36 protein-coding genes are annotated in these 45,086 nt (G+C 35.3%); 24 read left to right on the top strand and 12 right to left on the bottom strand.

What is annotated here, in order from left to right; translation table 11 throughout:
• The first annotated feature begins 202 nt into the window (after window positions 1-202).
• Complete coding sequence (locus tag ACE1OF_RS14900) at window positions 203-1,549, top strand: sodium-dependent transporter (protein ID WP_448895441.1); 1,347 nt, start codon at window positions 203-205, stop codon at window positions 1,547-1,549.
• A gap of 43 nt (window positions 1,550-1,592) precedes the next feature.
• Here ACE1OF_RS14900 and ACE1OF_RS14905 read toward each other — a convergent pair whose 3' ends face one another.
• Window positions 1,593-2,309, bottom strand: coding sequence for a TIGR01621 family pseudouridine synthase (locus tag ACE1OF_RS14905; protein ID WP_448895442.1), 717 nt, complete (start codon window positions 2,307-2,309; stop codon window positions 1,593-1,595).
• 78 nt (window positions 2,310-2,387) lie between these two features.
• Here ACE1OF_RS14905 and ACE1OF_RS14910 point away from each other — a divergent pair, with 78 nt between their 5' ends.
• From ACE1OF_RS14910 to ACE1OF_RS14920, 3 genes are all read left to right on the top strand, one after another.
• Window positions 2,388-5,264 (top strand): M16 family metallopeptidase, encoded by a 2,877-nt coding sequence (locus ACE1OF_RS14910; protein ID WP_448895443.1) that lies wholly within the window; start codon window positions 2,388-2,390, stop codon window positions 5,262-5,264.
• A 142-nt stretch (window positions 5,265-5,406) separates the two neighbouring features.
• Entirely contained in the window at window positions 5,407-6,996 is a 1,590-nt protein-coding gene (gene gshA, locus ACE1OF_RS14915) for a glutamate--cysteine ligase (RefSeq protein ID WP_448895444.1), read from the top strand.
• Between the two features lie 373 nt (window positions 6,997-7,369).
• Window positions 7,370-7,990 (top strand): transglycosylase SLT domain-containing protein, encoded by a 621-nt coding sequence (locus ACE1OF_RS14920; protein WP_448895445.1) that lies wholly within the window; start codon window positions 7,370-7,372, stop codon window positions 7,988-7,990.
• A gap of 304 nt (window positions 7,991-8,294) precedes the next feature.
• Here the strand turns inward: ACE1OF_RS14920 and ACE1OF_RS14925 are convergent, their stop codons facing one another.
• The 3 genes from ACE1OF_RS14925 to ACE1OF_RS14935 form a co-directional block, all read right to left on the bottom strand.
• On the bottom strand, window positions 8,295-9,599 hold the full coding sequence (locus ACE1OF_RS14925; protein ID WP_448895446.1) for an HlyC/CorC family transporter: 1,305 nt from the start codon (window positions 9,597-9,599) through the stop codon (window positions 8,295-8,297).
• Between the two features lie 32 nt (window positions 9,600-9,631).
• On the bottom strand, window positions 9,632-10,435 hold the full coding sequence (locus ACE1OF_RS14930) for a cytochrome C assembly family protein (RefSeq protein ID WP_448895447.1): 804 nt from the start codon (window positions 10,433-10,435) through the stop codon (window positions 9,632-9,634).
• Between the two features lie 102 nt (window positions 10,436-10,537).
• Window positions 10,538-11,767, bottom strand: a complete 1,230-nt coding sequence (locus ACE1OF_RS14935; protein WP_448895448.1) for an SO_0444 family Cu/Zn efflux transporter — start codon at window positions 11,765-11,767, stop codon at window positions 10,538-10,540.
• 236 nt (window positions 11,768-12,003) lie between these two features.
• Here ACE1OF_RS14935 and ffh point away from each other — a divergent pair, with 236 nt between their 5' ends.
• The 5 genes from ffh (at window position 12,004) to rplS (ending at window position 15,626) form a co-directional block, all read left to right on the top strand.
• A complete protein-coding gene (ffh, locus tag ACE1OF_RS14940) occupies window positions 12,004-13,386 on the top strand; it encodes a signal recognition particle protein (RefSeq protein WP_448895473.1) in 1,383 nt (460 codons plus the stop codon).
• A gap of 208 nt (window positions 13,387-13,594) precedes the next feature.
• The gene (gene rpsP / locus ACE1OF_RS14945) at window positions 13,595-13,843 is read left to right on the top strand and encodes a 30S ribosomal protein S16 (RefSeq protein WP_448895474.1); all 249 of its coding nucleotides are present in this window, start codon (window positions 13,595-13,597) and stop codon (window positions 13,841-13,843) included.
• 53 nt (window positions 13,844-13,896) lie between these two features.
• Complete coding sequence (gene rimM / locus ACE1OF_RS14950) at window positions 13,897-14,424, top strand: ribosome maturation factor RimM (RefSeq protein WP_448895449.1); 528 nt, start codon at window positions 13,897-13,899, stop codon at window positions 14,422-14,424.
• Window positions 14,425-14,478: 54 nt separating this feature from the next.
• Entirely contained in the window at window positions 14,479-15,246 is a 768-nt protein-coding gene (gene trmD / locus ACE1OF_RS14955) for a tRNA (guanosine(37)-N1)-methyltransferase TrmD (protein ID WP_448895475.1), read from the top strand.
• Window positions 15,247-15,272: 26 nt separating this feature from the next.
• Window positions 15,273-15,626, top strand: a complete 354-nt coding sequence (rplS, locus tag ACE1OF_RS14960) for a 50S ribosomal protein L19 (protein WP_448895450.1) — start codon at window positions 15,273-15,275, stop codon at window positions 15,624-15,626.
• A gap of 222 nt (window positions 15,627-15,848) precedes the next feature.
• Here rplS and ACE1OF_RS14965 read toward each other — a convergent pair whose 3' ends face one another.
• Entirely contained in the window at window positions 15,849-16,121 is a 273-nt protein-coding gene (locus ACE1OF_RS14965; protein WP_448895451.1) for a late competence development ComFB family protein, read from the bottom strand.
• Between the two features lie 79 nt (window positions 16,122-16,200).
• Window positions 16,201-16,833, bottom strand: a complete 633-nt coding sequence (gene priC, locus ACE1OF_RS14970; RefSeq protein ID WP_448895452.1) for a primosomal replication protein PriC — start codon at window positions 16,831-16,833, stop codon at window positions 16,201-16,203.
• Window positions 16,834-17,485: 652 nt separating this feature from the next.
• Here priC and ACE1OF_RS14975 point away from each other — a divergent pair.
• The 10 genes from ACE1OF_RS14975 to maiA all read left to right on the top strand — a co-directional run bounded on the left by ACE1OF_RS14975 (window position 17,486) and on the right by maiA (window position 31,777).
• Window positions 17,486-20,194 (top strand): TonB-dependent receptor plug domain-containing protein, encoded by a 2,709-nt coding sequence (locus ACE1OF_RS14975; RefSeq protein WP_448895453.1) that lies wholly within the window; start codon window positions 17,486-17,488, stop codon window positions 20,192-20,194.
• Between the two features lie 186 nt (window positions 20,195-20,380).
• A complete protein-coding gene (locus ACE1OF_RS14980; protein WP_448895454.1) occupies window positions 20,381-22,180 on the top strand; it encodes a putative 2OG-Fe(II) oxygenase in 1,800 nt (599 codons plus the stop codon).
• A 42-nt stretch (window positions 22,181-22,222) separates the two neighbouring features.
• On the top strand, window positions 22,223-23,998 hold the full coding sequence (locus tag ACE1OF_RS14985) for a sulfotransferase (protein WP_448895455.1): 1,776 nt from the start codon (window positions 22,223-22,225) through the stop codon (window positions 23,996-23,998).
• Window positions 23,999-24,088: 90 nt separating this feature from the next.
• A complete protein-coding gene (locus ACE1OF_RS14990) occupies window positions 24,089-25,537 on the top strand; it encodes a YcjX family protein (RefSeq protein ID WP_448895476.1) in 1,449 nt (482 codons plus the stop codon).
• A gap of 52 nt (window positions 25,538-25,589) precedes the next feature.
• Window positions 25,590-26,702: a YcjF family protein gene (locus ACE1OF_RS14995; RefSeq protein WP_448895456.1), complete on the top strand. Its 1,113-nt coding sequence runs from the start codon at window positions 25,590-25,592 to the stop codon at window positions 26,700-26,702.
• Between the two features lie 204 nt (window positions 26,703-26,906).
• Window positions 26,907-27,719, top strand: coding sequence for a phenylalanine 4-monooxygenase (gene phhA, locus ACE1OF_RS15000; RefSeq protein ID WP_448895457.1), 813 nt, complete (start codon window positions 26,907-26,909; stop codon window positions 27,717-27,719).
• 24 nt (window positions 27,720-27,743) lie between these two features.
• A complete protein-coding gene (locus tag ACE1OF_RS15005) occupies window positions 27,744-28,082 on the top strand; it encodes a 4a-hydroxytetrahydrobiopterin dehydratase (protein WP_448895458.1) in 339 nt (112 codons plus the stop codon).
• A 142-nt stretch (window positions 28,083-28,224) separates the two neighbouring features.
• Entirely contained in the window at window positions 28,225-29,787 is a 1,563-nt protein-coding gene (gene tyrR / locus ACE1OF_RS15010; RefSeq protein WP_448895459.1) for a transcriptional regulator TyrR, read from the top strand.
• Between the two features lie 335 nt (window positions 29,788-30,122).
• Entirely contained in the window at window positions 30,123-31,109 is a 987-nt protein-coding gene (locus ACE1OF_RS15015; RefSeq protein ID WP_448895460.1) for a fumarylacetoacetate hydrolase family protein, read from the top strand.
• Window positions 31,110-31,138: 29 nt separating this feature from the next.
• Window positions 31,139-31,777 (top strand): maleylacetoacetate isomerase, encoded by a 639-nt coding sequence (gene maiA / locus ACE1OF_RS15020; RefSeq protein WP_448895461.1) that lies wholly within the window; start codon window positions 31,139-31,141, stop codon window positions 31,775-31,777.
• A 120-nt stretch (window positions 31,778-31,897) separates the two neighbouring features.
• Here the strand turns inward: maiA and serA are convergent, their stop codons facing one another.
• The 4 genes from serA to dmeF all read right to left on the bottom strand — a co-directional run bounded on the left by serA (window position 31,898) and on the right by dmeF (window position 35,937).
• A complete protein-coding gene (serA, locus tag ACE1OF_RS15025; RefSeq protein ID WP_448895462.1) occupies window positions 31,898-33,148 on the bottom strand; it encodes a phosphoglycerate dehydrogenase in 1,251 nt (416 codons plus the stop codon).
• A gap of 209 nt (window positions 33,149-33,357) precedes the next feature.
• Window positions 33,358-34,014, bottom strand: coding sequence for a ribose-5-phosphate isomerase RpiA (gene rpiA, locus ACE1OF_RS15030; protein WP_448895463.1), 657 nt, complete (start codon window positions 34,012-34,014; stop codon window positions 33,358-33,360).
• Between the two features lie 184 nt (window positions 34,015-34,198).
• Complete coding sequence (locus ACE1OF_RS15035; RefSeq protein WP_448895464.1) at window positions 34,199-34,783, bottom strand: 5-formyltetrahydrofolate cyclo-ligase; 585 nt, start codon at window positions 34,781-34,783, stop codon at window positions 34,199-34,201.
• 215 nt (window positions 34,784-34,998) lie between these two features.
• A complete protein-coding gene (gene dmeF, locus ACE1OF_RS15040; protein ID WP_448895465.1) occupies window positions 34,999-35,937 on the bottom strand; it encodes a CDF family Co(II)/Ni(II) efflux transporter DmeF in 939 nt (312 codons plus the stop codon).
• A 132-nt stretch (window positions 35,938-36,069) separates the two neighbouring features.
• On the opposite strand from dmeF, the gene ACE1OF_RS15045 reads away from it, so the two are divergent.
• The gene (locus ACE1OF_RS15045) at window positions 36,070-36,345 is read left to right on the top strand and encodes a metal/formaldehyde-sensitive transcriptional repressor (RefSeq protein WP_448895466.1); all 276 of its coding nucleotides are present in this window, start codon (window positions 36,070-36,072) and stop codon (window positions 36,343-36,345) included.
• A 40-nt stretch (window positions 36,346-36,385) separates the two neighbouring features.
• Here the strand turns inward: ACE1OF_RS15045 and ACE1OF_RS15050 are convergent, their stop codons facing one another.
• Window positions 36,386-37,825: a peptide MFS transporter gene (locus ACE1OF_RS15050; protein ID WP_448895467.1), complete on the bottom strand. Its 1,440-nt coding sequence runs from the start codon at window positions 37,823-37,825 to the stop codon at window positions 36,386-36,388.
• A 433-nt stretch (window positions 37,826-38,258) separates the two neighbouring features.
• Between ACE1OF_RS15050 and ACE1OF_RS15055 the strand changes: the two genes are divergently transcribed.
• The 4 genes from ACE1OF_RS15055 to ACE1OF_RS15070 all read left to right on the top strand — a co-directional run bounded on the left by ACE1OF_RS15055 (window position 38,259) and on the right by ACE1OF_RS15070 (window position 44,664).
• On the top strand, window positions 38,259-41,003 hold the full coding sequence (locus ACE1OF_RS15055) for an SLBB domain-containing protein (RefSeq protein WP_448895468.1): 2,745 nt from the start codon (window positions 38,259-38,261) through the stop codon (window positions 41,001-41,003).
• Window positions 41,004-41,026: 23 nt separating this feature from the next.
• A complete protein-coding gene (gene tviB / locus ACE1OF_RS15060; protein ID WP_448895469.1) occupies window positions 41,027-42,307 on the top strand; it encodes a Vi polysaccharide biosynthesis UDP-N-acetylglucosamine C-6 dehydrogenase TviB in 1,281 nt (426 codons plus the stop codon).
• Between the two features lie 82 nt (window positions 42,308-42,389).
• Window positions 42,390-43,430 carry an NAD-dependent epimerase/dehydratase family protein gene (locus tag ACE1OF_RS15065; protein ID WP_448895470.1) on the top strand — a complete coding sequence of 347 codons (1,041 nt, stop codon included), beginning with the start codon at window positions 42,390-42,392 and terminating at the stop codon, window positions 43,428-43,430.
• A gap of 163 nt (window positions 43,431-43,593) precedes the next feature.
• Window positions 43,594-44,664, top strand: a complete 1,071-nt coding sequence (locus tag ACE1OF_RS15070; protein WP_448895471.1) for a Wzz/FepE/Etk N-terminal domain-containing protein — start codon at window positions 43,594-43,596, stop codon at window positions 44,662-44,664.
• Window positions 44,665-44,747: 83 nt separating this feature from the next.
• On the opposite strand, the gene ACE1OF_RS15075 is transcribed toward ACE1OF_RS15070, so the two are convergent.
• On the bottom strand, window positions 44,748-45,002 hold the full coding sequence (locus tag ACE1OF_RS15075; RefSeq protein ID WP_448895472.1) for a hypothetical protein: 255 nt from the start codon (window positions 45,000-45,002) through the stop codon (window positions 44,748-44,750).
• Window positions 45,003-45,086: the final 84 nt, after the last annotated feature.

The following is a 45,086-nucleotide window of genomic DNA, read 5'->3' on the forward strand; positions in this document are numbered from 1 at the left end:
TTGATTTTGACAAGGGAATGACCATTCTCTTCAATCAATGCCTTGCCTACATGGATGTAGGTACTTAGGTTATGTTTGGAACGTATAACCTGTGCCTCTAAGCCTTTTAATTCTCGCTGAGAGGGAAAGAACTTAATCAACTTGGTATTACTTCTATGCTAACAAACAATATAAAAATGAGAATAATAAATGAGAGTTACTAATGAATAAAGCAAGAGGTGGTTTTAGTTCGCGCATTGGTTTTATTATGGCTGCTGCTGGTTCGGCAGTGGGGTTGGGTAATATTTGGGGGTTTCCAACGCAAACAGCGAGTAATGGCGGGGCAGCATTTGTATTAGTGTATTTAATTTTAGCTTTTTTTTTAGCTTATCCCGCATTTATGGCTGAATTGTTAATTGGTCGCTATGGTCAGGCTAATGCCGTGACATCAATGCAAAAAATGTCACGTAATCATTGGCAAAAGCGTTTTGCTTTTATTGTTGGCTTTGGGGGCATTCTTTGTGCAGCGTTAATTTTAAGTTTTTATGGCATTATTGCTGGATGGATGATGTCATATGCGTTTGAGCCAATAGCGCGTCTTGTTGGCTTAACACAAGTAGCTGACTGGTTTATTAATCAATCTTTATTACGAAATTTACTCTTTACTGTTCTATTTATGCTCTTAACTATCACTATTATACGTCGTGGCGTTGAGCAAGGAATTGAAAAATGGTCTAAACGTTTAATGCCTATGTTGATAGGCTTATTAATTATATTAATTGCTTATGTTTTTACCCTTGACGGTTCTCAAGAAGGGTTTGTTGCCTATTTAAATCCAGATATTTCTCGTGTATTAGAACCAGATTTACTTATTAGTGCGCTTGGCCAAGCCTTCTTTTCTTTATCACTAGGTACGAGCGTAATGGTTATTTACGGTTCATATATTGCGAAGAAAGAAAATTTAGTAACATTAGGAGCACAAGTGACGTTAATTGATGTGTCTATTGCTTTTCTTGCTGGGCTGTTAATTATTCCAGCTATGTATGTTGCGCAGGCACAAGGTGTGGCAATTTTTGCTGAAGATGGTAGCTTAATTTCTGGGTCTAACTTGGTCTTTACGGTCTTACCTTCTCTTTTTTCAGGTATGGGAACGGTTGGCTTATTTGTTGGTTTTGGTTTTTTTGTGTTAATGACTATTGCGGCATTAACATCAAGCATTTCTATGCTTGAAGGTCCTGTTTCTTTTGTTGTTGAACGTCATAATCTGCGGCGAGAAAAAGCAACCACATTCATTGGTGTTGGTATTTTTCTGTTGAGTGTCATTATTATTGCTAATATTAGCTTTATGTTGGATTTTGTTGCTGTGCTAGCTACTCAATATGGGCAACCCATTATTGCCATGTTATGTTGTATTTTTGTTGGTTGGATATGGCATCGTAATGAAATTTTAACAGAATTAAAGCAAGGTCATGCCGAGGTTGAGCACAGTTTTTTTTGGAAAATTTGGCCTTGGTATATTAAATTTGTTTGTCCAAGTGCAATTGGTACCGTGTTTTGGCATACGTTGTGATATATCGCTAAGGCTAAGAAGTTCTTATTGTGACGATATTGGCTTAAACGTTATATTTAGGCCAATTTAACATCCAAGGGTGTGCAACTTCGGTCAATTTTTGTTTGAAGTTGTTAGCTAAAAATAATGCTCCCTCGTTAGGGGGTAAAGTAAACTTATATTCCTTACCCATAAACTCGAAACGTAAAGCATACGCATGTAAATATCCTCTGTCTGCTATCAAGTTTAATTCCATATTTGGGTTTGAATAATATAGCGAATCACCTAAAATAGGCGCACCAATACTACTAAGTGCGACACGTAGTTGATGGGTTTTCCCTGAATGAGGTTTTAATAGATATAAACGTTGTTTATTGCCAATACTATAAGAAAAAAATTGTGTAATAGCTGGTTTTTTTTGAGTGCGCATAAGTTTAAACATCCCTCGACGACTTTTTTCCATATCTCCTTTAATGAGTCCTTGTTTTTTCGTTGGTTTTTTATCGCTAATGGCAAGGTAATACTTTTCAATTTTGTGAGTTTGAAATAATTCCCCAAAAATCTTTGCAGAGTTATTATTTGTTGCAAAAATAAGTAACCCTGATGTCATTTTATCTAATCGATGAACAGGATAAAGGTCAGTTACTGTAGAATTGAGTAATACATAGTTTTTAATTTGTGAAAATAGCCCTTTACCTAGTTCCCCTTCATCATGAAAATTAACATTAGTACTTTTTGATACCACGATAAAATCACTTGTTTGTGTAATAATTTTAAACATTTAATAAGTCTACTTTCTAAGATTATTTGGTATGATAATTCAATCAACCTCATTTTACTCTTTTAACAGGATGTTATTTTGAAAAACACCTTTAATTATTTCTCAAAGCTGGGCGCAATTATTTTAGTAACAGGGGCATTATTTGCCTGTACTAGCCAAAAAAACACACTTAAAACAAGTGATAATAACCATTTACCTAAGGGTGTACGTTTACTTGAAAGCGTTGAAGAAAGCGAGGACCGTTTAGCCATTCCTTTTAAAAAATACAAGTTAGATAACGGGTTAACGGTTATTTTACATCAAGACAACTCAGATCCCTTAGTTCATGTAGATGTAACCTATCATGTTGGCTCAGCGAGAGAGCAATTAGGGAAGTCTGGTTTTGCTCATTTTTTTGAACACATGATGTTTCAAGGGTCTAAAAATGTTGCCGATGAACAACATTTTAAAATTGTAACGCAAAGTGGTGGTAATTTAAATGGCACAACAAACACTGATCGCACTAATTATTATGAAACTGTTCCCAAAAATCAATTAGAAAAAATGTTGTGGCTTGAATCTGACAGAATGGGGTTTTTATTAGAAACCATCACGGAAGAAAAGTTTGAAATTCAACGTGCAACGGTAAAAAATGAACGGGGTCAAAATGTTGATAATCGTCCTTATGGCCGATTGAATGAGACAATAAATCAAATGATTTATCCGCGTGAACACCCTTATTCATGGCCTGTTATTGGTTATATGTCTGATTTGGATAGAGAAACGGTAACTGATTTGAAAGCGTTTTTTAGTCGTTGGTATGGTCCTAATAATGCGGTGCTGACTATTGGTGGTGATATTGATGAAGCACAAACATTGTCGTGGGTTAATAAATATTTTGGTGATTTAAAACGAGGCCCCGATGTGAGCAATATCCCTAAATCATTAACCAGCTTATCGGAGAATCGTTATTATTCATTTAGTGATAATGTTTCCCTTCCATTACTTTATATTAGTTACCCCACAGTTTATGGTATGCATGAAGATGAAGCTGCTTTAGATGTGTTTTCTAATATTATAGGTAACGGTCCAACGTCTTTACTGTATAAAAATTTAGTTAAATCGGGTATTGCTGTACAGGCGGGGGCAAGTCATCCTTGTAAAGAACTAGCCTGCCAAATGAGTTTTTTTGCTTTACCAAATCCGCAACAAGGAATGGAATTGGCTAAAGTTGAACAGATTATTAATGACACCTTACTTGAATTTGAAACACGCGGTGTTAATGATGATGATTTATTAAAAACTAAAGTAAGCATAGAAACAGGTACTATTTATGGACTGCAAAGTGTTTCAGGAAAGGTGTCAACGTTAGCGCATTTTGAAACAGTTTTAGATAATGCTGATTACACCGCACAACAAGTTGCACGTTATAACAACGTGACTAAGGCCGATGTAATGCGTGTTTATCAAAAATATATAAAGGGCAAAGGCGCTGCAATATTATCTATTTATCCTAATGGTCAAAAACAAGTAATAGCCAAAGCAGATAACTTTACATTACCCGATATAAGTACCCCCCCTAAACTTGCTCATCTTGATGTGCCTATTATGAAAAACGTGAGCACTTTTGATCGTTCTGTTATGCCAACATCGAGTGCCAACCCACAAGTTGATGTGCCAGCTTTGTGGCGTGATAAGTTCAACAATGGATTACAAATCATTGGTACTAAGAATGGCGAAACTCCAACAGTCAATTTATTACTGAGTATTGAAGGTGGCCCTTTACTTGATCCTATCGAAAAAGCAGGTTTAGCCTCACTTACTGCTAGTTTAATGAATGAAGGAACAACAAATTATATTAAAGAAGAGTTATCTAATGAGCTCGCGAAGTTAGGCAGCGATATAAGTATTAGTGCCAATGGTAGAAATACGACCATTCGTGTTAATTCTTTAGTAAAAAACTTGGATGCTACTTTATTATTGATGTTGGACATGATGCTGAATCCTGCTTTTGAAGAGAATGATTTTAATCGTGTTAAAAACCAACTCATACAAATGTTAGAGCAAGGCAATAAAGATGCTAGAACATTAGCAAGTAGAGCACAAAAACAAGTTATTTATGGTAAAAATAACCGCGTTGGTTTAGCTGATGAAGGTACAATTAAAACGGTTTCTACCATTACTTTAGAAGATGTTAAGCGTTTTTATCAGACATATTTTTCACCAACACATGCCAGTCTAGTGGTTGTTGGAGACATAAGTAAAAATGAATTATTGCCTAAGCTTGGTTATTTAAAATCTTGGCAAGGAAAAGACTACAGCATACCTACCCATAAAGAGTTTCCTCAAATAATGCCTAATAAACTTTATTTTGTTGATTTACCTAATGCTAGTCAGTCAGTTATCAATTACAGTCGACGTGCAATGGTTTATGATGCAACCGGTGAGTATTTTAGGGCTACTCTCATGAACTATCCTTTAGGAAGCGCTTTTAATAGCCGTATAAATTTAAACCTTCGTGAAAACAAAGGCTATACTTATGGCGCGTCGAGTTCCTTTGTTGCAGGAAAAACATTAGGTCGGTTCGTTGCGGGTGCAAGTGTGAAAAAAGAACATACTTTTGATGCCATGATTGAAATAGAAAAAGAATTAAATAATTACCAGAAAAATGGCTTAACTCAAGAAGAAGTAAACTTTATGCGTCAAGCTATTTCGCAGAATGAAGCATTAAGTTATGAAACGCCAAGAAAGAAAAGTGGTTTTTTAAGACAATTATTACAATTTAATTTACCAGAAAATTATAGTGAGCAACAAAATAATATAATTACATCAATAACAAAGAAAGAATTAAGTGATATTGCTAAAAAAGAATTGAGTCAACCAATGCAATGGATTGTGGTTGGGGACGGTCAAGTCATTAGGTCACAGCTAGAAAAAATGAATTTAGACATTGTTGAGTTGCAGTTAGTCAAGTAAAGCGTTGTGTAATTAAGCATGGTAGTTTATTCCATGTTGGTATATTACTATCTGCAAATTAGTTTTTACTTGAAAATGAATAAAATGGCCTTATTTAAAGCGAATGAATAGGGCAAATTTTTTGCCACCGTTAGGAATTATTTTGACATTATCATTAAACCATTATATTGACGCTTTCAATCAAAATGAAAACTTTAAAACACTTGCCGATATTGGCCGCGGTATTGAACGAGAAGCGTTAAGGGTATTACCCGAAGGGAAACTTTCAGATCACGGTCATTATAGTGATTTAGGAGCAGCACTTACACACAGCCAAATAACAACAGATTACTCTGAAACATTATTAGAATTTATTACCCCTGTTAGTCATTCACCTGAAGATGCTATTGCACAGCTACAAGATATTCAGAAATTTACTTTTTCTCATATTAGTGGTGAGTTGTTATGGCCAATGAGTATGCCGTGTTTTGTTGATGATGCAGACAAGGTTCCGTTGGCGCAATATGGCAATTCAAATATTGGAAAAATGAAAACAGTTTATCGCCGAGGGCTTAAAAACCGCTATGGATCAATGATGCAAGTGATTGCTGGTATCCACTTTAATTTTTCATTTTCTCAGAGTTTTTGGCAAATAATTCAAAATTTACAGCCACAAGCAAATGAACAACCGTTAAATGATTTTATTTCTGATCAATATTTTTCCATTTTAAGAAATTATAAACGTTACTGCTGGCTAATTCCTTATTTATATGGCGCATCACCAGCCTTATGCAGTTCTTTCCTACAAGGTAAAACAACTCCGCTACCATTTAAAAAATCATCCTCAGGTGCTTTGTATTTACAATACGCCACGTCTTTACGTATGAGTGATTTAGGCTACACAAGTAGTGAACAGTCAAATTTAAAAATATGCTATAACAACTTGCATGATTATGTTGATGCCGTACAAGATGCCATACGTTTGAAGTCAGACGAGTTTGATAAAATAGGGGTGAAAGTAAATGGAGAATATCAGCAGCTAAATGCCAATGTTTTACAAATTGAAAATGAGTTGTATGCACCTATTCGTCCCAAACAAGTGATGAGGCCAGGAGAAAAGCCCTCACAAGCATTAAGAGATCGAGGGGTTGAATACATTGAAGTAAGAGCACTTGATGTAAACCCTTTTGTGGACACTGGCATTAGCCTTGAACAAATTTACTTTTTAGATATCTTTATTACTTATTGTGCTTTTGTTGAAAACAAAAAATTTGATTGTGACTCTCAAAAGAAGTTTGAAAACAATATGAATGAAGTGGTAGTACGTGGGCGTGATCCTGAGTTATTGCTTTCAGATGTTAATTGCGAAGGGGAAGTCAGTTTAAAATCAGTGCCAGAATGGGGAAATGAGTTATTTGATGAGATGGAAAAGGTTGCCTTGCTTTTAGATAAAGCGTATCAAACCACACAATACTCAGAGTCTATCATTCGTGAACGAGCCAAAATCAATGATCCTAGTTTAACACCTTCAGCTAAAGTGTTATCTATTTTGATAGATCAAGAGCAAAGCCTTACAGAATATTCACTAGGGTTAGCCTCTAAATATCGAGATGAAACGGTTGCACGTGATTATCAGTTTTATTCACAACAATATTTTGTTGATGAGGCAGAAAAGTCACATCAAACACAACGAAGTATTGAAGAAAGTGATACCTTAAATTTTGATGATTTCTTGATTAGCTATTTCAAATAACAGGCAAAAAAAATGCATCTATAAACATAGATGCATAAAACACTAAGGGAATAACATGATATTACTATTAAGTATGAGTATGTTTTCCCAATTAAGTTCAACTTAGTTTTAAAAATAATTATCTAAAAACTAAACTTTCCTAAATATAGTAATTTTTGTCGTATTTTAAGCAAAAAAAAGCATCTATAAAAATAGATGCAAAAACATGAAATACTAAGGGAAAAACATAACTATTAAGTAAGAGTCTGTTTTTTCTATTAAGTTCAATTTATTTTTAAAAAAATAAAAATAGTGAAAAAAATATTGTTGATAATGTTAAGTTATTAAAAATCTGGCACTATTACCATCATTGTTTATATTTTCAAGTGTTGTTATGCCTATTAAAAAATTCCCTTATGTTGTGTTGAGCGGTATTTTATTGTTAACAAGTTGTGCTACTCCTCCACCGAGCAATCCTGAGAATGTTTGTGAAATATTTCGCGAGCATAGAAGTTGGTATTTTGCAGCCAAAGATGTACGAGACCGTTGGGGGGTACCAATTCATGTACCTATGAGTATGATGTATCAAGAAAGTTCTTTTAAACATGATGCATTACCTCCACGCGACTACTTATTTGGCTTTATTCCTTGGGGAAGAGTAAGTAGTGCTTATGGCTATTCACAAGCTAAAACGATGACTTGGGATGATTATATTAAAGAAACAGGAAATGGTGGTGCTGACCGCGATGATTTTGAAGATGCCATTGATTTTATGGGGTGGTTTATCTTTAAAACACAGAGAATTAATGGGGTTTCAAAGTGGGATGCCTACAATCAATATTTGAATTATCATGAAGGTTGGGGTGGCTTTAAACGTAAAACCTATAAAAAGAAATCATGGTTAGTGAAGGTGGCTAGAAAAGTAGATAACCGTGCTCGTCGTTATTCATCACAGTTAAAAAGTTGTGAAGAGAGTTTAAATCATGGTTGGTTATGGCGCTTGTTCTTTGGCTAAATTTTATTACCTATAGATAGAAATACTAATAGGTATTTTCTATCTATAGTTAATTCATTTAGGGCTTTGACATGTTGTTTCTATTTATAATATGTGGTTAAACAAGGCTGCAATATGCTTATAAATATATTGGTGCGTTTTCGAAAAAAAACATTAAATTTTTTATTAAAAAACTGTTGTAAAAGTTAAAAGCTGTTCTAAATGGGCTTTGGCATTGTTATCCACAGAAATTGTGGAAAGCTATTTCTATTATTTCTCTTGTGGATAACATTGTGATTAACTTTATTGCTGTGAATGAAAAGGCTTATTTATCTTCATCATCTTCACTAATAAAATATTCAGGCATTACACGTACTGTTTCTATTCTATTTTCTGATGCTTCTACAATTTCAACTGGATAGCCAGCGATACGTACACTTAAGTTGTTTTGTGGAATATCTTCTAGATGTTCAATAATCAAACCGTTCAGTGTTTTAGGGCCATCTGTTGGTAATTTCCATGACATTTCTTTATTCACATCGCGTATACTTGCGCTGCCGTCTACTAGATAGCTTCCATCAGGCTGCAATGTAACAGCATCACTAGGGGTTGGTGTTTGAGTTGTAGTAAAATCACCAACAATCTCTTCTAAAATATCTTCTAATGTTACTAAGCCTTGAATATCACCATACTCGTCTACAACTAATCCTAACCTTTCTTTAGCGTGTTGAAATTTTAATAGTTGAATATTCAAAGGTGTACCCTCTGGAATATAATAGAGCTCGCGTACAGCACGTAATAATGTAGCTTTAGTAAATTGATTTTTAGATAATAATTTTAATGCGTCGCGCGCATGAATATAGCCAACAACATCGTCTATATTGTCACGGTATAAAAGTACGCGAGTATGGTTTGCTTGGGTAAGTTGCTTTTGAATTTTCTTCCAGTCGTCATTCACATCAATACCGATTAATTCACTACGTGGAATCATGATGTCATCTACGGTTACTTTTTCTAAATCAAGTATACTCATGAGCATACTATGATCTTGTGCATGTAATAATGCTCTAGACTCATTGACGACAGACCGTAGCTCTTCACTACTTAAACTGTGTTGTTCTCTTTGTTCTGAGCTAATGCCTAATAGCATTAAAATACCATTTGTAATCCAGTTCACTGCCATAACAAAAGGTAGTAATATTTTTAATAATAATGTTAAGAAAATTGAACTAGGGAAGGCTATTTTTTCAGGGTACAAAGCGGCAAGCGTTTTAGGTGTTACTTCAGCAAAAATTAACACAACTAAAGTCAGTATAATGGTTGCTGCTAGCACAGCTATATCGTCAGATATTCCCATTTCACTTGATAATCTTAATGCAATAATAGTCGCAATGGCAGAAGCGGCTATATTAACTAAATTATTACCAATTAAAATTAAGCCAATGAGTCTGTCTGGACGTTTTAGCAGTTTGCTTACGCGTTTAGCCCCCTTATGTTTTTCTTTTTCGAGATGTCTTAATTTATAACGATTTAGCGACATCATGCCCGTTTCTGAGCCAGAGAAGTAAGCTGAAATGAGTATCAGTATGCCAAGAATAATAAAAAGCATCTGAATTGATATGTTATCCAAAAAGGAGGTACCTTATGTAATTAATAATAAATTTAAGATAGCAGAAACTCTTTGACGAATCGACTACCGAAATAAGATAAGGTTAATAGCGTACTAGCAGTCATGGTTAACACTAAAACCCGATGCCCACGCCAACCTTGTAAATAATGGCCAAGTAATATCACAATATAAATAAACATCGCGATAAGTGATAATACTGTTTTATGTATGTTTTCTTTAGCAAAATACCCGTCTAAAAATGCTAAACCTATTAATTCGCTAGCAAATAAAGCTAATGTTCCTACTGTTAAAATAAGAAATAATTGCTTTTCTACCTGCATTAATGGCGGCAAATGTACTACTGCTGTTAGATTTTTACTTTTTAATTTTAGGTTTATATAACTGACTTGGAACGCGTATAATGTTGCAATAATTAATATACAGTAAGCAATTAATGCAATGCTTATGTGACTGATAAGTATAATTTTCTCTGCAACTAAAGGGATAGATTCTGTTGACGGAATAAATATTCGTGCTAATTGCCAAATACCAGCAAAACCATAAATAACAGGCAGTAATAAATTAACTTTAACACGCAGCGCTACAATTGAAATAGCAATTGTAATAATTAAGCTTACGAGCGAAATTACATTAGGAAGGCTGAAATTAATTCCTTTATTGGGGTTGAAGAATAACTGCGCATCATTAAATAAGTGAATTGCAATGGCCGTAGTTGCTAGGATCAACACGCGTTCAAGATTAGGGCCGTTAGGGTGAAATAAGCGAGATATAATTACCATAGTAGCGAGCATGTAAGCAATAAATGCCATGCTTGATCCAATAACCAAAGATTCCACTAACTTAAACTCCTACTATTATATAGATGGTAAACACAATTTACTGATTCTATCAGATAAAATACTAACTACCATGACAAATGTTACATTGCTTGATTTAAATTAAAGCACTAATCTTCTTAATGGCTTAATTCCTAATAAGACAATTAAGCAGGCACAGGCTAAACCAAACCATTGTGGTAACATTTCATGCGAATGAGACATTTGCTCGGTAATATTAATAGCAAAAAAAGTTAAACCATAATCAAGTAACATAGCAAACCCCAGAGCAGATAAAGCTACCCCCAGCAAATAACGTATTAAAACAGCACCGCCCATTTCATTTTTTATTACACCTAATGTAGATATGTTACTTGCAGGACCGGCCATCATAAATACTAATGCGGTACCAGGAGATAAGCCTGCCATAATAAAGCCCGCGGCGATTGGCGTTGATGCTGTTGCACAAATATACATAGGAATTGATATCACAATCATTAATAACATTGCAGGCAAGCCGCTACCATAATTTAGTAAAAATTCTTCAGGTAAAAAAGTGCGTACAATGGCAGCAAAAGTAATACCAATAGCTAACCAAATAATAATATCATCAATTAATTTTGTTGAAGCGTAGTAAACCCCTGTTTTTGTTTTTTCAATAAAATCTGATATGAAAGACTTTTCTATTAATGACACATCAGCAATGGATGATGTTGCACTACTAGAACAACAGCTGCTTTGGGTTGAAGGTTGGGGATATGAATTTTCAATGGAGGAGCTTGAGCAGCAACTGCTTTGTACGGGCGACTCAGCTTTTTTTATTGGTTGTGACTTGCAACACGTACTTTTATCCTCTGCTTTAGGTAAAGGCTCTACGGTTGTTGTGCTTGAACAACAGCTAGTTGTCCCTTCTTTAGTCGTTGTTACGGGGGGGGTTATAGACTCTTCTTTAGTGGTAGCAACAAGTAAGCCCGTAATTATTGCTGACATTATTGCAGCAAAAGGACGATAAATAGCAAAAACAGGGCCAAGCAATGCGTAGGATACTGAAACCGAGTCAATTCCAGTCTCAGGCGTGGCAACTAAAAAAGATGCCGTTGCTGGTGCTGATGCACCACTACGTCTTAGCTCAGTTGCTACAGGAATTACACCACAAGAACATAAAGGTAATGGCGCACCAATTAGCGCAGCTTTTACTATTGCTGATTTCCCTTTACCTAAGTGCTTGCTTAAAATTTTGCTTGGTACCCAAGCTTTCATTAAACCTGCTATTAATAAGCCTAATAACAACCAAGGGCTTGCTTCTGCACTGAGGTCGATAAAGTTGTCAACAAGAGAGTATAGGTGTTCCATAATTACAACCATAAGATGAAAAGTAAGGTAAATCAACAAGTCTGATTGTATCATGATTTTATCAATGGAGAAGTTCTCAATGATAAATATTGACTATATTTCCTTCTGTTTTCACTGTTTTTGTAACAAATAATTGATTGCGTAACGCTGATCTCGACAATGCTTTTATCACGGGTATAATAGCCGTATTAATTTTCACAACTATTCGCTATTTAAAAGCGTTATCAGAGTCATTCATGTTTGAAAATCTTTCCGAACGATTAGGTAAAACCCTTAAAAATATCAGTGGCCGTGGTCGGTTGACTGAAGACAATATTAAAGACACATTGCGCGAAGTGCGTATGGCATTGCTTGAAGCTGATGTTGCGCTACCTGTAATAAGAGAGTTTGTTAGTAAAGTAAAAGAACAAGCTATTGGTGTGGACGTTTCTAAAAGTTTAACACCAGGGCAAGTATTCGTAAAAATAGTTCAAAAAGAACTAGAGCTTGCCATGGGTGGCATCAACGAAAACTTAAACTTGAAAGCCACACCACCCGCTATTGTTTTAATGGCTGGTTTGCAAGGGGCGGGTAAAACAACATCGGTTGCAAAGCTAGCAAAATTTTTAACAGAACGTGAAAAGAAAAAGGTATTAGTCGTCAGTGCTGATGTTTACCGACCAGCTGCTATAAAACAGCTTGAAACTTTAGCGACTGAAATTAATGTTGGTTTTTTCCCTAGTGATATTAAACAAAAGCCTATTGATATAGCGAATAGTGCTATTGACCACGCGAAGAAAAACTTTTTTGATGTTGTTATTGTCGATACTGCTGGTCGATTACATGTAGACGACAGCATGATGGATGAAATTAAAGCGCTACACGCAGCAATTAATCCTGTTGAAACGCTGTTTACTGTTGATGCTATGACAGGTCAAGATGCTGCCAATACCGCCAAAGCTTTTAATGATGCTTTACCGTTAACAGGTGTTATTTTAACGAAAACTGATGGTGATGCTCGCGGTGGTGCGGCACTGTCAATTCGTCACATAACTGGTAAACCGATAAAATTCATGGGGGTTGGTGAAAAAATAGAAGCTTTAGAGCCATTTCATCCCGACAGAATAGCCTCACGCATTTTAGGTATGGGCGATGTTCTATCACTTATTGAAGAAGTTGAACAAAAAGTTGATAGAAAAAAAGCAGAACAGTTAGCCAAAAAAGTAAAAAGTGGTAAAGGTTTTAGCTTAGAAGATTTTCGTGATCAGCTTGTGCAAATGAAAAGCATGGGTGGAATGATGGGGTTGATGGATAAACTACCAGGTATGGGCAATATGTCTGATAAAGTTAAAGATCAGATGGATGATAAGTTAACCATTAGAATGGAAGCCATTATTAATTCTATGACCCCTGGTGAGCGTGAACACCCTGATATAATAAAAGGCTCACGTAAACGCCGTATCGCTGCCGGCTCAGGTACTCAAATTCAAGATGTAAATAAGTTACTTAAACAGTTTTCTCAGATGCAGAAAATGATGAAAAAAATGTCTGGTAAAGGTGGCATGAAAAAAATGATGCGAGGTATGCAAGGCATGATGCCACCTGGCGGAATGGGGGGCGGTGGAATGTTCGGCCGTTAGTTGTAATTATTTTTGAGCCACTGAACCTTTAAAACTAAAAACCTAAACATGCTTTGTTTAGGTTTTTTTGTTTTTATCATTGTGTTGCTTAGTAAAACAATACTTGCTTTTTATCCTTAAAAGCGTAGAATACGCGAGCTTTTCTGTCGCTTGTCGACAGAAAGTGTCTGGAAAAATCCGTTTTAACACTAAAATTAAAGAGGGCGATATGGTTACCATTCGTTTAGCTCGTGGTGGCGCTAAAAAGCGTCCATTCTATCAGGTTGTTGTTGCAGATAGCCGTAACTCTCGCGATGGTCGTTTCATCGAGAAAGTTGGTTTCTTCAACCCAACAGCACAAGGTCAAGCTGAAAAATTACGCTTAGACCTAGACCGTATCAACCATTGGGTTGGTCAAGGTGCTGGTGTGTCTGATCGTGTGGCTAAGTTAGTAAAAGACGCACAAGTTGCGGCTTAATTGCTTTACTTAGTAAGTATAAGAAGTAAGGTTTAATTTTGTAGTGAGTTGTTATGAATAACGAAAATCAAATTATCTTAGGTAAAGTAGGCGCGGTTTACGGTATCAAAGGTTGGTTGAAAATTCATTCATTCACAGATGAAATAGATGCCATACTTGACTATTTTCCTTGGTCATTAAAATTAGGAAATAAAATACAAACAGTAGAAATTACTGATTGGCGCAAGCACAACAAAGGCTTGATTGTGAAAGTGGGGAACATTGATGACAGAGATCAAGCGCAAGCATTGGTTGGGTCTGAAATATTAACCAGTGAAAGTTCATTGCCTGAATTACCGAAAGGTGAATTCTATTGGCGTGATTTGATCGGCATGAATGTTGTTACCACCAAAGGTTACGACCTAGGAGTGGTTTCCGATATGATGGAAACTGGCGCGAACGATGTACTGGTTGTAAAAGCAAACCTAAATGACGGTTTTGGTAAAAAAGAGCGGTTAATTCCATATCTTTTTGAAGAAGTTGTTGAGTCGGTAAGCATTGAAAATAAACAAATTTGTGTTGACTGGGACCCAGGTTTCTAACTTGTGACTAGTGTTAATTCTTGTACTAATACTACAAAGAAAGAAAAGAACAAAATGTGGATAGGGGTGATAAGCCTTTTTCCCGAAATGTTTAACGCTGTTACTGAGTATGGGGTGACTGGCCGAGCGATCCGTGGTGGGTTAATTGAGTTCCATAAATGGAACCCAAGAGACTTTACTCATGATCGACATCGCACTGTTGATGATCGTCCTTATGGCGGTGGTCCAGGTATGTTGATGATGGTGCAACCACTACAGGATGCCATAACTGCTGCACGTAAAACTGCAAAAGAGAATGGCAGAAAAGCGAAGGTTATTTATTTGTCACCGCAGGGACGGAAATTGGACCAAGCAGGTGTTAGTGAATTAGCACAGAATGATTGCCTGATATTTATAGCAGGCCGTTATGAAGGCATAGACGAGCGGCTAATTACGTCAGATATTGACGAAGAATGGTCGGTTGGTGATTACATTTTAAGTGGTGGTGAATTGCCAGCGATGAATGTAATAGATGCCGTAGCACGTTTAGTGCCTGGTGTATTAGGACATAAAGAATCAGCAGAGCAGGACTCTTTCTCTAACGGTTTATTAGATTGTCCGCATTATACTAGGCCAGAAGTATTGACTACCTCAACAGGGAATGAAATGTCAGTGCCGAAAGTGCTACTTAGTGGAAATCACGAACATATACGTGTATGGCGCCAAGAGCAGTCTCTATTGAGAACATGGACCAGAAGACCAGAATTATTAATTAACCTAGCTCTGACAGATGAGCAGGAAAGAACGTTAGCTTTTATTAAAAAGCAAACAAAATCCACTTAGACTGTGAATACTAGGAAGAAGGTATTATGAGTAAAATTATTGAAATGCTCGAACAAGAGCAATTAAAAAAAGACCTACCAGAATACGCACCAGGCGATACTGTTGTAGTTCAAGTAAAAGTTACTGAAGGTGATAAATCACGTCTTCAAGCATTTGAAGGTGTTGTTATTGCTGTTAAAAACCGTGGCCTACATTCTGCGTTCACTGTTCGTAAAATTTCGAACGGTGTTGGTGTAGAGCGTGTATTCCAGACACATAGCCCAATTGTTGATTCAATTGCTGTTAAACGTCGCGGTGATGTTCGTCAAGCGAAACTTTACTATCTTCGTGAACGTTCAGGTAAATCTGCACGTATCAAAGAAAAATTGGCTAAAAAGTAACTTTCGAATAGAAAAATTTTTGGTTAAGTTTGATGATAAAAAAAGGGTGAATATTAAGTTATTCACCCTTTTTATTTTGTAATATACCCAAACCACCTCAAGATGCTCGTTTCAGCTGAATCCTGCATTTTAAGCTGGTTTGAGCACACTTTACTTATATACTGGGTAGGCACAATAACATGCTAATTTAAGTAAGTTGATAATGTTAAATTCAAAAGGGAATTAATTATTTTCTGCTCGATGTGCTCTCATAAATTCCAAGGCTTTGTCAACAGCCTTTTTTACTTTGGTTTCCATTTCAAAACGCTCAGAAGCGGGCAGATAAAAGGCCATATCAACCTCATGGCGGATATAGCGAGTAGGTAGCTGATTTAATACAATACAAATCAGATCAGCGATAAAGTCTTCATCATACTTCTCATTAAATTTAGACAAAGTAAAGTGTTGCATTACAAGTTTTTCATAATAATTATGAATATCATCAGATAGTTTCATTGTATATTTCCTAAAATTTATTTTCCTGATTTAAGGTTAACCTGTGATTTGTAAAAACGCTAATTTAATTCTACGTTAACTAATGTTTTTCAGCCATTTCGATATCACGTTCAATTGCTGATATGGCTTTTCGACAGCGACCTAAGCGTTGGTGTAAAGCAAGTACTTCGGCTGACAGCTTATCAGCTTCATGTTTTTTGCATTGTACTCGAGCAATTTCACGTTCAGCTAGCATATCCATTAATCGACGTTCAAATTCATGGTGTTCTGCTAACTTCTGATAGAGCTGATGACTATTAAGCATAATTTTTTTAGTTATCTCACTATACTTATTTGCTTGTTTGAGTTTTGCTTTTTTGATCCGCACCTTATGATTGGCGTCAAAACTTAGCTTTGCAGCTTGATGCATTACTGAATTTGAGTGTAAAGCATTTGATATAGCAGATATTTGTTGTTCTATATGTTGTAAAAGAACTTTAGAAAGTTCAACTTTATTGGCCACAACTAAGCGAGAAAATTCGGTGATTTTACGTTTTATTTCAATTATATAGGGGCTAAATTGATCACTTTGACTTGTAAAAAGTGTTGATGAAAATAAGTTATTATTCTCAATTAAACGATGTACTTTTAATTGTGTATTGTGTTCGTCAATTTGTTTGGCTTTAGCATCAAGTGTTTTTATTAATTGAGATAAACGCTCAATAGAATTCATTATTTAACCTAGTGTGGAAATAGTAAGTAAACTTAATGCTTACTATAACATTTACTTTGACTCTAACACTCGCTCATTTAACTTTTCTGATAAACATTAGCGCTATATTAGCATTTGAGCATAAATTGAAAATTTATAAAATATCATTTTTGTCACATTTTATTTACATATTTTTCATTTTTCTTTTAACTTTATGAATTTATTGTGTTATTTTTGTTTTGTTAACTTTTATTTACAATGAGGTAAAAAATGCAAAATAATAGTAACCATTTAACTAATTGTTATTAATGACTATTATTTTTTGTAAAATTTATAGGTTTAATAAAGATAAGTTTATTTTGTTTTTTTATTAAAAGTGTAGGTTAATTAAAATAAACATTATTTTTATATAAACTATATATTTTTCAATTGATTATGTTTTTATATCGTTTTCTTTATACTTTTTAAAATGTTACTGAATATGTTTAAATGTTAAAAACTTTATTGATTGGTTATAAATGGTGTTGACGCTGTGCGTTGATCCCGTTTAATATCGTAGGGGACAGATCAGGCCATATGGCTCGTTCAAAAAAGTTTACGAGGCAATATAGTCTCGAAACGGTTAAAAATAAACAAATAACAACCAATCACAAATGTGATCCAGGGAGTAAACATGTATAACAATAGCAAAGTAGCTAAAAGTATTCGCTTAGCTCTAATGATAGGTGCTGCCGCAACTGCAACTGTTTCAACGTCAGCTTTTTCTGCTGAAGAAGAAGCTGCTGAAGGAGTAGAGCGTATAGAAGTAACTGGTTCTCGTATTAAACGTACAGATCTAGAATCAGCAAGTCCAATTACTGTCTTTTCTTCGGAAGATTTAGTTAGTTCTGGTGCTGTAACGTTAGAAGAGTTTATTCAAAATGTACCAGCTATTACTGGTGCTGCTGAAGGTTCAAGTACAAATAACGGAAGCCGAGGATATGCAACTGCATCATTACGCGGGTTAGGTTCAGGTCGTACATTAGTACTAATTAATGGCCGTCGTTTTTCTTCTCAAGATTTAAATACCATTCCTGTAGCATATGTTGAACGTGTTGAAATATTACGTGATGGTGCTTCTACTGTTTATGGTTCAGATGCAATCGCCGGTGTTATTAACTTTATAACTAAAAAAGATTTTGAAGGCGTAGAAATTGTTGCTCAATATGATGAAACATCTGAGGGTGATGGCGGTACTACAGCTTTCTCTGTTACTACTGGTGCATCTAGTGAAAAAGGTAATATTGTTTTTTCACTAGGATATAACAAACGAAAAGAAATTTATCAAGGTGATCGTTCTTTTTCTGATTGTCCTATAAGTGAAAATGCAGACGGTAAATTCTGTAGTGGTTCAGGAACAATACCTTACGGTCAATTCTTCAATGATAACTATGATGGTCATGTAGTTGATCCATCAACTGGTGAAGTTCGTCCTTTTGAAGCTGAAAAAGATGCTTTTAACTACTCAACAACTTCATATTTAGTTACACCACAAGAAGTTTTCTCAATTAATGCCGCAGCAAGATATGAAATTGCTGACGATCTTACCTTTATTTCAGAAGGTGGTTTTACTAATCGTAAATCTGATCAGTTAATGGCTCCTGAAGGTACATTCTGGGCGCCAGCAGTACCTGCTGCAAACCCATATAACCCTGTTGGTGAAGAAGTTTATATTGTTCGTCGTTTACGCGAAACAGCTGGTCGTGCATTCATTCAAGATTTTTCTGATTACCGCATGGTTGTCGGTTTAGAAGGTTTATTATTTGGTGAATATTCATGGGATGTTGCATATAACTACAGCCGTTATGTTGATACTCGTTTAGATACGGGTCGTGTTAACCCTCTTCGAATTGAAACATTGCTTGATCCAGCTTTATGTGAAGCTGATGGTGCTTGTCCAGAAGTTTGGGATGTATTCCATGCTGGTACTCTTACTGATGAAATGATTGACTATGCCTTTGTTGATAACTCTCCTGTAGTTAATGGTACAACTAAACAATTAATGGCTAACATCTCTGGTGATCTTATAGATCTACCAGCAGGTACTGCTATGTTTGCTTTTGGTGTTGAAAAACGTTGGGAAGAATATAGTAGAACGCCTGATGGTGCTGCTGCATTAGGTCAAATATACTCTGTTGCTGGCGCTCCAACAGCGGGTGCGTATAACCTTGAAGAAGCATATTTAGAAATAAATGTGCCAGTGTTATCTGATTTACCAATGGTTGAATCTTTGAATATCTCTGCTGCGGCACGTTATTCAGATTTCTCAAACTTAAGTAAATCTTCAACTAATACAAAATTTGGTATTGAATGGACACCAATGAGTGGCTTATTGATTCGTGCTACTCAAGCTGATGGTTTCCGTGCTCCAAGTATTACTGAATTATATGCACCTCAACAAGAAACCAATTTAGCTTATAATGAACCATGTATTGATTGGGGCAATAGCGATAATGCTAATATACGTGCTAACTGTGCTGCAGATGGTTTACCTGAAGACTTTAATTTGTCTTCAGATCAATCAACTTCAATCACTGGCGGTAATCCAGATCTTTCTCCAGAAGAGTCAGATAGTTTTACTGCAGGTTTTGTATATACTCATGATTCAGGCTTCACTACGAGCTTAGATTACTTTGATATTGAAATTACGAATGGTGTTGGTACTGCGGGTACTAATAACGTAATTACAGCGTGTTATGAAAGTGCTAATTTCTCAGATCCTTTATGTGAATTCATGAAAGGTGCTGCAATCACTGAAGATACACCTCATTCAACAGCTCCAAACCGTTCTGTATTAGGTTCTATTTCTGGTGTGTTATTAACCAACGCCAACTTAGGTCAATTCAATACTTCAGGTTTTGACTTTGATATGGCACAAAGCTTTGATGTTACTGGTGGTACTTTACGTGTAGCTTTAAATGGTACTTATTTAAATGAATATACGTACACTCCTTTACCAGGTTCACCAGAAGTTAGCTTAGCGGGTAAATTTGGTGAAGATCAATGGGAAAATAACTATGCAACATTTTCTCGCATCCGTGCTAATTTGACTGTTGGCTATTCTACAGATGACTGGTCAGTTAATTGGGTATCACATTACCAATCAGCTACAGATGATTTAGCAGCAGATGATGGTAATTTAGATAATGTTGCGGATTCTGTATGGTATCATGACATTCAAGGTAGCTATTATTTAGAAAACTACACATTTACATTAGGTGCACGTAATGCAACTGATATAGATGCTCCTTATACAACTAACAACCAAGATTCAAATACGATCCCTGCATCGTATGATACAGCTGGTCGTTTCATGTATGCTAAAGTAGCAGTTAAATTCTAATTTGACTTAAACTTAAAAAAACCAGCCTTTGGGCTGGTTTTTTTGTCTGGTGAATTTGACAAACGTGTAGACAAAGTAAGGTAGATAAAACTCACTGCATTGCAGTTGCTCATCTGTAGGCATTTGTTATACTCAACAAAAGTTCTTACTATGATAGTATGTTATTGATTTTTGAGGAAAGTTGACATGCAAAAAATTGTCAAAGATATTAATCAATGTATAAATTTATATTCAAGTCAACGTTACCAAGATGTAGTAAATAAACTTCCTCTGTTATTGAATCAAATTCCGTATAATGGGCAACTTATTTATATACTTGCTATGTCTGAGAGGTTCATTGGAAACAATGAAAGAGCCGAGCATTATTTTCAGCTATTATTAGATAAAGAGCCCAATAATTGTGCATATTTATGTGGCTATGCCAACTTTTTTATTGCAATAAAAAAGTATGCACGAGCACAGCCATTATTAGAAAAAGCATTACAAATTAACGGTAAATATTTTGATGCTAATTATAACTTTGCTCGATTATTATCGTTAAAAAAAGAGTTTGAGTATGCATTTAAATATTACCAACAGGCCTCATTGCTTAACCCTCAACATCAATCGACTACCGTTGGTTTAGCCGATTGTCAGCATAAACTGCATAAAACCAATGAGGCAATCAACACTTGTTTAACATTTATTAAACGTAATCAGGCGAATAAGCAAGTGAGGCATAAACTTGCTTTGTTATATAAAGAACTGAATGACGTGACCCTATCCGTTAACGCTTTCAAAGAACTACTCGCATTATTTCCTGAAGATTTTGATCTTTTAAAATCTTATGCGCTTTCATCAGCTTCTTTCGGTTTATTTGAAGAATCTAAAGCGCTATTAAGTCGACTTTTAAATGAACACCCCAATGATTTTGAGTTACATGAATGTTATTTTTATCTACTTTGGAATCAAGAAAGACTAGGGTATTTCACTTACTATGAAAAATATTATAAAAGTATAACTAATGTGGATATACTTTACTCATTTTGTAAAAAACTGATCAAAGAAGATTTATTGGCACAAGCTCTAGAAGTGATTGAATATGGTTTTAAATTAAATATTAAAATTGAAAATGCCTACTTGATAAAGGGTCATATACTTAGAGAATTAGGGGATTTTGAACAATCACTTCACGTTTTATCTGAAGGAAAACAACGTTTTCCAGAACATACCGATTTAATTTATGAATTGGTGATAACTTACCTGTGTTTAAAGCAATATGACAACGCCTTGATGTATGCTAAAAAAATGACAGAAAACTCCCCTTGGCATCAAGGTTGTTGGGCATTGTATGCAAGCACACTACGTTTTAGTGGTAATAAAGAAGAATATCATAAGCTTTATAACTATGATGATTTTGTAAAAATATACTCGGTTCCACCACCTAAACGTTATAAAAATGTACAAGAATATAATGCGGAGCTTCTCGATGAATTAGAAAAATATCATAAAAATAAGCGTTATCCAATAGAGCAATCAGTGAGAAATGGTCGACAGACACCCAATCATTTATTTGCTAATGCATCACCATTCATTAAAGAATTTGAACATTCATTAACGTCAGTTATTGATGAACATGTAAAAACATTAAATAAAATGGAAGGTCATCCTTTACTAGCCCATGTAAATAATCATTATTTTTATTCTGGAGCATGGTCTATCGATATGAAAGGTAAAGGTTTTCATAAGAATCATTATCATCATAAAGGCTGGGTAAGTGGGCCTTATTATGTTGTTGTACCCGATGCCGTGAATGCTGATGGGGAAGGATGGTTAAAGGTAGGGCAGGCAGAGTTGAGCCGTTGGTTAAAACAAGAAGCAGATTATTATATTAAGCCAACCGAGGGAGATGTTATTTTATTTCCTTCATACATGTGGCATGGTACGGTTCCGCTTACTAAAAATCAGCAAAGAGTGACCATTGCGTTCGACGTGACCCCTCAATAAGCTTTACAGCTAATAAAAAGAAATGATAAATGGATGTGTTTGATGAACTTTAATCCGAAAATACTAATGGATCGTATTGTTAAACTTTATACGGCTAATCAACTAGATAAAGCCTTAAAAGAAATACAACCTATGTTACAAGCTTTTCCTGAGCATGCGGCAGTAAATCATCTATATGCTTGTATACTTAAATCAAATAATGATTACTTGGCTGCAATCAAATATTTTAAAAAATCACTTGTAGTTAATTCAAAAAACATCAATGCTTTAAATGATTTAGGTTGCTTATATCAAGACATGGAAAAATATGATGCAGCAGTGAATTGTTTTGAAAAGGTATTAGCAATTGAAACTGATAATCCTCTTGCATTAATGAACTTGGGTAATGTATATCATAAACTGCAACGTAATATTTTAGCAATAGAGTATTTGCGTAAAGGAATTAATGCTCAAACAAGCAATGCTATGGCGCATTTTTCATTAGGGAATGTGTATAAAAGTAACAAGCAAATTGAATTAGCTATATTAAGTTATAAAGAGTCCATAGCGCTTAATCCTAAAAATTATAAAGTATATTATAACTTAGCACTAACGTTGAAAGATGTTGGGCGCTTAGGCTCATCATTAAGTTATTGTAAGCAGGCTATTGAATTAAAACCAGATTATGCCGTTGCTGTTATGCTAATGGGAGAGCTGAATGAGTATAATGGCAATATAGATGATGCGATTACTTGCTACCGTCAATCTTTACAGTTAGCCCCATCATTTACTGAAGCGTATTGGAGTTTAGCTAACCTTGGTTTTAATAATCTAACCTCGTTAGATCTGGAAAAAATGAAAGCTTTCGATTTTAGTGAGTTAAAAGATAAATCAAAAATATACTTGTCTTTTGCTATAGCGAAAGTCTTAGAAGAAAAGAATGATTTTACACAGGCTTTTCATTACTTAAAACAAGGAAATGATTTAAAAAGAAAGCAAATTAACTATCAAGAAAATAAAACGTTTTCGTTATTTCATGATTTAAAAACTGTATTTAACCATAAATTACTATCCAACCGCTTGACTTTACAAAATGATAATATTTCTCCTGTTTTTATCATAGGTATGCCTCGCTCGGGCACAAGTTTAGTAGAGCAGATTTTAGATTGTCATAGCAGTATTTCTGGTGGTGGTGAGTTAGAAACATCGTTACAATTATTGTTTGAAGAACTGCCTAAGATGACAAAAGTGAGTTGGCAAAAAAGTATTGATATTTTAGAACCAGACATGATAGAAAATTTAAGAAATATCTACATTAACAAGCATGCCAGCTTAATAAATAAAACGTTATATTTTACCGACAAACTCCCCTTTAATTTTGCCCTTGTTGGTTTTTTAATGTTAATTTTTCCAAAAGCAAAATTTATTCATATATATAAGCACCCTTTAGACTCTTGTTTAAGTTGTTACAAACAATTTTTCACGGGTGGGCAGGAGTATAGTTATAATCTTAGTGAACTAGGGGCATATTACAAAGAATATGTAAAAATGATGGAACATTGGAAAGCGATTGATTCGGAAAATATATTATCTATGAGCTACGAGAGTTTAGTTCAATCACCTAAAAAAAACATCTTAGCCCTGTTAACATTTTTAGACCTTCCATGGCAAGATAGTTGTTTAGCATTCCAAAACAGCAAAAGAGTTGTTAAAACGGCTAGTTCAGGGCAGGTTAGGCAAGGATTTAATAGTGGTTCAGTTAACCGTTGGAAAAATTATGAAAGAGAGCTACAACCGTTAATGCATATTTTATCTGAAGATGATATCCGTTGTAGCTAATAGTTGTACTTAATATTAGGCCAAAATTAAAAACTGTTTTATCTACAGACATATTTTACAATAAAAGAATAACTTTTAGGGAGTAGCTTTATCAAGCGATTAGATAAATTAAAAAATAAAGCCAGTGAAATACTCAATCGTACGCTTGATCAGCATATCAACTTAGCGGTTACTGGCCTAAGTCGAAGTGGAAAAACTGCTTTTATCACCTCCTTAGTGAATCAATTAATAACTGAAGGTAATGGTAGTAAGTTAAGCTTTTTTGATCCCGTTCACAATGGTCATTTTATTGCAGCAAAAAGGGTGCCTCAGAAAAATTTATCAATTCCCCGTTTCGATTATGACAAAGCGATAACGTCATTAACCAATGAGCCGCCATCATGGCCAGAGCCTACACACGGTATAAGTGAATTACGCCTTGCTATTCGTTACCAGCCGCAAAAGTCCTTGTTAAAGTATACTGCGGATATGGCAACATTAACGCTTGATATTACTGATTATCCAGGAGAATGGCTACTTGACTTGCCCATGCTTAAACAAACCTATGAACAATGGTCTGAGCAAACACAAGCATTATTAACTACATCACCACGTAGTAAGTATGCTCAATGTTTTTTAGACAAAGTGGCTAATTTAGATCCTTTTGCTGTGGCAGATGAAGAATTATTAGCACAATTAGCTCTGGAATATACAGAGTTATTACATACCTTTCGTTATCAATTAGGACTTAGTGTTATCCAGCCCGGTCGTTTTATATTACCTGCTGAATTAGCTGGCGCACCTATTTTAGAATTTTTTCCTTTTCCTAACTTAACAAATATTGATGGTAATGAATATCAAAATGCAAATGATGATAGTTTTATTGGCATGTTGAGAGCTCGCTTTATTGAATATAAAGAAGAAGTGGTGAAAAAGTTCTATCATCAACATTTTATGCGTTTTGATAGACAAATTGTTTTAGCTGATTGTTTAACTCCCCTCAATGCTTGTTCTGATAACAGCGGTCCTGAGAGTTTTGATGATTTACAATTAGCAATAGATATGATTTTAGAGAGCTACAGTTATGGTAAATCAGGTTTGTTCTCACGATTATTTTCACCCAAAATAGATAAGTTACTTTTTGCTGCAACCAAGGCTGATCATGTAACGGCAGAACAACATGCCCCCATGGTTTCTTTATTGAATCAGTTAATTTATCAAAGTAAGCATAAGATTAACTTTGAAGCCATCGAAATGAAAACTCTCGCGATAGCGTCAGTAAAAAGCACTACCTCTGGAAAGAGTTTTCATAACGGTCAACAAGTGTCTGTTATTCAAGGGCACAGATTAAAAAGCACCTTAGACAAAGAGGTTGTAGAGAAAATCACTTTATTTCCTGGATCTGTACCAGAGAAATTGCCCAAAAAAGAATTTTGGCAAGAAAGCGCGTTTAACTTTATTAATTTTTCCCCTATGAGTGGTATGACAAAGCATGAAGCTTTACCTCATATTCGCATGGATCAAGTATTACAATTTTTGTTGGCAGATAAAATGATATAAACCAAAAATTGAAACGACAATAACCAGTTCAAAGGAAATTACTTCAAAGAATATGACCTCAAACAAACATAAAATTGATAAAAAAGAGCACAAACAACAAGTGCTATTTGCAGAAAATGAATTACCAGACGAGCAGCCTACACAAGTGTTTGAGGTAAGCAAAGAGGGTAAGCAGGTCATTTTTGATAATAATGATTATCTACCCATTGATGAGCAAACAGAATTACCTTCTGTGCTGCAAGAGCAAATACAAGCAGATAGCGTAGTTGACATTAAAAAACGCAGCCCACGATGGTTATGGCGTATTGTGTTGGCGTTATTCGCTGTTCTTATTGGCGTTGAAATGTTTGACTTTTTTGTTACTGGTTTTACTCAGTCACCCATTATCACCACGATTTATGCCATTATTTTAGCTTGTTTAACTATACTAGCTTCTTCAAGTTTATTAAGTGAATGGTCAACATTAAGACAATTTAAGCGTAGAGAAAAATTAAAGCAACAAACAAGTGAAGTGTTATTTAATAATGACACTTCTGCAATTAATGGTAACAAGGAGCTAAATGTAGAATGTTTTTGTCAAAAAATCACTGATAACTTACCTTGTGATCTTAGTTTTGAAAAAGAAAGTGAGCAAGCACAAGCTTGGCAAGACGCGTTAAATAGCTCATATTCTAATCAAGAATTACTTCAGCTTTATTCACGTATAGTACTCTCAAAAGTTGACGAGAAAGCCATGGCTGAAATAGCCAAATTTTCAACTGAGGCTGTTGTACTGGTTTCTCTAAGCCCCGTTGCTATCATCGATATGCTCATCATATTATGGCGTAATTTACGAATGATAAATAAAGTGGCGGGTTTGTACGGATTAAAGTTAGGTTATTGGAGTCGTATTAAGTTAATCAAACAAGTTTTTGTTAATATGGTTTATGCAGGAGCCAGTGAATTGATTGCTGATTTCGGAGCAGATATGATTGGCGCAGATTTACTTGGAAAGCTTTCTGGACGCTTAGCACAAGGTTTAGGTGCTGGTATGTTAACTGCACGTTTAGGCGTTAAAACTATGCAATTATGCCGACCTATTCCGTTTGAGGATAAACCCAAGCTTGGTCATGTTCGCAAAGAGATGCTGAAAACAATTAAAAACCTCATTAGTAGAACAAGCTAAAATAGCGTTGTTTTTTGAATAAACGCAGCAAAATTGAAATCCTGCGTCATTAAAGACGTGCACTTGTCTTGTAACTATTATTTTACAGAATTCACAGTAGGCTGTTTTTTATCCTATAAGCATGACTTCCTTTTCATTAACTTATGATCTTAATATAAAGATAGCTAAAGGGGATTCCCGAACTTTATATAATAGGTTGTAGTTATGTCAAAAGGCACCAAGTATGTTTCCAAGCATGCAGATGAAAATGGTATAATTCATTGGTCTGAACAAGAAAATAAAACATGGAATACGCTGATATCTCGTCAGCTTTCACATATACACAACAAAGCTTGTGATGAATATTTTGATGGATTAGAACGGTTACAATTACCTACTGACCGCATTCCACAGCTTGGCGATGTCTCCAAAGTATTGCAAGCGACAACAGGTTGGCAGTGTTATCCTGTTCCCGCCCTTATTGGCTTTGGTGAGTTTTTTAAATTGTTGTCAGAAAAAAAATTTCCTGTAGCAACTTTTATTCGTAGCCAAGAAGAATTAGATTATTTACAAGAGCCTGATATATTTCATGAAATATTTGGTCACTGCCCACTATTAACCAATCCTTCATTTGCTAATTACACCCAAGCCTATGGAAAAATGGGGTTGAATGCAACCAAAGAACAACGGGTATTTTTAGCTCGCTTATATTGGTTTACTATTGAATTTGGCTTACTTGATACACCCCAAGGGCTGAGAATTTATGGTGGTGGCATATTATCTTCTCCCAGTGAGACTGAATATGCATTAACCGATAATAGTGTTGAGCGAAAACCTTTAAATAAAGCCAATGTTATTGATGTGCTCAGAACGCCGTATCGCATTGATATTATGCAACCTGTTTACTTCATGCTGAATAAAGTGAGTGATTTAGACAGTATAAGAGAACTCACTGTAGAAGACATTATGGCACTAGTTGAAGAAGCTAGAAGACTTGGTTTATTTGATGCTAGATTTCCACCTAAAAAGATTGCGTAAGTTAACCCTAATTAAGGAATACAAATGAATAAAGAATTATCAACACAACAATGTGAAGCATGTCATGTGGATGCACCCAAAATAAGTGGTGATGAATTGAAACAACTTATAAGACAAATTCCTGATTGGGTACCAGAAGTACGTAATAACGTAATGATGCTAGAGCGTGAATACACATTTAAAAATTATAAACTAGCATGGGCATTTGCTAATAAAGTAAGCGAGCTTGCAGAAGCTGAATTTCACCACCCTTCCATTTTGCTTGAATGGGGTAAAGTAACTGTTACATGGTGGACACATGCTATTGGCGGTTTACATAAAAATGACTTTATATGCGCAGCAAAAACAGATCAACTAATGTGATGTATTAGCCATAACTGTGCTAACTCGTTTACGCTTTTTACAGTGATATTATAAAAAGCCTTAATAATATCGCTTATTAAGGCTTTTTTATTGTAAAAATTAGTTTACAATGTTTTCTTTGATCTTTTAAAGGGTTGTTTACATGCGTTTGGAAATTACGTGTCATGACCGTGTTGGTATGGGACAAAAAGTTTTAGGTATCTTTGTTGAACATGAGATCAATGTTCGCGGAATTGAGTTAAAAGAGCAGGGAAGAATATTTATTAATATCCCCGACCTCGATTTTTCAGATTTACAAACTTTTATGCCTCAATTACGTTTGTTAGAAGGGGTAGGTGATGTAAGAACAGCTCCTTATATGCCATCAGAGCGTGAACAAAATGAACTTATTACGTTAATTAAAACTTTTCCTGACCCTTTTATTTCACTTGATTCCAAAGGTAATATTCGTATTGTAAACAATATTGCTGCCAGTATTATGAAAAGTAGCGATGAAGAAATTAAAGGACAACCCATTAGTAATTGGTTAAAAGGTTTTAATTTTACTCGCTGGTTAGATGGTAATGATGTTTTAGCACAAACCCGCCGCTTAAAGTTTCAAAATGAAGATTTTGTCGCTGATATTATGCCGATTCATGTTGCTAATGAAAGCAGCACGGATAATAAAAATAAAATATTAGCTGGTGCCGTGTTAATTCTAAAATCTGAGGCTCGTTTAGGGCAACAGATTAATGCATTCAAGCAGCCTAATGAAAACACTTTCTCAGGTATTCAGGCAAGTAGTACAAGTATGAGAAAAGTGATTAGAGAAGCTAAACGGATGTCTCAACTTGATTCCTCTATTTTAATTATTGGTGAAACAGGTACAGGTAAAGAGTTATTAGCAAGAGCCTGCCATGCCGCTAGTGAACGTGCTGAACAGCCTTTTATGACACTCAATTGTGCGGCTTTACCAGATGATGTAGCCGAATCTGAATTGTTTGGTGTCGGTGAAAAAGATCAAGAAAAAAGCAAACGTGGTATTTTTGAACTTGCTGATGGCGGTAGTGTTTTTCTTGATGAAGTAGGAGAAATGTCAACTAAACTGCAGAGTAAATTATTACGAGTTATTCAAAACGGAAGCTTTAGACGAGTGAATTCAGAACAAGAAGTGACCGTCAATGTTCGTATTATTAGCTCAACAAATAAAGATTTACTTCATTTAGTCTCCATAGGCGAGTTTAGAGAAGACCTGTATTATCGATTAAATGTTTTTGGCTTGAATATTCCGCCTTTAAGAGAACGCCGTAGTGATATTTTGCCGCTAACAGAGTTTTTTATTTCGCATGCAGGGCAACAAATTGGACGAGTTAATTTAAAACTAACAGATGAATGCCGTGATTTTATTGAACATTATCCGTGGCCTGGTAATGTTAGGCAGTTAGAAAATGTGTTAACCAGAGCTACTTCTTTACTTGAAGGTGAAGAAATTGAGGTGAGTCATTTACAGCTACCTGCTTATACACGTGAACATGGTTACTTAGAACAAGAGTTTGAAGGCACTCTTGATGCCGCAGTGAAAAACTTTGAAGCAGATTTGTTACGTAAACTTTACCCCGCATATCCAAGTACAAGACAGTTAGCTAAAAAGTTGGGCTTGAGCCATACCGCTATTGCTAACAAGCTACGTGAATATGATATAAATAAGAAAACCGTTAAAATATAGTAAATATTAGAGTCATAAATATTGGGATCAGGTTTAACTATTCTTTGAAAATACAATTTAATTCTGCCTAATTTAGTTTTGACTATACGGAATATTCATTGTTAGGCAGGCTCACATCTACTGATGATCAGGTAAAGTGAAATTATTTCCTCCAAGGAATTCATGGCGGTTTAGTTTAATGTAAACTTTTTTGTATCGCTTAAAGTGGAAAAAAACATGTAAAGAATTTTTGCCATCATTTACTTGGCTCTATTTTGTATTTGCTTGTCGCTTTTAGATAAATACTCGTAGAATTAGCTTTCTATATTAGTCTTGTTTTTACGAGAAGGTTTTACATGAAATTAGCTACCCTTAAAAATAACACCCGTGACGGACAATTAGTGGTTGTTAGTCGAAATCTTGATAAAGCGGTTACTGTGGCTGACATAGCGCCTACTTTACAAAGCGCATTGGATAACTGGCCTGAAACATCACCTCAATTGGCGTGTATCTATCAGGCATTAAATAATGGTGAAATGCCTAATGCTATCGATTTTGACCAAGCAGCTTGCGAATCACCTTTGCCTAGAGCTTATCAATGGGCAGATGGTAGTGCCTATGTAAACCATGTTGAACTAGTGCGCAAAGCTCGAAATGCAGAAATGCCAGAAACATTTTGGACAGATCCTTTAATGTACCAAGGTGGGTCTGATGCATTTATTGGTCCTCGTGATGATATTTATGTCGCTTGTGAAAGTTATGGTATTGATTTTGAGTCAGAAGTTGCCGTAGTGACTGATGACGTACCGATGGGGGTTTCAGCTGAACAAGCGGTGGAACATATTAAATTACTGATGTTAGTTAATGATGTTTCTTTACGTAATTTAATACCTGGAGAATTAGCAAAAGGATTTGGCTTTTTTAGCGCTAAGCCATCAAGTGCTTTTTCTCCAGTTGCTATCACACCTGATGAATTAGGTACTGCTTGGGATGGCGCTAAATTGCACTTACCGCTCACTACACATTTTAACCATACGTTATTTGGCCAACCAAGTTGTGGTGTCGATATGACGTTTGACTTTCCAACTATTGTTGCACATGCAGCAAAAACACGCCCATTATCAGCGGGTTGTATTGTTGGATCTGGTACTATTTCAAATTATGACCGTTCAGCTGGTTCAAGCTGTTTAGCAGAAAAACGCATGCTAGAAACGATAGCAGAGGGTAAACCTAGCACTGAGTTCATGAAATTTGGTGATCATGTTCGCATTGAAATGTTTGACGATAATGGTAATAGCATCTTTGGGGCTATTGACCAAAAAGTTGTTGAATACAAGGCTTAAAAGATCCATTGTAAAGCGTGGAGAATACTATGAAACTTTATGGATATTGGCGATCAACTGCTGCTTATCGGGTACGAATAGCATTACACTTAAAAGGCATTGTATTTGAGTCTATTCCTGTACATTTAGTGAGGAATGGTGGGGAACAACATAATAATAATTATGCGACCGTCAACCCGAATCAATTAGTGCCTACCTTGGTTGATGGTGATTTTTCTCTACATCAATCTTTAGCGATAATCGATTATTTAGAATCAAGCCAGCAGGGGTTATCATTATATCCCGATTGTAGTAAAGCAAAGGCGAAAGTTCAGGCATTGTCACTAGATATTGCCTGTGAAATTCATCCTTTAAATAATTTGCGTGTTCAACAATATCTTGCGGCAGAGTTAAAAATAACGAATGAAGCAAAAACCCACTGGATAAATCATTGGATGCAAATAGGTTTTAATGCCATTGAAAAACAATTAGTGCGAACCGCTGGGTGTTATTGTTTTAAAGATCAAATAACGGTTGCAGATATATGCTTAGTTGCGCAGGTTTACAATGCAAAGCGCTTCAATGTAGATATGAGTTGTTATCCCTATATTAATCGCGTTGTTGATAACTGTAATAAACTTGAAGCTTTTCAACTTGCTTTACCTGAAAATCAGCCCGATGTGGAATAATACTTTATATAGTATTATGTAATTAAATAGAAAAGTGTATAGAAATGAAAACGAGTTTCGAGAACAGTTAACTATTCGCTAATTGATTTCGTCACTCGCTTTTATATGAGTCAAAAGAAATTAATGCAATACTCTCGCTTTAATTGTTCCATCTATCGCTTTTAATGCTTTTAATGCTTGAGCACTATCAGAAGATTCAATATCAATAACTACATAACCAATTTGTGAATCAGTTTGTAAATATTGTGCTGCAATATTGATATTATTTTTTGCAAAAGCTTGGTTGATGCTGGTGAGCACACCAGGTTGATTACGGTGAATATGTAATAATCGGCTAGTTCCCGTTTCTCCTGGTAATCTATGCTCAGGTAACGAAACTTCTGGGAAATTAACAGCAGATAAACTTGAACCATTATCTGAGTATTTAGCCAATTTACTTGCTACTTCTAAACCAATATTTTCTTGTGCTTCTTTTGTACTACCGCCAATGTGTGGAGTCAAAATAACATTATCAAACTCACGTAATGGAGAGACAAACTCTTCCTGATTGCCTTTAGGCTCAACAGGGAATACATCAATTGCCGCACCTGCTACTTTCTTATCTGACAAGGCTTGTGCAAGGTCATCAATATCGACAACAGTGCCTCGAGAAGCATTAATAAAAATAGCACCTGTTTTCATTGCTGCAAATTGTTCAGCACCAAACATATCTTTTGTTTGTGGTGTTTCAGGGACATGTAAACTAACCACATCAGATTCAGCTAGCAGCGCATCTAAAGAAGGGGCTTGGCTAGCATTACCTAAAGGTAGTTTTGTTTCTATATCATAAAAGCGAACACGCATACCCAACGTTTCTGCTAAAATGCCAAGTTGAGTACCAATGTGTCCGTAACCAATAATACCTAAGGTTTTACCTCGGGCTTCAAATGAACCTGCCGCTGATTTTAACCATACACCGCGATGTGCTTTTGCACTTTTTTCTGGAATACCACGTAACAACAATAGTGTTTCGCCTAATACTAATTCAGCAACAGAACGTGTATTAGAAAATGGGGCATTAAATACAGGAATACCAAGTTTTTGAGCTGCTTTGATATCAACTTGGTTTGTGCCAATACAAAAACAACCAATGGCAACTAATTTTTTAGCATGGCTTAATACTTCTTCTGTTAATTGAGTGCGCGAGCGAAGACCGATAAAGTGTACATCAGCTATTTTTTCAATCAAATCATCGTTAGAAAGTGATGTTTTAATATACTCAATATTTGTATAACCTTTTGCTTCTAGTTCATCAAGCGCACTTTGATGGACCCCTTCAAGTAAAAGAATTTTGATCTTGTTTTTTGCTAATGAATTTTTGTTTGTTGTCATGTGAATGGCTTCGCTTATTTAAGTTGGTATTATATTGTTAATAAAAATTTAAGTTAAATAAAAGTCAGCTAAATAGAAACGTTTAGATGGCTAGATATCTATAATTGAGATAAAGATACCATATAGTGTATAAACTCTAAAGCAAATATTTAGCTTAAAAGACTAAATATTTGCTTTTTTACATGGTTATGTATTTATTAATAAAATTTTTATTGGATAACGTTTACGCCGTTGTCACCAGCAAGTATCAGTATATCGGCGCCTCTATTAGCAAATAAGCCATTAGTTACTACACCAACAATAGCGTTAATATCGGCTTCTAGCTTTTTAGGATTAATTATAGATAAGTTATGTACATCCAGAATAACGTTACCGTTATCGGTGATAACGCCTTGTCGATATTCAGGGTCACCACCAAGTTTAACTAACTCTCTTGCAACGTAGCTTCGGGCCATAGGGATTACTTCAACGGGCAGAGGGAAACTACCGAGTATTTCTACTTGTTTCGAATCATCTGCGATACAAATAAACTGTTTAGCCACTGCTGCAACGATTTTTTCGCGGGTAAGAGCAGCTCCACCGCCCTTGATCATGCTCATGTGTTTGGTAATTTCATCAGCACCATCCACATAAATGTCTAATACATCAACATTGTTAAGATCAAATACTTCAATACCATGTGCTTTGAGGCGTTTGCTAGATTCATCAGAACTTGACACGGCACCAACAATATTATGCTTAATTGTTGCTAAAGCATCAATAAAGTAATTTACTGTTGAGCCTGTACCAACACCCACAATGGTGTCATTTTTAATAAATTCTAAGGCTTTTATTGCCGCAGCTTTTTTCATTTCATCTTGAGTCATTATTATGCCTTGTAGAAGAGATAAGTTACCAGTATCAGAATGGCGTAGATTATAGCACTGTGCATAGAGATAAGTAACGAGTTATCGGAGGAAGTGAATATTGACGAGTGCATAGTTTTTTACATGAAAAAAACATTTTGATTTTTTCAAATCTGCTTGCTACTTATCCTGAACTTCATAAGTGTTAAGTTACATGAAACATATATCGTTTTGATGGAGTGGTTATTTCAGGCAATGGAATATCCCAATGTTCAACTGGAATTTTGTCTACTTGTTGGCAATCATGTGCAATACCAAGTGGATAAATAGGATGCTGTTGCCAATTTGCTAACGTTCTATCATAAAATCCGCCGCCCATACCTAATCTAGCGCCAGCTGAATCAAAAGCAACTAAGGGAGTACATAACACATCAAGCTGCGCTAAAGGACATACTTTGGTTACATCTAGGGTAGGTTCATCAATTCCATAAATGTTCTTGACCATATTTGTGTTTCTTTCAAATAAAAGAAATAGTAAATGGCCAGAGCAAAAGGGGTGTAAAACAGGTAAATAAACACGTTTGTTTTGTTGCCAACACCATTCAATAAAAGGCATGAGGTTAAGTTCACCATCATTAGCTAAATAAAGTGCAATAGTTTGTGCTGATTTTATTTTAGGGTGAGTAGACAAATGTTGAGCAAGATGTTTGCTTGCCTGTTGTTGCTCTTCTATAGAAAGTGTTTGCCGTCGTGATCTGATCAGGTTTCTTAGGGCTGCTCTTGAGTTCATATAATTGGCCTGTTTCGTTTTGAACTATGTCAACTATTTAATGGAGAGCAGTAGCTTTTGCTCTTGGATTTTTTACGCTTAAGTTTAGGGCTTTTAATTCTAAACTTAAACGTGATTTCATTGTATATTAATCTGTATTCATCGACGAGTGGCTTTCCTGCATAACACCGTTTTGTTGATTTAATTATCACAACAACTGAGTTGTTCCATGAGTATCAGCTTTCTTGTAACTTATTTTTAGTATGTTCTATTTCAATTGATATGTGCGAGAGGTTGGGTAATAAATTTTTTAATATATGTTTATATTCTTTTGCTTTTAGAGGTTCATTTGATGTTACCTTGAGAATAGCGGCTTGATGTGCTGCTGCTATTTTCCAAATGTGGAGATCATTTATCACAGTATTTTTTTCATTTAAGGCTTTAGATATTTTATGTAATGTTGATTGTTTTACTGATTTATCTAACAATATGTCACTTGATTCTTTGATAAGTCCATAAGACCATTTAGAAATTACTATAGCACCTACAATACCCATGAGAGGATCCATCCAAGTTAGTCCATAATACTTACCTAATAATAGTGCTACAATGGCAAGGAGTGAGGTGAGGGTGTCAGCTAACACATGAAAATATGCTGCTTTCATATTATGATCGTGATGTCCATGGTCATGATGCTCATGGGCATGCTCTTCATGATGATGGTCGTCGTGTAGAATAAAAACTGATGCAAAATTTACAATCAAGCCGATGATAGCAACAACGATAGCTTCGTTAAAATGAATAGCCTGTGGTTCTAATAATCGTTGGCCAGATTCAATAATCATCATCAATGCGACGATTGCTAATGCAATTGCACTAGCAAAACCACCTAACGAATTGACTTTACCAGTACCAAAACTAAAATCCTTATTGTTTGCATGCTTTTTAGCATATGAATAAGCAAAAATAGTAATGAGAAATGCTGCTGAATGGGTTCCCATATGCCATCCGTCAGCAAGAAGCGCCATTGAACCAGACCAAGTACCCGCACTAATTTCAAGTACCATGATGACTGTTGTTAACCAAAAAACTATTTTTACTTTGTTTTCATGGTGTTTACTATCAATACCAAAATCATGAGAATGCTCCCATTGAATACTGTTATTATTTTTCATTGCATCTCCTAAACTGTATTAATATTATTAAATATTCAAGTATTTTAAGGTGGTTTGGGGATTAAGTGGTATCTGCTTATTTACTGTAATATACTATACCCCAGTACCCTATGTTTCATCAAGGTGATAAATATGTCGCATATCATTGCAAGTAAAGCAAAACTCCTTAGTCGTATTAGGCGAATTAAAGGTCAGTCAGTTGCCATAGAGTCAGCCTTAGAGGGAGAACCTGATTGTATGGCTGTCTTACAGCAAGTAGCAGCAATTAAGGGGGCTGTAAATGGATTAATGAAAGAAGTATTAGAAGGGCATTTGAGAGAGCATTTAGGAGGTGAAGATTTGACCAAAGAAGAAAGAAAAGAAGAGGTTGAGCAGGTTATTTCTGTTTTAAAAAGCTATTTAAAATAAAGAAAGAGTGCTGTTGTATTTTACAGCACTCTTATATGTATTAATTATGAGTTTCAGAAATCCCTTCATGTGCACCAGTAACACCAATTTCTTCTTCTAATCTTTCTTCAATATTGGCTGCATGGCTACCTTCAGCACCGTGCATCCATGCGACTAGTTTGCCTGCTGATAAGAAAATAATGACGCCTGTAATTAAAGCGGCTGCACCAACGCCCATAAAAATATTAGCAGCATTATCTACCATCTCTTGTCCTTCACCAACAAATGAACCAATAAAACCCGCTAATTTATTTGAAAGTGCAGTAAATAAGAACCAAATTCCCATTAACACAGATGTAAATTTAAGTGGTGCTAATTTAGTCACCATAGACAAGCCGATAGGCGATAAACATAACTCACCCAATGTATGGAAAAGGTAAGCAAATACTAAAAACAGCATACTTACTTTAACAGTAACATCTCCACCTTGAACCATTGTTGCCCAAAACATTACAAAAAAACCTAAAGCAAGAAATAACATAGCTAAAGCAAACTTTTTAGGTGATGTTGGTTCTTTAGAGCCCATTTTTACCCATACAGAAGCAACTACAGGAGCAAGTAATATAATGAACATGGCATTTAACGACTGAAAAGAAGAGGCCGCAATCTCAAAACCAAACATAGTACGGTCAGTAAAATCAGATGCATAGATGGTAAATAAGCCACCCGCTTGTTCAAATCCTGCCCAGAAAATAACAGAAAACATACTCATAATAAGTATTACTTTCATTCTATCAATATCTTTAGAAGTAAGCGGTGCGTGTGCTTGTTGTGTTCCTTTACTTCGTTTAGCTGAAGGCTGAATACCAATATCACCCAAATATTTATTTGCTAAAGTAAGCTGTAAGATTAAACCAATAATCATACCGCAACCAGCTAAAATGAAGCCATAATGCCAGTTAACTTGTTCCCCTAAAACACCGACAGTAATTGGTGCTAGAAATGCACCTAAATTAATACCCATATAAAAAATAGTGAATGCACCATCACGACGGTGATCGCCTTCTTCATATAGATCACCCACTAAACTTGAAACATTGGCTTTAAATAAACCGTTACCAATAATTATTAAGGTTAAGCCAATATAGAATACGGTTTCCTCCATGCCGACAATCATTGATTTAGGAATACCTAAAGTAAAATAACCCAAGGAGAAAATTAACCCGCCAAAAATAATTGCTTTGCGTTGACCAATAAAATTATCTGCGAGCCAGCCACCTAAAACAGGGGTTAAATAGACAGCCATAGTAAACGTACCGTATAAGCTTAAAGCTTCTGCAGGAGTCCAGCCAAATCCTCCATCTTGAACACTGGCTACTAAATAAAGCACTAAAAGGGCACGCATGCCGTAGTAACCGAAACGTTCCCACATTTCAGTACCAAACAATAGAAAAAGCCCTTTAGGGTGACCAAAAAGAGTTCCTGTATTAGGTTGAGTCATAAAATTTTCCTAATTTTCATTATTATATTAAGTATAGATATTTGCGTTAGTAAACACTTCAGCAATAATTTACGTAAAGGTAAATAAATAGTAAATAAAATGTATACAGTGTGCTTTTATACCTGTGCTTTAGTTCAAAGGCAAGTTTCAGTTACTCACAAAGTATAAGTGAGTTTATGTTATGTAGCGAAATCTTTCCTCTTGAGTATTAAAATATGATTACTAATTTATTTTATATAAGCTTATTTCTTTTTTCATTTTATATGGAAGATGTTCAATAAATACCTAAGCTATTTCTAAATAAGAGGATATATAATGTAGCAATCGTCTTTTAATGCTTTATTTTGAAGTTGTTAGACAGTATATATACTGTTAAACTTTCACGTTGTTATTTTAGGCGTTATAAACGCATAATAGGAATTTCCTTGCACTAATGATCCCCTTTATCAAAAAAAATATATTTATTTTATTTACTCTCGTTTCAGTTGTTTTTATTGCCTCTGTTTCTATGGAAGTAACTGCTCAAGTTAGCCAAGCTCAAATTGATCAATTTCAAAAATTACCTGTAGCCCAACAGCAGGCATTGGCCAAAAGCATGGGGATTGATTTAACGCAAATTAAGGGGCAAATATCGAGTGTTACTTCTGAACAGCCAGAACAAAATACCAATAACATAAATTATCCGCGAGGGACTCAATTTGATAGCCAAGGAAATCAAATTATAGAAAGAGAGCAACCTGAAGATGATGAAGATTTTGATGAAGTAAAAGAATTAACTCCGTTTGGCTATGATGTTTTTGCTAATGCACCGCAAACGTTTGCTCCGACAATGGATATTGCTATCCCCACTGATTATATGGTGGCGCCGGGTGATCGAATTTCTGTTCAAATTTTTGGTAAAGAAGTTAATGAGTTAGAACTAGAAGTTAATAGAGAAGGGCAAGTTGTTTTTCCTCAATACGGTCCCTTCACTGTTGCAGGGTTGTCATTTAGTGAAACGAAGCAGTTACTCAGTGCTAAAATTAAAGAACGAATTATAGGCGTTGATGTTGTTATTGGAATAGCGTCATTAAGATCAATGCGAATATTTGTTTTAGGTGACGCATATAAGCCTGGTCAATATACCTTAAGTTCATTATCAAGCATAACACATGCTATTTTTGCTGCTGGCGGTATTAGTGATATTGGTAGTTTACGTAATATACAGCTAAAACGTGCAGGCAAAACAATAAAAACACTCGATTTATATGACTTACTTGTACACGGCGATTCAAGTGGTGATGTTTTACTGCAATCTGGAGACGTTGTTTTTATAAACTCTGTTGGGAAGACTGTTTCTATTGACGGTGAAGTACGTCGTCCTGCTATTTATGAACTAAAAGAGGGGGATGATTTTTCTGATGTAACCACTATGGCTGGTGGATTACTTCCAAGTGCTTATGCTAAATCAACCATTGTTGAGCGTTATAATCAAAATAATTTACGCAGTGTCATTAATTTAGATTTTACTAACCCAAAACAGATGGCACGAAAAGTTGAAGGTGGTGATAACATACGTGTGTTGAAAGCTGCGGATATGTTCTCAAAATCAGTAACTTTAATTGGCGCGATTACTCGCCCAGGTAAATATCAGTGGCATAAAGCACAAAGAGTCACAGATCTACTTCCCGAAGTTAATTCTCATTTATTAGCTAACGCGGATTTAAATTATAGTTTAATTATCCGCGAAATTGATATTACTCGAAATATCGAAGTGTTGCAGTTTTCATTAGCCAAAGCGATTAGCTCACCTGAGTCTGATGATAATATTCAGTTACAAGCAAATGATAAAGTATTAATTTTTTCACAAGTAGAAAAGCTTAGTGAAAATAGTATTGGGCTTGATGCATTAGCGTTTACTCAAGAAGAATTATTTATACAAGAACAAAAATTAGCTAAGAAAAAATTCAAAACTAAACAGTTTTGGCTAGAGTATGGTGATCAAGAAAAGTTATCTGAACTTGACGAAGAAGAGAGTGATGCTGCTGAATTGATTAATCAATCTATTGAGCAAATGTCAGGCGGACAAGTAAAAGAAGTTGTTGATATAAAAGAGCTAGCACTTTTTTCACGTCAACGGTTATTGCTACCTATCATTCAGAAATTAAAACGCCAAGGGGCAGCGGGCCAACCTATTCAGCTCGTTGAGATTGATGGCGCTGTAAAATTTCCAGGTGTTTACCCTTTAGCTGTTAATGGTCGAATTGATGATTTAGTTGCAGCAGCGGGCGGATTAGATGAATCTGCTTACTTAGTTAGAGCAGATGTAACCCGAAGCGAGCTTAAGAATAAAGGCGTTACTAAAAAGTCAGTTTCAATTAATTTAGCACAAGCATTAATGAGTAATAATGAAGATAATTTATTATTACAAAGTAAAGACAGAGTAAACATTCATCAAATACCTTCATGGAGTGAAAATCATGTGGTTGAGCTTCGTGGTGAGTTTGTTTTTCCTGGAAAGTACACTATTCGACGAGGTGAAAAATTGTCTGATCTTATTGAAAAAGCAGGTGGTTTTACCTCTTTTGCTCACAAAGAAGGATCTGTATTTACTCGCATTAAACTTAAAGAACTAGAGCAACAAAACTTAATTAAATTAGCGGGTGATTTGCGTATTGAAATGGCGTCAAAATCATTGTCAGATAAGAGTTTTTCGCAGTCATATGCAGAAGTTCAAAAAATGTTGCAAGATATCACCAAACTACAACCTATTGGGCGGTTGGTATTAGATCTTCCTAAAGTAGTTAAAGATAATAATTATGATGTATTACTAGAGAATGGTGATGTACTTTATGTGCCTACCATGAAGAATTCGGTCAATGTTATTGGGCAAGTGCAAGTTGCTTCATCACATGTTTATGATAGTAATTTACGAGCAGAAGATTACTTGGCTAAAAGTGGCGGTAGCAAAAAACGCGCTGATGACGAAAGAATTTATATCATCTCTGCTAATGGCAGTATTAAATTGATGCAAGATGGAAATTGGTTTTCCAGTGAAGAAAATAATGCTGTTAAGCCTGGTGATACCGTTGTAGTTCCACTTGATACTGAATACATGGACAATATTAGCTTATGGACAAGTGCAACAACAATTATGTATAACACTGCTGTAGCGGTAGCCGCTATAAGTGGAATTTAATAAAATTAAAATGGAAGAGTGTAATGATGCACACATTAAGTGATGTAAAAATAGCTGTTATTGGTTTAGGTTATGTTGGTTTACCTCTCGCAGTAGAGTTTGGTAAAAAATATCCAACTGTTGGTTTTGATATTAATAGCCAACGTGTTAAAGAATTAAAACAAGGGCACGACTTTACTCTTGAAGTATCTAAAGATGAACTGGCTGATTCTGCTTTTATTTCATATGCCAGTGATATTGAAGCATTAAAAACAAGTAATGTTTATATTGTGACTGTGCCAACACCTATTGATGAACACAAACAGCCCGATTTAACGCCACTCGTTAAAGCAAGCCAAATGTTGGCTAATGTAATTAATAAAGGTGATATTGTTATTTACGAATCAACAGTTTACCCAGGTGCGACTGAAGATGTTTGTATTCCTCAAATAGAGAAGAATTCAAATCTAGTATTCAATAAAGATTTTTTTGCTGGTTATTCACCAGAGCGTATAAATCCGGGTGACAAAGAACATCGAGTGACTAATATTCTAAAAGTGACCTCAGGTTCAACACCAGAAATAGCTGATTTTATTGACAGATTATATGGTTCAATTATTACAGCAGGCACTTATAAAGCCTCAAGTATACAAGTGGCGGAAGCTGCAAAAGTTATTGAAAATACGCAACGAGATTTAAATATTGCATTAATTAATGAATTAGCCGTTATTTTTAATAAACTTAATATTGATACCGAAGAAGTACTTAAAGCGGCTGGGACAAAGTGGAACTTTTTACCTTTTCGTCCAGGCTTAGTAGGCGGGCATTGTATTGGTGTTGATCCTTATTATTTAACGCATAAAGCGCAATCTATTGGCTATAATCCCGAAGTTATTTTAGCTGGACGCCGTATTAATGATGGAATGGGCGCTTATGTTGTCTCACAACTTGTCAAAACCATGATAAAGCGAAATATTGCTGTGAATGGCGCTAATGTTTTAGTTATGGGGTTAACATTTAAAGAAAATTGCCCTGATGTACGTAATACTAAAATTGTTGATATTATAGCTGAACTTGCAGAATTTAATACCAATGTTGATGTCTATGATCCTTGGGTTAACCCAGAAGAAGCAAAACACGAATATGGTGTAGACTTAATTGAAAAACCTAAAGCTGCTCATTACGATGCGGTAATCTTTGCTGTTGCTCATAAACAGTTTATTGCCTTATCTAACGATGAAATTAAAGGGCTAATGCAACCAGAACATGTTATTTATGATTTAAAATACATGCTTGATCCTACGTTAGCAGATATTCGCTTATAGTCTTTTAACCCTAATAAATGCGATCCAAATTGGGCATCAGCTCACTTTTAGACTAGAACTTGGAAATACAAGGCAATAAATAATGACTCGTTATACTAAAATAAAACAACAATTAACCACAAATCCAAAAACGTGGTTAGTTACCGGTTGCGCGGGTTTTATTGGTTCTAACTTATTAGAAACACTCTTATTGTTAAACCAAAAAGTTGTTGGGCTAGACAATTTTGCTACAGGTCATCAACATAATTTGGATGAAGTAGAAACACAGGTATCAGCGCAACAGTGGCAAAACTTCACTTTTATCGAAGGTGATATACGTAATGTTGAGGATTGCGCAAAAGCGATAGGAACAAAAAACAACCATGTAGATTATATATTGCATCAAGCCGCTTTAGGCTCTGTTCCGCGTTCTATTGCTGACCCTATATTAACAAACTCAGCAAATATAACAGGTTTTTTAAATATGCTTGTTGCAGCTAAAGAAGCAGAGGTAGAAAGTTTTGTTTATGCTGCCTCTAGTTCTACTTATGGGGATCATCCATCGTTACCTAAAGTAGAGGAAAATATAGGTAAGCCCCTTTCTCCTTATGCAGTAACCAAATACGTTAATGAATTATACGCTGATGTTTTCAATAAAACTTATGGGCTAAATACAACAGGTTTACGCTATTTTAATGTGTTTGGCAAAAGGCAAGATCCTGATGGTGCTTATGCAGCGGTCATTCCTAAGTGGACTGCTGCTATGATAGAAAATCAAATAATATATGTAAATGGTGATGGTGAAACTAGCCGAGATTTTTGTTTTATAGAAAATGCAGTGCAAGCCAATATTTTAGCTGCTACCGCTGAAGATAACGGTAAAAACCAAGTTTATAATGTTGCCTTAGGTGATAGAACAACGTTGAACACTTTGTTTAATAGTTTGAAAGATGCATTACAATCTAATGGCGTAGAATATCAAAGTTCACCTGTTTATCGTGATTTTAGAGCTGGAGATGTACGCCATTCTCAGGCGGATATTTCCAAAGCAAAAAACATGATTGGCTATGAACCTGAGTTTAAAATTCAACAAGGCATTGATAAAGCTATGCCTTGGTATATTGAATTTTTAACTAAAGAATAGAGTTATTCTTAACAAGTTCTAGTTTTATGGTTTATAAAAATTAATTGTTCTTTGTATACTTATAAGAGACAGCTTTTATAGTACAGCAAATTTTTTGTTAAGGTTAAAGTGATAACTATAACCTTAATGTGTAATAGAAAACTTTCATTGGTGAATAGATTAAGTGTCAAATAACTCAGATAAAAGTATAAAAAACAACCTTGTTGATGAACAACATGAGCAAGATCAAACGCCTGATCAAAACACACATGCAACAGATACTACTTTTGCTAATGCAGCTGTATTGCAGCAACAAATGCTATTGATGCAAATGCAACAAAATCAATCGAAAACAAATGAAATTAATTTAGGGGAATTATGGAGTGCTATTTGGGCAGGCAAAATAACGATTATTTTTATCAGTTTTGTTTTTGCAATAGTTTCTATTTTCTTTGCACTTTCGCAACCTAATATTTATAAAGCTTCTACAATAGTCGCGCCTGTATCAAACGAAGCTGGAGCGGGTGGTTTATCTGCATTAGCAGGGCAGTTTGGTGGTCTAGCCAGCATGGCTGGTATCAATTTAGGTGCAGGGCAAAGTGATAAAACCGATTTGGCCTTAGAAATTATAAAATCTCGTTCATTTATTGAAAAATTTATCGCCAAGTACGATTTACTTGTACCAATAATGGCAGGTGAGAGCTGGGATATGAGCACGAATACTTTAATTCTTGATGACACATTATATGACTCAGTTAATGAAAAGTGGATGCGAGAAGTTAAAGCACCTAAAAAGGCAATACCTTCATATTGGGAGGCATTTGTTGAGTTTTCTAAGTTACTTAATGTTTCTCAAGAGAAAAGCACTTCAATGATTACCATAGAGCTTGAGTTTTTCTCTCCTGTTATGGCGAAGCAATGGCTGGGATGGTTAGTTAATGATGTCAATGAATTTATGAGAGAACAAGATAAAAAAGAAGCGCGAGACTCAATTAACTATTTAACTTCGCAATTAAAAGAAACTCAAGTTGCTTCAATGGAAACCGTATTTTATCAGCTGATAGAAGAGCAAACTAAAAATATGATGCTCACACAAGTAAAAACGGAATATGTTTTGAAAACGGTTGACCCAGCACAAGTACCAGAAGAAAAGGCAAAACCAAAGCGTGCTTTAATTGTTGTTTTAGGCACAATTTTAGGTGGTTTACTTTCTGTAATTATTGTTTTAACCCGCTATTTTTCGAATAAAAAATAAAGTTAAATACTGACATTTAATAAAAACTAATAAATAGCAAAGGTTTTTCGGGTAATAATCACGAGGAAAATACGCTTGCCACCTTATTTAGCGACTTCTGTGTTTAGAGCAAGTTTAGTGGTATGTTTAAGTAAATTTATACCTCCAATATTCCCATGTCCTGGAACAACCATTTTTATATTTGGATATTTATTAATAACTTGTTGAATTGAGTCAGGCCAATCTTTTATAACAGCATCTTCAATATTACCCAAATTTTTACTGTTTAGGCTTTTGACAAAGCATCCACCAAATAATATTTGTGCATATTCTCTCCAGCTTTGATCACCCAATTGCATTAACTTTGATCGCTTATTCTCATTAAGCTTTGATCACTAGTATCACTTGTAAATGATCACTTTTGTGCTCTTAATGATTTTGCC

This window comes from Colwellia sp. E150_009, from assembly GCF_053543955.1.

Coding starts and splice junctions, on each gene's coding strand:
- ACE1OF_RS14900 (WP_448895441.1), top strand. CDS start 203: ATGAATAAAGCAAGAGGTGGTTTTAGTTCGCGCATTGGTTTTATTATG.
- ACE1OF_RS14905 (WP_448895442.1), bottom strand. CDS start 2,309: ATGTTTAAAATTATTACACAAACAAGTGATTTTATCGTGGTATCAAAA.
- ACE1OF_RS14920 (WP_448895445.1), top strand. CDS start 7,370: ATGCCTATTAAAAAATTCCCTTATGTTGTGTTGAGCGGTATTTTATTG.
- ACE1OF_RS14935 (WP_448895448.1), bottom strand. CDS start 11,767: ATGGAACACCTATACTCTCTTGTTGACAACTTTATCGACCTCAGTGCA.
- ffh (WP_448895473.1), top strand. CDS start 12,004: ATGTTTGAAAATCTTTCCGAACGATTAGGTAAAACCCTTAAAAATATC.
- rpsP (WP_448895474.1), top strand. CDS start 13,595: ATGGTTACCATTCGTTTAGCTCGTGGTGGCGCTAAAAAGCGTCCATTC.
- rimM (WP_448895449.1), top strand. CDS start 13,897: ATGAATAACGAAAATCAAATTATCTTAGGTAAAGTAGGCGCGGTTTAC.
- trmD (WP_448895475.1), top strand. CDS start 14,479: ATGTGGATAGGGGTGATAAGCCTTTTTCCCGAAATGTTTAACGCTGTT.
- rplS (WP_448895450.1), top strand. CDS start 15,273: ATGAGTAAAATTATTGAAATGCTCGAACAAGAGCAATTAAAAAAAGAC.
- ACE1OF_RS14965 (WP_448895451.1), bottom strand. CDS start 16,121: ATGAAACTATCTGATGATATTCATAATTATTATGAAAAACTTGTAATG.
- priC (WP_448895452.1), bottom strand. CDS start 16,833: ATGAATTCTATTGAGCGTTTATCTCAATTAATAAAAACACTTGATGCT.
- ACE1OF_RS14975 (WP_448895453.1), top strand. CDS start 17,486: ATGTATAACAATAGCAAAGTAGCTAAAAGTATTCGCTTAGCTCTAATG.
- ACE1OF_RS14980 (WP_448895454.1), top strand. CDS start 20,381: ATGCAAAAAATTGTCAAAGATATTAATCAATGTATAAATTTATATTCA.
- ACE1OF_RS14985 (WP_448895455.1), top strand. CDS start 22,223: ATGAACTTTAATCCGAAAATACTAATGGATCGTATTGTTAAACTTTAT.
- ACE1OF_RS14995 (WP_448895456.1), top strand. CDS start 25,590: ATGACCTCAAACAAACATAAAATTGATAAAAAAGAGCACAAACAACAA.
- phhA (WP_448895457.1), top strand. CDS start 26,907: ATGTCAAAAGGCACCAAGTATGTTTCCAAGCATGCAGATGAAAATGGT.
- ACE1OF_RS15005 (WP_448895458.1), top strand. CDS start 27,744: ATGAATAAAGAATTATCAACACAACAATGTGAAGCATGTCATGTGGAT.
- tyrR (WP_448895459.1), top strand. CDS start 28,225: ATGCGTTTGGAAATTACGTGTCATGACCGTGTTGGTATGGGACAAAAA.
- ACE1OF_RS15015 (WP_448895460.1), top strand. CDS start 30,123: ATGAAATTAGCTACCCTTAAAAATAACACCCGTGACGGACAATTAGTG.
- maiA (WP_448895461.1), top strand. CDS start 31,139: ATGAAACTTTATGGATATTGGCGATCAACTGCTGCTTATCGGGTACGA.
- serA (WP_448895462.1), bottom strand. CDS start 33,148: ATGACAACAAACAAAAATTCATTAGCAAAAAACAAGATCAAAATTCTT.
- rpiA (WP_448895463.1), bottom strand. CDS start 34,014: ATGACTCAAGATGAAATGAAAAAAGCTGCGGCAATAAAAGCCTTAGAA.
- ACE1OF_RS15035 (WP_448895464.1), bottom strand. CDS start 34,783: ATGAACTCAAGAGCAGCCCTAAGAAACCTGATCAGATCACGACGGCAA.
- dmeF (WP_448895465.1), bottom strand. CDS start 35,937: ATGAAAAATAATAACAGTATTCAATGGGAGCATTCTCATGATTTTGGT.
- ACE1OF_RS15045 (WP_448895466.1), top strand. CDS start 36,070: ATGTCGCATATCATTGCAAGTAAAGCAAAACTCCTTAGTCGTATTAGG.
- ACE1OF_RS15050 (WP_448895467.1), bottom strand. CDS start 37,825: ATGACTCAACCTAATACAGGAACTCTTTTTGGTCACCCTAAAGGGCTT.
- ACE1OF_RS15055 (WP_448895468.1), top strand. CDS start 38,259: ATGATCCCCTTTATCAAAAAAAATATATTTATTTTATTTACTCTCGTT.
- tviB (WP_448895469.1), top strand. CDS start 41,027: ATGATGCACACATTAAGTGATGTAAAAATAGCTGTTATTGGTTTAGGT.
- ACE1OF_RS15065 (WP_448895470.1), top strand. CDS start 42,390: ATGACTCGTTATACTAAAATAAAACAACAATTAACCACAAATCCAAAA.
- ACE1OF_RS15075 (WP_448895472.1), bottom strand. CDS start 45,002: ATGCAATTGGGTGATCAAAGCTGGAGAGAATATGCACAAATATTATTT.